General features: G+C 60.3%; 52 protein-coding genes (2 of these 52 only partly in view). 27 read left to right on the top strand and 25 right to left on the bottom strand.

Going from position 1 to position 57671, the window contains the following annotated elements:
- The 5 genes from AC0J41_RS05775 to AC0J41_RS05755 all read right to left on the bottom strand — a co-directional run.
- Window positions 1–477 carry the beginning of a flagellar basal body P-ring protein FlgI gene (locus AC0J41_RS05775; protein ID WP_161794916.1) on the bottom strand. 612 nt of this gene lie to the left of the window's left edge, so the window shows 477 of its 1089 coding nt (coding positions 1–477); its start codon is at window positions 475–477; its stop codon lies off the left edge, out of view.
- 27 nt (window positions 478–504) lie between these two features.
- Window positions 505–1200: a flagellar basal body L-ring protein FlgH gene (gene flgH / locus AC0J41_RS05770; RefSeq protein ID WP_007965503.1), complete on the bottom strand. Its 696-nt coding sequence runs from the start codon at window positions 1198–1200 to the stop codon at window positions 505–507.
- Window positions 1201–1252: 52 nt separating this feature from the next.
- Window positions 1253–2038: a flagellar basal-body rod protein FlgG gene (gene flgG, locus AC0J41_RS05765; protein ID WP_003222804.1), complete on the bottom strand. Its 786-nt coding sequence runs from the start codon at window positions 2036–2038 to the stop codon at window positions 1253–1255.
- Between the two features lie 45 nt (window positions 2039–2083).
- Window positions 2084–2824, bottom strand: a complete 741-nt coding sequence (locus AC0J41_RS05760; protein WP_473014819.1) for a flagellar basal body rod protein FlgF — start codon at window positions 2822–2824, stop codon at window positions 2084–2086.
- A 309-nt stretch (window positions 2825–3133) separates the two neighbouring features.
- Window positions 3134–4693 carry a sigma-54-dependent transcriptional regulator gene (locus AC0J41_RS05755; protein ID WP_473014818.1) on the bottom strand — a complete coding sequence of 520 codons (1560 nt, stop codon included), beginning with the start codon at window positions 4691–4693 and terminating at the stop codon, window positions 3134–3136.
- A 406-nt stretch (window positions 4694–5099) separates the two neighbouring features.
- Here AC0J41_RS05755 and phhA point away from each other — a divergent pair, with 406 nt between their 5' ends.
- The 6 genes from phhA (at window position 5100) to AC0J41_RS05725 (ending at window position 9518) form a co-directional block, all read left to right on the top strand.
- Complete coding sequence (gene phhA, locus AC0J41_RS05750) at window positions 5100–5891, top strand: phenylalanine 4-monooxygenase (protein ID WP_007965510.1); 792 nt, start codon at window positions 5100–5102, stop codon at window positions 5889–5891.
- 118 nt (window positions 5892–6009) lie between these two features.
- Window positions 6010–6366 (top strand): 4a-hydroxytetrahydrobiopterin dehydratase, encoded by a 357-nt coding sequence (locus AC0J41_RS05745; protein ID WP_003222798.1) that lies wholly within the window; start codon window positions 6010–6012, stop codon window positions 6364–6366.
- Window positions 6366–7559 (top strand): amino acid aminotransferase, encoded by a 1194-nt coding sequence (locus tag AC0J41_RS05740; RefSeq protein WP_473014817.1) that lies wholly within the window; start codon window positions 6366–6368, stop codon window positions 7557–7559. The genes AC0J41_RS05745 and AC0J41_RS05740 overlap by 1 nt, the downstream gene beginning before the upstream one ends.
- 272 nt (window positions 7560–7831) lie before the next feature.
- Window positions 7832–7963, top strand: coding sequence for a hypothetical protein (locus tag AC0J41_RS05735; protein ID WP_256214777.1), 132 nt, complete (start codon window positions 7832–7834; stop codon window positions 7961–7963).
- Between the two features lie 69 nt (window positions 7964–8032).
- The gene (locus AC0J41_RS05730; protein WP_025113527.1) at window positions 8033–8215 is read left to right on the top strand and encodes a hypothetical protein; all 183 of its coding nucleotides are present in this window, start codon (window positions 8033–8035) and stop codon (window positions 8213–8215) included.
- A gap of 115 nt (window positions 8216–8330) precedes the next feature.
- Complete coding sequence (locus tag AC0J41_RS05725) at window positions 8331–9518, top strand: MFS transporter (RefSeq protein WP_473015973.1); 1188 nt, start codon at window positions 8331–8333, stop codon at window positions 9516–9518.
- Here the strand turns inward: AC0J41_RS05725 and arfB are convergent.
- A complete protein-coding gene (arfB, locus tag AC0J41_RS05720; protein ID WP_095050152.1) occupies window positions 9515–9928 on the bottom strand; it encodes an alternative ribosome rescue aminoacyl-tRNA hydrolase ArfB in 414 nt (137 codons plus the stop codon). The two genes, AC0J41_RS05725 and arfB, sit on opposite strands and share 4 nt — an antisense overlap.
- Before the next feature lie 282 nt (window positions 9929–10210).
- Between arfB and queC the strand changes: the two genes are divergently transcribed.
- Window positions 10211–10909 carry a 7-cyano-7-deazaguanine synthase QueC gene (queC, locus tag AC0J41_RS05715; protein ID WP_473014816.1) on the top strand — a complete coding sequence of 233 codons (699 nt, stop codon included), beginning with the start codon at window positions 10211–10213 and terminating at the stop codon, window positions 10907–10909.
- A gap of 52 nt (window positions 10910–10961) precedes the next feature.
- Here the strand turns inward: queC and AC0J41_RS05710 are convergent, their stop codons facing one another.
- Both AC0J41_RS05710 and AC0J41_RS05705 read right to left on the bottom strand, forming a co-directional pair.
- Window positions 10962–11840 (bottom strand): queuosine precursor transporter, encoded by an 879-nt coding sequence (locus AC0J41_RS05710; RefSeq protein WP_025110552.1) that lies wholly within the window; start codon window positions 11838–11840, stop codon window positions 10962–10964.
- Window positions 11824–12429: a helix-turn-helix transcriptional regulator gene (locus AC0J41_RS05705; RefSeq protein ID WP_473014815.1), complete on the bottom strand. Its 606-nt coding sequence runs from the start codon at window positions 12427–12429 to the stop codon at window positions 11824–11826. The genes AC0J41_RS05710 and AC0J41_RS05705 overlap by 17 nt, the downstream gene beginning before the upstream one ends.
- A gap of 533 nt (window positions 12430–12962) precedes the next feature.
- On the opposite strand from AC0J41_RS05705, the gene AC0J41_RS05700 reads away from it, so the two are divergent.
- Entirely contained in the window at window positions 12963–14312 is a 1350-nt protein-coding gene (locus tag AC0J41_RS05700; protein WP_473014814.1) for a serine hydroxymethyltransferase, read from the top strand.
- Between the two features lie 73 nt (window positions 14313–14385).
- Here the strand turns inward: AC0J41_RS05700 and AC0J41_RS05695 are convergent, their stop codons facing one another.
- Together AC0J41_RS05695 and AC0J41_RS05690 are read right to left on the bottom strand one after the other, a co-directional pair.
- A complete protein-coding gene (locus tag AC0J41_RS05695) occupies window positions 14386–15804 on the bottom strand; it encodes an amino acid permease (RefSeq protein ID WP_473014813.1) in 1419 nt (472 codons plus the stop codon).
- Between the two features lie 433 nt (window positions 15805–16237).
- On the bottom strand, window positions 16238–16414 hold the full coding sequence (locus tag AC0J41_RS05690) for a hypothetical protein (RefSeq protein WP_473014812.1): 177 nt from the start codon (window positions 16412–16414) through the stop codon (window positions 16238–16240).
- A gap of 282 nt (window positions 16415–16696) precedes the next feature.
- Here AC0J41_RS05690 and AC0J41_RS05685 point away from each other — a divergent pair, with 282 nt between their 5' ends.
- Together AC0J41_RS05685 and AC0J41_RS05680 are read left to right on the top strand one after the other, a co-directional pair.
- Complete coding sequence (locus AC0J41_RS05685; RefSeq protein ID WP_003222780.1) at window positions 16697–16834, top strand: hypothetical protein; 138 nt, start codon at window positions 16697–16699, stop codon at window positions 16832–16834.
- A gap of 70 nt (window positions 16835–16904) precedes the next feature.
- Complete coding sequence (locus AC0J41_RS05680; protein WP_473014811.1) at window positions 16905–17870, top strand: M29 family metallopeptidase; 966 nt, start codon at window positions 16905–16907, stop codon at window positions 17868–17870.
- 94 nt (window positions 17871–17964) lie between these two features.
- Here the strand turns inward: AC0J41_RS05680 and AC0J41_RS05675 are convergent, their stop codons facing one another.
- From AC0J41_RS05675 to AC0J41_RS05645, 7 genes are all read right to left on the bottom strand, one after another.
- Entirely contained in the window at window positions 17965–18927 is a 963-nt protein-coding gene (locus AC0J41_RS05675; RefSeq protein WP_473013377.1) for an IS110 family transposase, read from the bottom strand.
- A 309-nt stretch (window positions 18928–19236) separates the two neighbouring features.
- Complete coding sequence (gene rluB, locus AC0J41_RS05670; RefSeq protein ID WP_025110557.1) at window positions 19237–20457, bottom strand: 23S rRNA pseudouridine(2605) synthase RluB; 1221 nt, start codon at window positions 20455–20457, stop codon at window positions 19237–19239.
- Window positions 20458–20599: 142 nt separating this feature from the next.
- Window positions 20600–20791: a DUF1289 domain-containing protein gene (locus tag AC0J41_RS05665; RefSeq protein ID WP_473014810.1), complete on the bottom strand. Its 192-nt coding sequence runs from the start codon at window positions 20789–20791 to the stop codon at window positions 20600–20602.
- Window positions 20792–20939: 148 nt separating this feature from the next.
- A complete protein-coding gene (gene scpB / locus AC0J41_RS05660) occupies window positions 20940–21905 on the bottom strand; it encodes an SMC-Scp complex subunit ScpB (protein ID WP_473014809.1) in 966 nt (321 codons plus the stop codon).
- Window positions 21906–21916: 11 nt separating this feature from the next.
- Window positions 21917–22615, bottom strand: coding sequence for a segregation and condensation protein A (locus AC0J41_RS05655; protein WP_177327337.1), 699 nt, complete (start codon window positions 22613–22615; stop codon window positions 21917–21919).
- Window positions 22616–22738: 123 nt separating this feature from the next.
- Window positions 22739–23368: an L-threonylcarbamoyladenylate synthase gene (locus tag AC0J41_RS05650; RefSeq protein ID WP_007966016.1), complete on the bottom strand. Its 630-nt coding sequence runs from the start codon at window positions 23366–23368 to the stop codon at window positions 22739–22741.
- A gap of 13 nt (window positions 23369–23381) precedes the next feature.
- Window positions 23382–24245 (bottom strand): PHP domain-containing protein, encoded by an 864-nt coding sequence (locus tag AC0J41_RS05645; protein WP_473014808.1) that lies wholly within the window; start codon window positions 24243–24245, stop codon window positions 23382–23384.
- A gap of 87 nt (window positions 24246–24332) precedes the next feature.
- Between AC0J41_RS05645 and AC0J41_RS05640 the strand changes: the two genes are divergently transcribed.
- The 6 genes from AC0J41_RS05640 (at window position 24333) to AC0J41_RS05615 (ending at window position 28732) form a co-directional block, all read left to right on the top strand.
- Window positions 24333–24929, top strand: coding sequence for a septation protein A (locus tag AC0J41_RS05640; protein WP_027613975.1), 597 nt, complete (start codon window positions 24333–24335; stop codon window positions 24927–24929).
- 1 nt (window position 24930) lies between these two features.
- Window positions 24931–25230, top strand: coding sequence for a YciI family protein (locus AC0J41_RS05635; protein WP_025110562.1), 300 nt, complete (start codon window positions 24931–24933; stop codon window positions 25228–25230).
- Window positions 25231–25506: 276 nt separating this feature from the next.
- A complete protein-coding gene (locus AC0J41_RS05630) occupies window positions 25507–25917 on the top strand; it encodes an SH3 domain-containing protein (RefSeq protein WP_025110563.1) in 411 nt (136 codons plus the stop codon).
- Window positions 25918–25924: 7 nt separating this feature from the next.
- The gene (locus AC0J41_RS05625) at window positions 25925–26602 is read left to right on the top strand and encodes a response regulator transcription factor (RefSeq protein WP_473014807.1); all 678 of its coding nucleotides are present in this window, start codon (window positions 25925–25927) and stop codon (window positions 26600–26602) included.
- Window positions 26603–26760: 158 nt separating this feature from the next.
- Entirely contained in the window at window positions 26761–27210 is a 450-nt protein-coding gene (locus tag AC0J41_RS05620; protein WP_473014806.1) for an LTXXQ domain protein, read from the top strand.
- A gap of 181 nt (window positions 27211–27391) precedes the next feature.
- A complete protein-coding gene (locus AC0J41_RS05615) occupies window positions 27392–28732 on the top strand; it encodes a sensor histidine kinase (RefSeq protein ID WP_473014805.1) in 1341 nt (446 codons plus the stop codon).
- 893 nt (window positions 28733–29625) lie between these two features.
- On the opposite strand, the gene AC0J41_RS05610 is transcribed toward AC0J41_RS05615, so the two are convergent.
- Window positions 29626–30192 (bottom strand): nitroreductase family protein, encoded by a 567-nt coding sequence (locus AC0J41_RS05610; protein WP_473014804.1) that lies wholly within the window; start codon window positions 30190–30192, stop codon window positions 29626–29628.
- Between the two features lie 121 nt (window positions 30193–30313).
- Between AC0J41_RS05610 and AC0J41_RS05605 the strand changes: the two genes are divergently transcribed.
- Window positions 30314–31768 (top strand): TrkH family potassium uptake protein, encoded by a 1455-nt coding sequence (locus AC0J41_RS05605; RefSeq protein ID WP_025110568.1) that lies wholly within the window; start codon window positions 30314–30316, stop codon window positions 31766–31768.
- Here the strand turns inward: AC0J41_RS05605 and AC0J41_RS05600 are convergent.
- On the bottom strand, window positions 31725–32780 hold the full coding sequence (locus AC0J41_RS05600; RefSeq protein ID WP_218187649.1) for an AraC family transcriptional regulator: 1056 nt from the start codon (window positions 32778–32780) through the stop codon (window positions 31725–31727). The genes AC0J41_RS05605 and AC0J41_RS05600 overlap by 44 nt on opposite strands.
- A 164-nt stretch (window positions 32781–32944) precedes the next feature.
- Here AC0J41_RS05600 and AC0J41_RS05595 point away from each other — a divergent pair, with 164 nt between their 5' ends.
- A complete protein-coding gene (locus AC0J41_RS05595) occupies window positions 32945–33256 on the top strand; it encodes an Mpo1-like protein (protein ID WP_025110570.1) in 312 nt (103 codons plus the stop codon).
- A gap of 26 nt (window positions 33257–33282) precedes the next feature.
- Window positions 33283–33873, top strand: coding sequence for an HD domain-containing protein (locus tag AC0J41_RS05590; protein WP_025110571.1), 591 nt, complete (start codon window positions 33283–33285; stop codon window positions 33871–33873).
- Window positions 33874–33997: 124 nt separating this feature from the next.
- On the opposite strand, the gene AC0J41_RS05585 is transcribed toward AC0J41_RS05590, so the two are convergent.
- Window positions 33998–34813 (bottom strand): UDP-2,3-diacylglucosamine diphosphatase, encoded by an 816-nt coding sequence (locus tag AC0J41_RS05585; protein WP_473014802.1) that lies wholly within the window; start codon window positions 34811–34813, stop codon window positions 33998–34000.
- Between the two features lie 136 nt (window positions 34814–34949).
- Here AC0J41_RS05585 and AC0J41_RS05580 point away from each other — a divergent pair, with 136 nt between their 5' ends.
- Window positions 34950–35714, top strand: a complete 765-nt coding sequence (locus AC0J41_RS05580; protein WP_473014801.1) for an AraC family transcriptional regulator — start codon at window positions 34950–34952, stop codon at window positions 35712–35714.
- A 72-nt stretch (window positions 35715–35786) separates the two neighbouring features.
- Window positions 35787–36680, top strand: coding sequence for a DMT family transporter (locus AC0J41_RS05575; RefSeq protein ID WP_473014800.1), 894 nt, complete (start codon window positions 35787–35789; stop codon window positions 36678–36680).
- Here AC0J41_RS05575 and AC0J41_RS05570 read toward each other — a convergent pair.
- Window positions 36674–36961: an Rdx family protein gene (locus AC0J41_RS05570; RefSeq protein ID WP_473014799.1), complete on the bottom strand. Its 288-nt coding sequence runs from the start codon at window positions 36959–36961 to the stop codon at window positions 36674–36676. The two genes, AC0J41_RS05575 and AC0J41_RS05570, sit on opposite strands and share 7 nt — an antisense overlap.
- A 71-nt stretch (window positions 36962–37032) precedes the next feature.
- Here AC0J41_RS05570 and AC0J41_RS05565 point away from each other — a divergent pair, with 71 nt between their 5' ends.
- The gene (locus AC0J41_RS05565) at window positions 37033–39222 is read left to right on the top strand and encodes a patatin-like phospholipase family protein (RefSeq protein WP_473014798.1); all 2190 of its coding nucleotides are present in this window, start codon (window positions 37033–37035) and stop codon (window positions 39220–39222) included.
- Window positions 39223–39363: 141 nt separating this feature from the next.
- On the opposite strand, the gene AC0J41_RS05560 is transcribed toward AC0J41_RS05565, so the two are convergent.
- The 3 genes from AC0J41_RS05560 to recQ all read right to left on the bottom strand — a co-directional run bounded on the left by AC0J41_RS05560 (window position 39364) and on the right by recQ (window position 43964).
- Entirely contained in the window at window positions 39364–41139 is a 1776-nt protein-coding gene (locus AC0J41_RS05560; RefSeq protein ID WP_473014797.1) for a motility hub landmark protein FimV, read from the bottom strand.
- 127 nt (window positions 41140–41266) lie between these two features.
- Window positions 41267–41701, bottom strand: coding sequence for a MarR family transcriptional regulator (locus AC0J41_RS05555; RefSeq protein WP_025110578.1), 435 nt, complete (start codon window positions 41699–41701; stop codon window positions 41267–41269).
- Between the two features lie 133 nt (window positions 41702–41834).
- The gene (gene recQ / locus AC0J41_RS05550; protein ID WP_473014796.1) at window positions 41835–43964 is read right to left on the bottom strand and encodes a DNA helicase RecQ; all 2130 of its coding nucleotides are present in this window, start codon (window positions 43962–43964) and stop codon (window positions 41835–41837) included.
- 395 nt (window positions 43965–44359) lie between these two features.
- On the opposite strand from recQ, the gene AC0J41_RS05545 reads away from it, so the two are divergent.
- The 4 genes from AC0J41_RS05545 (at window position 44360) to AC0J41_RS05530 (ending at window position 46739) form a co-directional block, all read left to right on the top strand.
- Window positions 44360–44947, top strand: a complete 588-nt coding sequence (locus AC0J41_RS05545; protein WP_025110580.1) for a UPF0149 family protein — start codon at window positions 44360–44362, stop codon at window positions 44945–44947.
- Between the two features lie 10 nt (window positions 44948–44957).
- Window positions 44958–45353 carry a YbaN family protein gene (locus AC0J41_RS05540; protein ID WP_473014795.1) on the top strand — a complete coding sequence of 132 codons (396 nt, stop codon included), beginning with the start codon at window positions 44958–44960 and terminating at the stop codon, window positions 45351–45353.
- 33 nt (window positions 45354–45386) lie between these two features.
- Window positions 45387–45518: a hypothetical protein gene (locus AC0J41_RS05535; protein ID WP_473014794.1), complete on the top strand. Its 132-nt coding sequence runs from the start codon at window positions 45387–45389 to the stop codon at window positions 45516–45518.
- 258 nt (window positions 45519–45776) lie between these two features.
- Window positions 45777–46739: an IS110 family transposase gene (locus AC0J41_RS05530; protein WP_473014793.1), complete on the top strand. Its 963-nt coding sequence runs from the start codon at window positions 45777–45779 to the stop codon at window positions 46737–46739.
- 141 nt (window positions 46740–46880) lie between these two features.
- Here AC0J41_RS05530 and AC0J41_RS05525 read toward each other — a convergent pair whose 3' ends face one another.
- On the bottom strand, window positions 46881–56219 hold the full coding sequence (locus tag AC0J41_RS05525) for a retention module-containing protein (RefSeq protein WP_473014792.1): 9339 nt from the start codon (window positions 56217–56219) through the stop codon (window positions 46881–46883).
- A 533-nt stretch (window positions 56220–56752) separates the two neighbouring features.
- On the opposite strand from AC0J41_RS05525, the gene AC0J41_RS05520 reads away from it, so the two are divergent.
- Window positions 56753–57671 carry the 5' portion of a TolC family outer membrane protein gene (locus AC0J41_RS05520; RefSeq protein WP_025110584.1) on the top strand. Its footprint extends 446 nt past the window's final position, so only the first 919 of its 1365 coding nucleotides appear in the window; its start codon is at window positions 56753–56755; its stop codon lies off the right edge, out of view.

Here is a 57671-nt window from a genome sequence, read left to right as displayed (position 1 = left end):
CGACGGAACGTTGACGGTGATCTTCGAACCGTCGCGCCCTTCGGCGTCAAAACCACCGACCACCAGGTTGCCCTGGGCGATGGCGTAGACGTTGCCGTCGATACCCTTGAGCGGGGTCAGCAACAGGGTGCCACCGCGCAGGCTCTTGGAGTTACCGATGGAAGACACGGTGATATCGACCTGCTGACCCGGCTTGGCGAACGCCGGCAGATCGGCACTCACCGACACCGCCGCGACGTTTTTCAGTTGCACGTTGCCCGACCCTGGCGGCACCTTGATGCCGAACTGCGAGAGCATGTTGTTGAAGGTCTGCAGGGTGAACGGGGTTTGCGTCGTCTGGTCGCCGGTGCCGTTAAGCCCGACCACCAGGCCGTAACCGATCAACTGGTTGGAGCGCACGCCGGAAATGCTGGCGATATCTTTCAGCCGCTCGGCGTGGGCACCAAAGGCTGCGGACAACAGGGCCGCAGCCAGCATGAGGCTCTTGAAATTCAAAGTCGCCACCTAGAAAGGGAACAGCGGGCTGAGGAAGAAACGGTCGAACCAGCCTGGCTGACTCGCATCGGCAAACGAACCGGTGCCCGAGTAGGTGATGCGCGCATCGGCGACACGGGTCGACGACACGGTGTTGTCGGTCGCGATGTCATCGGCACGCACCAGACCTGCGATCCGCACCAGCTCGTCGCCGGTGTTGAGGGTCATCCACTTCTCGCCGCGCACAGCGATGATGCCGTTAGGCAGCACGTCGGCCACGGTCACAGTGATCGAACCGGTCAGGGTGTTGCCCTGCGCCGCCTTGCTGTCGCCTTTGGTCGCACGGTCGCCGCTGTAGCCGACGTCCAGGCTCAGGTCGTTACCGCCCAACGGGTTGTTGGTGGTACCGCTACCGCCGAACAGCGAGGTCAGGCCGATGCCGGTCTTGCTGTTCTTGGCCACTTGCGAGTTGGCGTTCTTGCTCGCCTGGGTCTTCTCGTTCAGGGTGATGGTGATGATGTCACCGACCCGGAACGCCTTGCGGTCGCTGTACAGGTTCTGCTCGAAGCCGGCCTGATAGATCGAGCCGTTGTTGGCCGCAGCCGGCAATGGCGTGCGCGGCAACACCGGGGCGTAGTAAGGGTCATTGGGCTTGGGCGTCGGTGCGACGCAGCCCGCGAGCGAGACGACCCCACCCAATGCCAGAACAGATACGAAGCGTTTCATGACCCTACCTCACGGTGTTGCTGGCGGCCTCATGGCCGCCCCATAGACTTGATTACAGATTCTGCGTTACGAACGAGAGCATCTGGTCGGCGGTGGAGATCACCTTGGAGTTCATCTCGTAGGCACGTTGAGTGGTGATCATGTTGACCATCTCTTCAACGGTGCTGACGTTGGAACCTTCCAGGGTGTTCTGCAGCGTGGTACCGAAACCGTTCAGGCCCGGGGTGCCGATTTGCGGCGCGCCGGAAGCAGCGGTTTCCAGGAACAGGTTGTTGCCCACGGCTTGCAGACCGGCCGGGTTGATGAAGTCGGCGGTTTGCAGGTTGCCGATCACCTGAGCGGCCGGGTTGCCTGGAACGGTGATGGACACCGTGCCGTCGGTGCCGACGGTGAAGCTCTGGGCGTTGTTCGGAATGACGATGGCCGGTTCCAGGGCGAAACCGCTGGCGTTGACGATCTGGCCATTGGAATCGAGGTGGAAAGTACCGTCACGGGTGTAGGACGTGGTGCCGTCCGGCTGCAGGATCTGGAAGAAACCGCGACCGTCGATGGCCATGTCCAGCGGCTGCTCGGTGGTTTGCAGGCTGCCGGCAGTGAAGTTTTTCTGGGTGCCGACGATGCGCACACCCGTACCCAGTTGCAGACCCGACGGCAGTTCGCTGTCCTGGGTCGACTGGGCGCCTGGCTGACGCTTGATCTGATACAGCAGGTCCTGGAACTCGGCGCGGTCACGTTTGAAACCCGTGGTCGAAACGTTCGCCAGGTTGTTGGAAATGGTGGTCAGGTTGGTGTCCTGGGCGGACAGACCGGTTTTGGCAACCCATAGAGCCGGAAGCATTCGATTCTCCTCGTGCGCCTGTTTTACGGCGCGACGTTCTGATAATTAGCTGATCTGCAAGACCCGAGCCATGGCCTGGTCGTCGTCTTTGGCGGTGTTCATCATCTTGACGTGCAATTCAAACTGCTTGGCCAGCGCCAGCACCGACGTCATTTCTTCCACGGCGTTGACGTTGCTCGACTCAAGGAAACCCGACACCAGTTTGACATTGGCATCGGCCGGCGCCGGCTGGCCGTCCTTGGTATAGATCGAGCCGTCGAGGCCTTTGTTGAGGTTCTTGATGTCCGGGTTGACCAGTTTGATCCGGTCGACTTCCGCCATGACGCGCGGGCCTTCGCCCATCGCACGAATACTGATGGTGCCGTCTTCACCGACTTCGACCTGCTGCTCTGGCGGCACGGCGATCGGACCGCCATTACCCATCACGGCCATGCCGTTGCCAGCGCGCAGCACGCCAAGGGCGTCGATGTTGAGGCTGCCGGTGCGCACGTAGCTTTCGCCACCGTTGGGGTTCTGCACGGCAATAAAGCCGTTGCCGGTCACCGCCACGTCGAGGTCACGCCCGGTCTGCACCAGCGAACCTGCGGTGAAGTCGGTGGCGGGCCGCTCGCTCATGGCAAACGCACGCGCCGGAAAGCTGTCACCGAACACCGGCATCGAACGCGCCTGTTCCAGGTCGCGCTGAAAACCATTGGTGGAGATGTTCGCCAGGTTGTTGGCATGCGCCTTTTGCGCCAGTGCGTTCTGACTGGCGCCGGTCATTGCCACATAAAGGTACTTGTCCACACTCTTTCCTCTGCATGCCGGACGTTTGCCGCCCACCGCTGTACTGCTGAGCCATAAGCAATTTGCAGACCAACTTTTTTCTGGCGGCTTGCGGCCCGGTAAACAAAGGACTTGCGGGCAAGTGAGGGGAAATTTGAAATGTATCGAAGTCGAAAAACCGGCGGTGTTATGCCGCTTGGTGGCAAAGCCTGACAGAGAGGATGCCTGGACCACCGCTTTCGCGAGCTGGCTCGCTCCCACAGGGATTGCCTTTCAAAGTGGGAGCGAGCCTGCTCGCGAAGAGATCGTCACAGGCCATGTGTTCGCGCGCTATGACTCGCTTTTGCCAACCTCATACTCACGCAGCTTATTGGCAATGGTCGTGTGCGAAACCCCCAACCGCTTGCCCAGTTGCCGACTGCTCGGGTGCTCGGAATACAGTCGTTCCAGCACCGCTTTCTCGAAGCGCCCGACGATCTCGTCCAGCCCCCCTTCCAGCGAGAAATCGCCAAGCGGCTGACGCACGCCATAGTCCGGCAAGCGAATATGCTCAGCCTTGACCGTGCCGCCGTCGCACAGCGAAACCGCCTGAAACAGCACGTTTTCCAACTGCCGCACGTTGCCCGGCCAGTGATAGTGACTGAGGCGATCCATCGCCGCCGGCGCCAGTTTGGGCAGTGAACAACCGATTTGGCGGCTGGCCTGATCAAGGAAGTGCTCAACCAGCGGCGTCAAACCGTCCAGGCATTCACGCAGCGGCGGAATGTGCAGCGAAAGCACGTTCAAGCGGTGATACAAGTCCTGACGAAACTCGCCGCGGGCGCACAGCTCGGACAAGTCGACCTGGGTCGCGCAGATCACCCGCACATCCAGATACACCTCCTCATCACTGCCGACCCGGCGGAAGCAACCGTCCTGCAGAAAGCGCAACAACTTGACCTGCAAGCGCGGGCTCATTTCACCCACGCCATCGAGGAACAGCGTGCCGCCCGCCGTCAGCTCCAGCAGGCCGAGCTTGCCTTCGGCTCGCGCCCCTTCGAAAGCACCGGGGCCATAGCCGAACAGCTCGGTCTCGGCCATCGACTCCGGCAGCCCCGCGCAGTTGAGCGCCATCAACGGCGACTGCCCGCGCGGGCTGGCGAGGTGGCAGGCGCGCGCCAGCAACTCTTTGCCGGTGCCGGTTTCGCCTTCTATCAATAGCGGCGCATCCAGCGGCGCCATGCGTCGTGCTTCGCGCACCACCGCCGCCATGACTTTGGAACTCTGGAAGATGCTGTCGAAGCCCCGCAGTTCCTGCTTGCGCACGTTATAGATGCGCTCGCCAACGCGATCGGCACGGTGCAAGGTCAGGACCGCGCCGGCCATGGCTTCGCTGTCGTCGTGCTCTGATTGCAGCGGCGCGATGTCGGCGAGAAAGATGTCGCCCTTGACCTTGACGCGCATGCCGTTGATCCGCGACTTGTTGGCGCGCACCAGTTCCGGCAGGTCAAAATCCTCGGCATACCGTGACAACGGAATCCCCGGTACCTCATCCACGCGAACCCCGAGCAACTGCGCGGCGGCACGGTTGGCCGCGACGATCGAGCCGCCCATGTCGATCGACAGCACCGGGAATTCCAGCGCACCGAGCAACGCATTCAACTCCATGTGCCGGCGCTCGCTGGGCATCAGCCCGACGCGCTTGACGCCAAACACTCCGGCAATCGCCTCGAACTTCGGCCGCAACGCCTGGAACTGGATGTTGATCAGGTTCGGGCAGTGCAGGTAGATCGCATTGCCGTGCTCGCCCCCCACCTCGCCGCGCGCGACGTTGATCCCGTACTCCACCAGCAGATTGAGGATATCGCGCAGGATGCCGATGCGGTTCTGGCAGTGGACTTTGATACGCATAAAAACGCCCCGACGCTAGAAAAGTAAGTGCGGCACGACTCCTGTGGGAGCGGGCTTGCTCGCGAAAGCGGTGGGCCGCTACTGATGAGGTGGCTGACAGGGCCTCTTCGCGAGCAAGCCCGCTCCCACAATGGAAAGTGCCGGGCCAAGTTGCGGCGCACCATCAGATGTTTCTGAGGTGGCGCGCAGATAATTGTCAAGATTATGTGACAGCCACCAGCCTTTTCAAACCCGAAAATCACCGCAAACGCGAGATACCCATCAAAGCGTAACGATTTTTTTACGAAATCCGGCGAATTTTCCTACAAGAAGCACCTTCAACCTGCTGCATCCCTCCTTACTCTCAGGTAATTCTGAATCCATCGCTGGACATAACAAGAACGAATTCCCCTAGCAGGAGAGCAGTATGAAGCAGACGCAATACGTGGCCCGCGAGCCCGATGCGCAAGGTTTTATCGACTACCCCGCCGAAGAACACGCGGTGTGGAACACGCTGATCACCCGCCAGTTGAAAGTGATCGAGGGTCGCGCGTGCCAGGAGTACCTGGACGGTATCGAAAAACTCGGTCTGCCCCACGACCGCATTCCGCAACTGGGCGAGATCAACAAGGTGCTCGGTGAGACCACCGGTTGGCAGGTTGCCCGCGTTCCTGCACTGATTCCTTTCCAGACCTTCTTCGAATTGCTCGCCAGCAAGCAGTTTCCGGTGGCCACGTTCATTCGTACCCGCGAAGAACTGGACTACCTGCAAGAGCCGGACATTTTCCACGAGATCTTTGGTCACTGCCCGCTGCTGACCAACCCGTGGTTCGCCGAATTCACCCACACCTACGGCAAACTCGGCCTGCAGGCCACCAAGGAAGAACGCGTGTATCTGGCGCGTCTGTACTGGATGACCATCGAGTTCGGCCTGGTCGACACCCCGCAAGGCAAGCGCATCTATGGCGGCGGCATCCTGTCCTCGCCCAAGGAAACCGTTTACTCGCTGTCGGACGAGCCTGAGCATCAGGCCTTCGATCCGCTGGAAGCCATGCGCACACCGTATCGCATCGATATCCTGCAACCGCTGTACTTTGTCCTGCCGAACCTCAAGCGTCTGTTCGACGTTGCCCATGAAGACATCATGGCTATGGTTCGCCAAGGCATGCAGTTGGGGCTGCACGCACCGAAGTTTCCACCAAAACCGAAAGCCGCGTGATCCGCGACTTTTGCTGACAATTGAGTCTGTCAGTCGCCGCCACTTTGGTTTAGCGTGACGGCATTGACGGCCCGATAGCTTTTATAAAAAAAACACACTCGATTTCAGGAATAACACCATGTCCACTTTGAACCAAGCCCACTGCGAAGCCTGCCGTGCCGATGCGCCACAAGTCAGCGACGAAGAACTGCCGATCCTGATCAAGCAGATCCCTGACTGGAACATCGAAGTTCGCGACAGCATCATGCAGCTGGAGAAAGTTTTCCTGTTCAAGAACTTCAAGCACGCACTGGCCTTCACCAATGCCGTCGGCGAGATCTCCGAGGCCGAAGGTCACCACCCGGGTCTGCTGACCGAGTGGGGCAAAGTCACCGTGACCTGGTGGAGCCACTCGATCAAAGGCCTGCACCGCAACGACTTCATCATGGCCGCGCGCACTGACGAAGTGGCCAAGACCGCAGAAGGACGCAAGTAATGCACTTCGACGCCATCGGCCGGGTACCCGGCGACCCGATTCTCGGTTTGATGGAGGCCTATGCGCAGGACAGCAACCCGCGCAAGTTCGACCTCGGCGTTGGCGTCTACAAGGATGCCCAGGGCCTGACGCCGATTCCCGAAGCGGTGAAGATCGCCGAGGCGCGGCTGGTCGAGAGCCAGGACACCAAGACCTACATCGGTGGTCACGGCAACCCGCTGTTCGGCAAGGTCATCAACGAACTGGTGCTCGGCGCCGACTCCACGTTGATCGCTGAACAGCGCGCCGGCGCCACCCAGACTCCGGGCGGTACCGGTGCCCTGCGTCTGGCTGCCGACTTCATCGCTCAGTGCCTGCCAGGCAAGGGCGTGTGGCTGAGCAACCCGACCTGGCCGATCCACGAAACGATTTTCGCCGCAGCCGGGGTCAAGGTCAGTCACTACCCGTACGTGGGCAGCGACAACCGCCTCGACGTCGACGCGATGCTCGCAGTGCTCAATGAAGTACCGAAAGGCGATGTGGTGCTGCTGCATGCGTGCTGCCATAACCCGACCGGTTTCGACCTGAATCACGGCGACTGGCAGCGCGTGCTGGACGTGGTGCGCAGCCGTAATCTGCTGCCGCTGATCGACTTTGCCTATCAGGGCTTTGGCGACGGGCTGGAGCAGGATGCGTGGTCGACCCGGCTGTTTGCCAGCGAGTTGCCGGAAGTGCTGATCACCAGCTCTTGCTCGAAGAACTTCGGCCTGTACCGCGACCGCACCGGTGCGCTGATTGTCTGCGCGAAAACCGCCGACAAGCTCATCGACATCCGTAGCCAACTGGCCAACATCGCCCGCAACCTGTGGTCGACACCACCGGATCACGGCGCGGCAGTGGTCGCGACCATCCTTGCCGACCCGGAGCTGAAAAGCCGCTGGGCCGACGAAGTGGAAGCCATGCGTTTGCGCATCGCGCAATTGCGCAGTGGCTTGGTTGAAGCGCTGGAACCGCATGGCCTGCGCGAGCGTTTTGCACACATCGGTGTGCAGCGCGGGATGTTCTCCTACACCGGCCTGTCGCCGGAGCAGGTGAAACAGCTGCGTGAGCATCACAGCGTGTACATGGTCAGCTCGGGCCGGGCGAACGTTGCCGGGATCGATGCCACGCGCCTGGCCTTGCTGGCTGAAGCCATCGCCACCGTCTGCCAATAGTGACTGCGACATAAAACACAGTGGGAGCGGGCTTGCTCGCGAAAGCGGAGTATCAGACGACAATCAAGTTGCCTGATGCACCGCCTTCGCGAGCAAGCCCGCTCCCACATTTGCTTTGCAGTGATCTTTTGCTTTTCGCGCCCCCTGCGGCCATCTGTCGCATTATTTTCAATTAAAAGTCTGATTGTCATTTTTCCTGCTGTATCCTGCGCAGGCTTTCAAGAAGCGCGGATCTACCAGATCTATCAACAGACTTAGCGAGGAGCGCAACCATGCACGAGATTCCTAATCTCCCCTTCCCAAGCCTGCACGTACCTGAGCAGACGACCACGCAACAAGCCGGCGCACAGCAGCCCGAACCGAAAGAAGCCGTTGAGAGCCGCAAGGCCGACAGCGAAGAGTAAAACCCGCCGTACAGACCGTGTGGAAAGCGCTAAGATGCGCTTTCCACACTGCCTGAAACCGAGCCCGCCATGACCGACGAATTTTCTGAAAGCCAAGCCGCCGTCCTGATCGGCGCCACCGAGAAAATGATCGAGATCTGGAACCGCCTCTCCCCGGAAAAACAGGCCGCCCTGCTCGCCCGTTTCGGCAGCGAAGAAAACGCCCTCGCCGCCCTCGTCACCACACAACTGGTCGCCCCGGCCAAGTCGTGAATCTGCCTTGCGGCAAATAGTTTTACTTTTCCCCGCCCCTGAGACGTTCGCGCCGGTATCATAAGCAGCCTATCTAATCCTGCTTTCCCGTGGATCGTTTCCCATGTCGCCCTCTATGTCAGAGCCGCAGCGCCCCCTGGCGGTCACGCTGCAAGTCGTGTCCATCGTCCTCTTCACCTTCATCGGTTACCTGAACATCGGCATTCCGCTCGCTGTATTGCCGGGCTATGTCCACAGCGACCTGGGCTTCGGTGCGGTGATCGCGGGGCTGGTGATCAGCGTGCAATACCTTGCCACCCTGCTCAGCCGCCCGTACGCCGGCAAGATCATCGACAACCAGGGCAGCAAACGCGCGGTGATGATCGGTCTGGCCGGTTGTGGATTGAGCGGTGTGTTCATGCTGATTTCGGCCTGGACACCCCACTTGCCGATGTTCAGCCTGATCAGCCTGCTGGTTGGGCGGCTGGTGCTGGGCAGCGCGGAAAGCCTGGTCGGCTCGGGGTCGATTGGCTGGGGCATCGGTCGGGTCGGCGCGGCAAATACCGCCAAAGTGATCTCGTGGAACGGCATCGCCAGTTACGGTGCACTGGCGGTTGGTGCGCCGTTCGGGGTGTGGCTGGTCGGCCAGTTGGGATTGTGGAGCATGGGCGTCAGCATCATCCTGCTGGCGGCGCTGGGCCTGCTGCTGGCCTGGCCGAAAACCGCCGCGCCGATTGTCGCCGGTGAGCGCCTGCCGTTCATGCATGTGCTCGGACGCGTATTCCCGCACGGCTGCGGACTGGCACTGGGCTCGATCGGTTTCGGCACCATCGCCACCTTCATCACCCTGTATTACGCCACCCGGCACTGGGACAACGCGGTGCTGTGCCTGAGCCTGTTCGGTGCCAGCTTCATCGGCGCGCGACTGCTGTTCGGCAACCTGATCAACCGCCTCGGCGGTTTCCGCGTGGCGATTGCCTGCCTGTCGGTGGAGACTCTGGGCCTGTTACTGCTGTGGCTGGCGCCGGACGCGCATTGGGCGCTGGCGGGGGCGGCGTTGAGCGGTTTCGGTTTCTCGCTGGTGTTTCCGGCGCTGGGTGTGGAAGCGGTGAACCTGGTGCCGGCCTCCAGCCGTGGTGCAGCGGTCGGCGCCTATTCGTTGTTCATCGATTTGTCGCTGGGGATCACCGGGCCATTGGCCGGGGCGATTGCGGCGGGGTTTGGTTTTGCTTCGATCTTTCTGTTCGCCGCCCTCGCCTCACTCAGCGGACTGGCGTTGAGCGTGTACCTGTACAAGCACACGGCGAAGTATCGCGAAGACTAGAAATCCACCTTGCCACGCCCGGCCTTGATGCTGCCGCGCTTGGTTTTCGACTCAAGCCGACGCTTCTTCGAGCCGAGGGTCGGCTTGGTCGGGCGGCGCTTCTTTTCGACTTTGGTGGCGCTGAGTATCAGCTCGACCAAACGCTCCAGCGCATCCGCGCGGTTGGCTTCCTGCGTGCGGTATTGCTGGGCCTTGATGATCAACACGCCATCGCTGGTGATGCGACTGTCGCGCAGCGCCAGCAACCGCTCCTTGTAGAATTCGGGCAAGGACGAGGCCGGAATGTCGAAGCGCAGGTGCACCGCGCTGGAAACCTTGTTGACGTTCTGCCCACCGGCGCCTTGCGCGCGGATGGCGGTCAGTTCGATCTCGGCATCCGGCAAATGCACGTTGTTGGAAATCACCAGCATGGAAAAACGTCCGTATTCAGAGTGTGCAGGATACCCCGAAACAGACCGCGAACCTGCTGAAGATCCACTGCAGCTATTCGCCGGTTCGCGATGAGGTGATAGCAATCGACATCGATTTGTCAGAAATCAATCAGTCGGTCCCTGAGTGAATCCAGCCTCACTCCACCTTAAAATAGACGCTCGCGGACTCGCGAGCGTTTCTGGACTGTGCACCGAGTTCCAAGCCTATTTCGAGTATCATCTGCACCTTGCCCTCAAGACCTCAATGCAGGAAGCATACCCATGACCAACAAAGCAGTTATCGTATTCAGCGGCGGACAGGACTCAACCACCTGCTTGATCCACGCCCTGACCCACTACGATGAAGTCCACTGCATCACGTTCGACTATGGTCAGCGTCATCACGCGGAAATTGAAGTAGCGCAGCAGCTTTCCAAAAAGCTCGGCGTGACCGTGCATAAAACGCTGGATGTGTCCTTGCTCAATGAGTTGGCCATCAGCAGCCTGACCCGCGATAACATTCCGGTCCCGACCGTTAACAGCTCCGGCGAGAGCTTGCCAAGCACCTTTGTTCCGGGGCGGAACATTCTGTTTCTGACCCTGGCCTCTATCTATGCCTATCAAGTCCAGGCCAAAACGGTCATTACCGGTGTTTGTGAAACCGACTTCTCGGGCTATCCCGATTGCCGGGATGAGTTCGTCAAGGCCTTGAATAAAGCCCTTGAATTGGGCATGGATTATAAGCTGCAACTGGACACGCCATTGATGTGGCTGAACAAGGCAGAGACCTGGGCCTTGGCTGATTACCACAATCAACTGGAGCTGGTTCGCGAAGAAACACTGACTTGCTACAACGGCATCAAAGGCGTTGGATGTTCCGATTGCGATGCCTGCAACCTTCGCGCAAAAGGCCTGAATGAGTTCCTGAATGACAAAGCGCAGGTGACTCAACGCTTGAAAGATAAACTTGGCTTAAAGTAAGCCACGACCAGAAGCGCTCACTCGAACATGCCGAGTGAGCGCCCTCCTCTGCTTACTGCGTCTGTGCACCCGTCAGGTATTTCTTGAACAAAGACCTTGCCCCGTAGGCCGGCAAGATATTGAAGAAGGCAAACCCCACCTTGATTGCGATCTGAACGTAGATCATGCCCAGTATTGCGCTGTTTTCCATCGTCCCGTAAAAGGCGATGTAGCAGAAAAGAAAGCTGTCGATGATCACAGCAAACAAAGTACTTAAAAACACTCGCAAAAACAAAAATCGGGAGCTCGTGAGCTCTTTAATCTTGCACAACAGATATGAATTTATATTCTCGGAAACCAGAAACGATACAGAAGACGCTACCAGGACCGCGGACAACTGACTGATAACATCATTGTAAGCCCCATCGAGTTTCCAACCCGGCAGCCCCGGAAGATGGGTAGTGATGGCCAGCAGAATGATGATCGCGGCATTGCTGATGAACGCGAACAGGATCGCCTTTCGCGCGAGCCTCAGGCCGAACGTTTCATTGAGCAAGTCGACGATCAGAAATGTCAGCGGATAGAGGAAGGTGCCTGGCGTTACGACAATATCGAAATACTCCAGATAAATCGGCTTTGTCGCCGCAATGCTGGTAAAAATGTAAAGCGTGAACAGCATCAGGTTCAGGATGATGTAGATCATCCAGGAACTCTCATGACGGTCATTTATTTCGTAAGCCGTGAGAGCACCACCCTGCGAGTAAAATTTTTTATAGAGGTTTTTCACTTCGATCTTATTCAGATTATCCATAATCTCACTATTCAACACTTCACTTAACTTTATTTTAATTATTTTGCCTGTCGCAATGACCATGATGACGGCCAGGCTTTTTCCATTCTCGAACCCCAGCAACTTGTACTTGCTGTTTTCCACTTCAACACTGCAATCCATTAAATCGTTCCTCGATTACATCTCCGACCACGCACACACGGTCCGTATCGAAGCTGCCTTCATGGCTTATAGATAACTTCATTGTCACTTTGTCATACACCAACTTTTCCCTGTCGCTGGTCGACGCTCCTTTCTGCACGATCAACAGATCGCCGGGTTCATTCATGCCACTTATTTCGTTTTCCAGAAGCACGCCAATCAGGTTGAAGGACGCGCCAAAGTAGTAAGTCAGTGGATAAATCGTGGCCAACTCACCAATTCTCTTATCCAGACTTTGCAGCAGCATACTTTCCTTGATGACAGGCACCGCTGCCGGGTTCATGTTGCCCTGCGGAGAAATACTGCTTTCGATTATTTCCTTTTCTTCAAAATCAATCGTCTCTATTTCTTCATAAGACACGCCGAAGAAATCAGAAATTTTGCGAACAGTGGACTGTTGTACATTGACCACCTTGCCTTCAAGAATGTTATAGATGGTCGTTCGGGTCAAACCACTGGAGTGGCACAGGGATAACTGAGTCTCCCCGCGACTCTTTATCAGGTATTTGATGTTATTCTTCAGATTCTCCGATCTTTCTCTTCTGTGCATCACATGCTTACCATCCGTTGTTAACTGCAATCAATGTCACGCCCCGAATGATCATTCCGGACATACACAAGTGAGGTAGGAAATTGCAGTTTTATCCCTGTCAGTGCCGCGCAGGATCATAGCACTCTCCCTCCTTGGGTTCGGTATAAAAAGTCAGCTTTCACAGGTCACTTCCTGCCAACTTGCAGGATCATTTCAGCCTCTGTACTGACTCGTTAGTTCCTGTTGCCTTTCACCCGGCGCCTGAAGATCAGCACCGGGCCATGACTGTTTTACACCCGCAACGACGACGAAAAGAATCATTTTCTTTGAAGAATGTTCATTTTTTTGATTAATTCTGTGGCGTTCCTCACTGAAAAATCTATGATGCGTCAAACCGGCGCCTCATCACTCGAGAGTGAAAGAACGAAAGACCGGAGGGCCTGTACAGGGTTTAGTTTTGCGCGCACAGCGGCCAGAACACGGATTCGCCTGTACAGATCTGGCAGCACGGACGTGCGCATATCACGCAAAACCAGGGAAGGAATCAAGCAATGGCAGTTATTACTGAACCGCTCCAGAACCAGGCTGACTTGTTGCGTCGTGGCCTGGCGGATCTGCGTACCGAAGATGCCGAACTGGCGGCCATTCTCGATGCTGAAGTCAGGCGCCAACAGCACACACTTTCGTTGATCTCATCCTCTTGCGTCGTCCAGCCACGCACCTTGGTGGCATCCGCTTCAGTGCTGGTCAACGTGACGGCTGAAGGCATGCCCGGCAAGCGCCACAACGCTGGGTGCGAGAATGTCAACCTGGTCGAATCGCTGGCCATCCGCAGGGCTCGGGAACTGTTCGCAGCGCAATACGCCAACGTGCAACCCCACTCGGCGTCGAACGCGGTTTATCAGGTGCTCACAGCCTTGCTTGAGCCTGGCGATACCTTGCTGGGCATGGCGGTGGAACACGGTGGTCATCTGACTCATGGCAGCCTCACCGCGTTTTCCGGCGCCTACTACAAGGCGATCCAGTACGGCACGACATCAGACGGCCTCATCGATTACGACAAGGTACGCCTGCTCGCACTCGCCCATCGCCCACGCATCATTCTCTGCGGCGCCACCGCTTATTCGCGGGCGGTGGACTTCAAGCGGTTTCGCGCAATTGCCGATGAAGCCGGCGCCATCTTGCTCGCCGACATTTCGCATATCGCCGGGCTTGTCGCCACCGGGCGACACCCAAGTCCGATCGAGGCCGCACACGTCACCGTCACGTGCACGCACAAGCAACTCGCCGGGCCTCGCGGCGGCCTGATCCTCAGTGGTGGCGATGCCAACACCAAGATTCCCGGCTTGAGAACCACCTTCAGTCGCCTGCTTGATCAAGCGGTTTATCCGCGAATGCAGGGCGCGCCCGCTGCCAACATGATCGCGGCAAAGGCTGCCGCGCTGGGTTACGCACTGTCCGCAGAATTCGATGCCTGCATGGCGCAGGTCCGCAGTACCGCGGATGAAATGACCAAAGCGTTTCAGGCCCGGGATTATGAAGTGGTCGGCGGTTGCAGTGAAAACCACACGGTTCTGGTTCGCTTGCGCGGCGGTATGACAGGCGCCATAGCGCAGGCGGCGCTGGGGCACTGCGGGATCATCGTCAGCAAACATCGCGTACCCGGCGATCCCCGCTCTTCCCTTGTTACCAGCGGGTTGCGTATCGGCACGGGCGCTCTGGCGCAACGCCGGGTCGATGTCCACGGCAGCCGCCAGATCGTCGATTTGATAGGCCGGATTCTCAGTACTGTGGCGCCGCTCGGTGAGCAGGATTACACACTGGAACCCATACTCCTCGCGCAGTTTCGTTCAGAGGTCGAAACCTTGTGCAGGGACTACCCTCTCGCGGACTGTCTATAGCCTCCGACTGACAGTATTTACACCCATAAAAAACCCGGCACTCAGACCGGGTTTTGTGTTTCTGCGTCAGCGCTTACTTGGCAGCACCTGCCGCGTGCACGGCCTGCTGTGCACCGCGCTTGTTCTTGATCACGTAGCAGACCCACATGAACACGACCCACACCGGAATCGCGTACACCGAGATCTGGATGCCCGGGATCAACAGCATCACGCAGAGGATGAACACCACGAACGCCAGGCAGATGTAGTTGCCGTACGGGTACCACAGCGCCTTGAACAGCGGCGTCTGTTTCGTCTTGTTCATGTGCTGGCGGAACTTGAAGTGCGAGAAACTGATCATCGCCCAGTTGATCACCAGTGTCGCAACCACCAGCGACATCAGCAGTTCCAGCGCCTGTTGCGGCATCAGGTAGTTGAGCAGCACGGCCACCAGCGTGACCGCTGCGGACGCGAGGATCGAACGCACCGGCACGCCGCGCTTGTCGATCTTCGACAGCGCCTTCGGCGCATCGCCCTGCTCGGCCATGCCCAGCAGCATGCGGCTGTTGCAGTAGGTGCCGCTGTTGTACACCGACAGTGCCGCGGTCAGAACCACGAAGTTGAGGATATGCGCGGCGGTGTTGCTGCCGAGCATCGAGAACACCTGCACGAACGGACTGCCGCTGTACGAGTCACCGGATGCATTGAGGGTGGCCAGCAGGCTGTCCCATGGGGTCAGCGACAGCAGGATCACCAGTGCGCCGATGTAGAAAATCAGGATCCGGTAGATCACCTGATTGATCGCTTTCGGGATCACGGTCTTCGGCTTGTCGGCTTCGGCTGCGGTAAAACCGAGCATTTCCAGACCGCCAAAGGAGAACATGATGATCGCCATCGCCATCACCAGACCACTGACGCCGTTGGGGAAGAATCCGCCGTGCGACCACAGGTTGCTCACCGAAGCTTGCGGGCCGCCATGGCCGCTGACCAGCAGGTAGCTGCCCAGCGCAATCATGCCGACGATGGCCACGACCTTGATGATCGCGAACCAGAACTCGGCTTCACCGAAGACTTTGACGTTGGCCAGGTTGATCGCGTTGATCAGGACGAAGAACGCCGCTGCAGACACCCAGGTCGGAATGTCCGGCGCCCAGTAGTGAATGTACTTGCCGACTGCGGTCAGCTCCGACATGCCCACCAGAATGTACAGAATCCAGCAGTTCCAGCCCGACAGGAAGCCGGCGAAACCGCCCCAGTACTTGTGCGCAAAATGGCTGAAGGAACCGGCCACCGGCTCTTCGACGATCATCTCGCCGAGCTGGCGCATGATCATGAAGGCGATGAAGCCACAGATGGCATAGCCGAGGATCATCGACGGGCCAGCGGATTTCAGGACCCCGGCAGACCCCAGGAACAATCCGGTACCGATCGCGCCACCGAGGGCGATCAGTTGAATATGGCGATTTTTCAGGCCGCGTTTCAGCTCGCCTGATTGCGAGTTTTGTCCACTCATGAAAAAGGTCTCACGCAAGGTTTGATGATGTTCAGTAGACGTTGCTGCAAGGTTGCGATTTCAAGCAGCCCCGATCAAACCCCAGCGCAGGCACCAGGAGTTCAGCGTTCTTACAACGGTCATGCGTCACCTGTTTGTTTTTATCTGTGACGAAATCGAACCCGACACGCTTGTGACGCGGCGGAGTGAACAAGGCGGATAGCCTTGAGGTTTGCGCGATTACGCAGGGAGTCACAGTAAAACGCGGCGCATTGTACACCGCTAACCCCCTGCTGCCAGACCCCGCTGGATCAGCGTGGCGCTTGCCGGGATTGCGTGGGTCCGCCTCGAGATAATCGGGCGACTGCAAAAAATGAGTCAGGCCTTTGCAGACCATCGACGGGGACGAGCGAAAAATCGCCCCACGGAGAGAAGTGAAGATCCATCACGGCGTTCATTGCGCCTCCTTCTTGTTATGCACCTGCACGACAGGCATGAGGCGCATCTCACCCTTCAAACGTTGCTGAAACAAGCGCGCCAGAGCCTCGCGCAGTGCCCGGCTGGTCGGGCTCCGGCAGTTTTTCCTTACAGCGTCGAAAGCGTTGCTGATCCACTGGGTTTTAACGCGCATTTCGTAAATATTTCTTTACGAGCCGTAACGTAAGTTTTCCATTTCAGAAAAATCCGTAGGACGTCTGCAAATTGACGGTAGCAAGCTTGCTAATGAAAGTGGCTGCTTAGTTTTTTGTTTTCAAATAAGAAAACGCTCGATAAAAAACAGAATAAAAAGTCTATTTAAATTTTAAATAAATAATTTTTTGCATTACAAAACACCCTGAACTAGGTTCTTCACGTCTTGCCGGCCACCTCGACCGGCCAGTCACAACCGTGAAAGTCATCTAGGAGATCGACCATGCAAGCACTGGAAAAAGACTTGGATACCGAACTGCAACTGGACGAATGGTTTGAAGCACCGACCCATGAGGCCGCCGTGGAAATGATGCAAGCCGACGCGGTGGTTCCGTTCGGCACGGCGATGTGGCCTCTGTAAGACATCCCGGGCAGGCACGCTCCGGCCGGTCGTGCCTGCCACTTTCTTCTCGGTCAGTCAGGGAGGACTCATGGATAAGCCCCGCGCGATCTCGCATTTCCTTTACTACCTCGAACATCACCCTGCCCTTGCCGGCCTTGAGTCCGCCAGGGTATTGCTCGGCCACACTGCCGATTATGAAGCGCTGACCGGCGCCATCACCGAACAGGCCGGCGATCATCCGCGTTTCAGCTTCAGCGCCCGTCGGCTGGATCTGGAAAGCACCGTAGCGCTGGCGTCGGCGATTACTGACAGCGATCTGTACATTTTCTTCTACGACTCTTCCACGCTGCCCAACCCGCGTCCCGACGGACCGGAGTTTGTCCGTGCGCTGCAAGGCGTGATGGCGGAAAACTGGAAGAAGTCGCTGCTGTTCAAGGATTACGGCGACTATTTCTACGACACCTTCAGCGTCACCCCGCAACGCATCGCGGGGCTCAACAGCCACTTGATCCAGCGTATGTCCCAGGCCACGACACTGAGCTTCAAGGACGACCACGGCTCATGGTTCGAAACGCCACTGAGCAGCATCAAGAAGTGGACCGACATCAACGGCGTCGGCAACTTCGACCTGGCCCCCGGCGAAATTGCCACCCACAGTGAAGCCATCAACGGTCATGTGAAATTCAAGGGTACGTTCCTCAGCACCATCCCGTTTGCGCGCAAGTACGGCGTGCTCGAATCGCCGCTGGAACTGTGGATCGAGAACTCGACCATCAGCCGCATCGCCACCGAGGTGCCGGGGCTGGAGCACGATTTCAACAAGTATCTGGACGCCAATCCGTCGAATCGGCGGATTGAGGAGTTGGGGATTGGCACCAACGAAGGCGTGAAGGATTTGTATGCGCGCAATGCCGGGTTCGAGGAGCGGCATTGTGGGTTGCATCTGGGCCTCGGCGGCGGGGCCAAGGGCAGCCATCATCTGGACCTGATTTTTTCCGGCGGGGTGTTGGCGCTGGATGACAAGCCGGTGTTCGATGGGCGGTTTGTGTTTTAGCCTGAAATTTCTTTATTGAGGCCACCGGCCTCTTCGCGAGCAAGCCCGCTCCCACATTGGATCTGTGTCGTACACACCCCTCCTGTGGGAGATTCTATGTTGCAGGGGAACCCTGCAACCTCACATTCGGTTGGTATTCGCTCTGATTTTTCATGAGAGCGAATGCCACTCGGCAGAGCTTGCGGGCGAGGATGACCAAGGCTTGAGTTCTGGCCAGACCTCTTGCCAAGTAGGACTCATAGAACGGTTTCCAAACAGGAGACCGGCAGGCAGCCATTGCGGCATTGTGCGCAAGACGCCTTAACTCTCCATCACCTTTTTTGCTCAGGTGGCGAGGACTGTGCTTTTTCCCTGAGTCCTTTGCCCTCAAGTCCATCCCCAAAAAGGCTATAAAAGCGTCGGCGCTGGCGAAATCACCACGCATAAAAGTGGTAGCCAAGCCCGTGGCCGTCAACTCACCGATCCCTTCAATCGCCTTACAGCGCCGGATATTTTCGGTGATGCCCGCCTCCTCGCTGATTTCGCGCAGCAATTTCTGAATCACCTGTTCAGAGCGTTTGAAGTGTTCCCGCTCTTGGACCGAGAGTTCTTTCAAAAGAGGTTCGCTTGACCAGCTCAGCATGAGGCCAGCGTGGTTTTTTACCAGCTGTGCACGCTTATTAAGCAGGCTTTTCAGCACGGTATAGAGCTGAGGAGGTGGACTCCAGACCCGCAGTCGTTGCTGCTCGCTGGAAAGATAACGCGCCAGCAGGCGCGCATCGCAGGGGTCAGTTTTTGCTCTCTGACCAACACCTTCGCGGTAATGGCTCACCCGGTAAGGGTCCACAATATAAACACGGTGCCCCATGCCGTGAGCCAGCTCAGCCGTATCGAGGTGGTAAAGGCTCGTGGCCTCCAGGGCAATCGAGCTATGAGCAGGTAGGGTCTTGAGCCAGCGGCCAATCGATGCGCGATCGTTGCTGATGAACTGGATATTTTTCAAGTCTTCGCGGTAAACGACGATTTCGGCCTTGGCGACATCGATACCAACTACCGTTGGCGAGGTAAGGATTGTCATGACGAATCCTCGGAGCTAGGGTTTAGGTGCTTGTTGGGGTCTACCGTAGCGCTGGCTTGCCTCTATCGTCGGTTCTACCGATGAATTCTTTATCGGCGCTTTAGGTAGAAGGGGCGGAACGAGAAGTCTCCCACGGTCCGTACTGGCTAGAGTCGGAATCGAGCTTTTAGTCCCGCCCACCCCTTCAAGTCTAAACATACAAGCGAGCTTGCTCGCGAAGGGGCCGGACCAGGCAGCCCCCATCTTCTTGCAGACGAAAAAAAACGCCAACCCTGCGGTTGGCGTTTTTCATTCAGGCACTCGAGCCGATCACTCAGGCTTCTTGCGCCCAAAACCCGGACGCTGGCCGGAACCGGCCGGTGCGCCGCGGCGCTTGCCCGATGGCTTGTCACCGTCGACCAGTTTGATCCCCGGACGCTTCGGCGCAGGCTTGGCCGGACGCTTGTTGGTGGTGTCCGCTGGACGATCCGCCACTGGCGTACCGCGACCGGCAGGGGCACCACGCTCGCCACGCTCAGTGCGACCGTTGGCTGGGCGCGGAGCGCGCTCGCCATCACGAGCAACCGGCTTGCGGCCCGGACGCTCGCCTTCGATCTGCGGCTCACGGCTCGGGCGTGGGCCGGTCGGCGCGCCAGCCGCTGGACGCAGAGTGCGTACGCGCTCGGTCTTGGCCATCGGCCGCGACGATTTGCGCTGCATACGCTCAAGCTTGTCTTTGCTCTTGGCGTTCAGTTGCGGCATGGCCACAGGCGTCAGACCCACTTCGGAACTCAGCGTGTCGACTTCGTACTGGCTCATTTCGCGCCAGCGACCCATCGGCAGGTCGGAGTTGAGGAACACCGGACCGAAACGCACGCGCTTCAGACGGCTGACCACCAGACCTTGCGATTCCCACAGACGACGAACCTCACGGTTACGACCTTCCATCACCACGCAGTGATACCAGTGGTTGAAGCCTTCGCCGCCCGGCGCCTGTTGAATGTCGGTGAAACGCGCAGGGCCGTCTTCCAGCACTACGCCAGCCTTCAGGCGTTCGATCATCTCGTCGTCGACTTCACCGCGTACACGCACGGCGTACTCACGGTCCATCTCGTAGGACGGGTGCATCAGGCGGTTGGCCAATTCACCGTCGGTGGTGAACATCAGCAGACCGGTGGTGTTGATGTCGAGACGACCGATGTTGATCCAGCGGCCTTCTTTCGGACGCGGCAGCTTGTCGAACACGGTCGGACGGCCTTCCGGGTCGTCACGGGTGCAGATCTCGCCATCGGGCTTGTTGTACATGATCACGCGGCGGACCGACTCGGCAGCCTCTTCGCGCTTGATCACCTTGCCATCGATGGTGATGGCGTCGTGCATGTCGACGCGCAGACCAAGGGTGGCGTCTTTGCCATTGACCTTGATCCGGCCCTGGCTGATCCAGGACTCCACGTCACGGCGCGAGCCGACGCCGATACGGGCGAGGACTTTCTGCAGCTTTTCGCCTGCTGGGCCGATTTCCTGGTCGTCTTTCTGATTGATGTCACTCATCTGGGCACCTCCCGGTGTGGTCTGTTCAGGCGGCGCCTGAAGCTTTGAAAACGGGTACTCGGGCGAAGGGATCGCCGAAGGGTCGCGAATCATACGCGGATGTGCGCCATCGCGCATCAGAGACTAGCTGATCAATCGGCAGTTATTTCTTTTTCCGCCGACCGGCGCCGCCGAGTTTGATCAGGCGCAGCGCGGCTTCGGCCAGTACGGTGCGCTTGTCGTCCTTGTCGAGTTTCTTCCAGGCGCGGATCTCGCGCTTGCTGCGGCCACAGCCGAGGCAGATGTCATCGTTGAACTTGCAGAGACTGATGCAGGGGTCTTTGCTGGAACTCATCAACATCTCCGGAAAAAACACAAATCCCTTGTAGGAGTGAGCCTGCTCGCGATGGCGGTGTGTCAGGCAAGAAAATGTGAACTGATACACCGCTATCGCGAGCAGGCTCACTCCTACAGGGGGGATGGCGGTGTTCAGGGGATAGTGTTCACTCTTCGAACTCGCGGCGTTCGGCTTCGATGGCTTCGGCCAATGCGCGGGCTTCGGCCTCTTCTTCACTCAGTTCTGGTTCTGGCGCCGGCTGTTCGAGGGCGGCGACAGCAGCCAGGAGTTTTTCCCGAGCTTCGGCAACGCCAAGCACGTCTTCTTCCGGTTCGACTTCAGGCTCAATTTCAACTTCAATTGCCGGCTCGGCCATCTCGGCATCAGGCTCAGTCGGTTGCGCTTCACCGTCCGCCGCATCACGCAACAAATCATCGAAGTCGGTCTTGATCCCCTCCTCCATGCTGTCCAGCTCAAGCAGCAAGGTGTGGAAACTGGTTTCTTCTTTCGGTTCTTCCGGCTCGGCACTGGCGTCGGCCAGCTCTTGCAGGCCCGCAGGCACCGGCGCGTCGTCGAAATCGAGCACCGGTTCGGCTTCCATCTCGCGCAGTTCGGCCAGCGGTGGCAGGTCTTCGAGGTTCTTCAGGTTGAAGTGATCGAGAAACGCCTTGGTGGTGGCGAACATCGCCGGTTTGCCCGGGACGTCGCGGTAACCGACGATGCGGATCCACTCACGCTCGATCAATGTCTTGACGATGTTGGTGTTGACCGCCACACCCCGCACGTCTTCGATCTCGCCCCGGGTGATCGGCTGGCGATAGGCAATCAGCGCCATGGTTTCCAGCAGCGCACGGGAATAGCGCTGTGGGCGCTCTTCCCACAAACGACCGACCCACGGCGAATACTTCTCGCGGATCTGCAAGCGATAGCCGGAGGCAACTTCCTTGAGCTCGAACGCCCGCCCCTCGCAGGACTTGGCCAGCAGGCTCAGGGCTTTCTTGAAGACCGCAGGTTCGGGCCGTTCACCCTCTTCGAACAATTCGAACAGGCGTTCAAGCGATTGCGGTTTTCCCGAGGCCAACAGAAAGGCTTCAAGCAGGGGGGCCAGCTCGCGGGGTTCAGTCAGGTTCATGTTTCGACTCGTTATTCGGCTCGGGCTCGCACGTGGATCGCGGCGAACGGCTCATTCTGCACCAGCTCGACCAAGGATTCCTTGACCAGCTCAAGGATCGCCATAAAGGTCACCACCACGCCGAGGCGACCTTCCTCGGCGGTGAACAGCTCGACAAACGGCACAAAGCCGCCGCCCTTGAGCCGTTCCAGCACATCGCTCATGCGCTCGCGGGTCGACAGCGCCTCGCGGCTGACCTGATGGCTCTCGAACATGTCGCCACGGCGCAGCACCTCGGCCATGGACATCAGAATCTCTTCCAGCGCGACATCCGGCAACAGTTTGCGCGCGCGGGCTTCCGGGGCGTCGAGCCTGGGCACCACCACGTCGCGGCCAACCCGGCTCAAGCCGTCGATGCCTTCGGCGGCAGCCTTGAAGCGTTCGTATTCCTGCAGGCGCCGGATCAGCTCGGCGCGCGGGTCGTCTTCCTCTTCTTCGACGGTTTCGGCTCGCGGCAGAAGCATGCGCGACTTGATCTCGGCCAGCATCGCGGCCATCACCAGGTACTCGGCGGCCAGCTCCAGGCGCACCGACTGCATCAGTTCGACATACCCCATGTACTGGCGAGTGATTTCCGCCACCGGAATGTCGAGGATGTTGATGTTCTGTTTGCGGATCAGGTACAGCAGCAGGTCGAGCGGGCCTTCGAAGGCATCAAGGAACACTTCCAGCGCATCCGGCGGGATGTACAGGTCCAGCGGCATTTCCATGACGGCCTGGCCATAGACCATGGCAAACGGCAGTTCCTGCTGGGCGCCGGCCTGGGGATCGACAACGGTTTCCACTGCGGACATTCAGGCCTCGACCATGAACGGCGCGGGGTCGCCGCAACCGACGCGGATCACTTCCGGGTCGTCGCCGGTCAAGTCGATCACCGTTGACGCTTTGATCCCGCCGAAACCGCCGTCGATGATCAAGTCCACCTGATGTTCAAGCAATTGGCGCATTTCGTACGGATCGCTCAACGGGTCTTCATCGCCGGGCATGATCAGGGTCACGCTCATCAGCGGCTCGCCGAGCTCGGCCAGCAAGGCCAGCGCGATGGGATGACTCGGCACCCGCAGGCCGATGGTGCGCTTTTTCGGATGCAGCAGCAGGCGCGGCACTTCGCGGGTGGCATTGAGAATAAAGGTGTAAGGCCCCGGCAGATGGGCCTTGAGAATGCGGAAGGTGCCGGTGTCGATCTTGGCATAGTTGCCCAGTTGCGACAGGTCGCTGCAGATCAGCGCGAAGTTGTGTTTTTCATCGAGCTGACGCAGGCGTCGTACACGCTCGATGGCCGTCTTGTCGCCGATCTGGCAACCGATCGCGTAGGAAGAGTCCGTGGGATAAATCACCACCCCGCCTTTGCGGATGATCTCGACCGCCTGTTTGATCAGGCGCGCTTGCGGGTTTTCCGGATGGATCTGGAAAAATTGACTCACATTTTCTACCTGTTCAGACGGCGGCAATAACTGTGTCATGTTTGAACCGACCCCACAGGGGTGGAAGGTCCTCGGGAACCGGCCGGTACTGGCCGATCTCCGACCAGCCGCCCGGGCCATGAAAATCACTGCCGGCGCTGACCAGCAGACCGAACTCACGGGCAAGGATTGCCAGGCTGCCTACCTGTTCTGCGGGTTGAAAGCCATTGACCACTTCGATCGCATGCCCGCCCGCTTGAATATAGTCGGCAATCAGCTTTCGGCGCTTGCTGCGGGTGAAATCATAGTGCCAGGGATGCGCCAGGCTGACCCACGCCCCGGCGGCGCGCAGGGTGCCGACGGTGTCTTCGAGGGTTGGCCAGTGCAGTTTGACGTCACCCAGCTTGCCGGCGCCGAGCCATTTGCGGAACGCCTCGGCGCGATCCTTTACAAACCCTTCACGCACCATCCAGTCGGCGAAATGCGGACGGGCCGGGGCGTTGCCGCTGTCGCCCAGCTCCTGCTGGACTTGCCGGGCACCGTCGAGGGCACCGGGCATGCCCTTGAGGGCGAGCTTGCGGCTTATTTCTTCGGACCGCAGCCAGCGGCCATCGTGCAATTTGGCGATGGCCTCGACCAGCGGCGCGGCATTGACGTCAAACCCGTAACCCAGCACGTGAATGGTCGCCCCGCCCCAAGTGCAGGACAATTCGACGCCATTGACCAGTTGCATGCCCAATTCGTTGGCGGCGGTGCGCGCTTCGGCGAGGCCTTCGAGGGTGTCGTGGTCGGTCAACGCCAGGACTCGCACGCCGTTCTCGAACGCACGCGCAACCAGAACCGCAGGCGCCAGGGCGCCATCGGAGGCCGTGCTATGGCAGTGCAAATCAACATTCACGGAGAGTTGTAACCTCAAATCAGCTGGCGCTATCGCGCGTCCATATGTTTGTTATTATGCCGCCACATCCAGCTTCTGGCTCTCACTGTGAAACAATTCATCGATTTCATTCCGCTTCTGCTGTTTTTCATCGTTTACAAACTTGATCCACGGGTCGTCGACATCGCTGGCCATGAAGTGACTGTAGGCGGTATTTACAGCGCCACCGCGATGCTCATCATCAGTTCCCTGGTGGTCTACGGCGCACTGTTCATCAAACAGCGCAAGCTGGAAAAGAGCCAATGGCTGACCCTGATCGCCTGCCTGGTGTTCGGCAGCCTGACGCTGGCCTTCCACAGCGAGACCTTCCTGAAATGGAAAGCCCCGGTGGTCAACTGGCTGTTCGCCCTGGCCTTCATCGGCAGCCACTTTATCGGTGACCGCCTGCTGATCAAACGCATCATGGGCCACGCGCTGACCCTGCCGGACCCAGTCTGGACCCGTCTGAACATTGCCTGGATCGCCTTTTTCCTGTTCTGCGGAGCCGCCAACCTGTTCGTGGCGTTCACCTTCCAGAGCATCTGGGTCGACTTCAAGGTGTTCGGCAGCCTGGGCATGACCGTGCTGTTCCTGGTCGGTCAGGGCATCTACCTGTCCCGTCATCTGCACGACGCCGATACCACAACGCCAAAAACCGAGGACTGACATGCTCTACGCAATCATTGCCACCGACGTCGCCAACTCGCTCGAAGCCCGCCTCGCCGCGCGCCCGGCCCATCTGGAACGCCTGCAAGTGCTCAAGGGCGAAGGCCGCATCGTGCTGGCCGGCCCGCACCCGGCGGTCGACAGCAATGATCCGGGCGCTGCGGGTTTCACCGGCAGCCTGATCGTCGCCGAATTCGACTCCCTGAGCGCCGCCCAGGCCTGGGCCGATGCCGATCCGTACATCGCCGCCGGCGTGTACGCCAGCGTGATCGTCAAGCCGTTCAAGCAAGTCCTGCCATAAGGCTATCTCTCCCCTGTGGCGAGGGGGCTTGCCCCCTTTTGGTTGCGCAGCAACCCCAAAGCCATCCAGCGCGGTGTACCTGACGCACCGCGCACTGTTATCGACGACTGCCGCGCAGCCGAACGGGGGCAAGCTCCCTCACCACAAAAGCTCCTATGTCCGATACAAGTCTTTCTCCGCACTGAACCTTCCTGATTCTCGCCGCTCTCAATCGCTCATTATTCTCGTTTGCCTGCCGACAACCTGCCCACTATCCATTTGCTAGCAGGAGTCGCAATGCGCAAAGGTCCGTTGTGTCTGATGTGGGTCACGTTGTCGATCATGGCGCCCGCCCATGGTGAGGAAACCACCGAAAGCGGCAGCTCCACGCCATTGTCGTTGAGTGCCGGCAGCCAGATTACCGAGTTGCAGCAACGCCTGAAGGCCAGCGAGCAGCAGCGGGAAGAACTGAACAAACAACTGCAAAATGCCGACAACACCCGCGAAAGCGCCCAGCTTGCCCGGTTGCGTCAGGAGAACCAGCGCCTGAAGCTGCAACTCAAGGAAGCCCAGGCCAGCCCGCTGCCGCGCCTGTTGACCGAACAGCAGCAATGGTTCGTCACGGGCGCCGGGGTAGCGCTATTGGCGCTGCTCTGCGGTATCTTTGCCAGTGGAGCAAGCCGAAAACGTCGGCAATGGCTAAATTGAGTGAGTCATGAGCGAGCTGTTACTGATTGATGATGACCAGGAGTTGTGCGAACTCCTGAGTAGCTGGTTGAGCCAGGAAGGCTTCCAGGTGCGCGCCTGCCACGATGGCCAGAGCGCCCGCAAAGCCCTGGCCGAATCGGCCCCGGCGGCAGTGGTGCTGGACGTGATGCTGCCCGATGGCAGCGGCCTGGAACTGCTCAAGCAACTGCGCAGCGAACACGCTGATCTGCCGGTGCTGATGCTCTCGGCCCGTGGCGAACCGCTGGATCGCATCCTCGGCCTGGAGCTCGGTGCTGACGACTATCTGGCCAAGCCCTGCGATCCGCGTGAACTCACCGCCCGTCTGCGCGCCGTGCTGCGCCGCAGTCATCCGGCCGCCGTGTTGACCCAGCTCGAACTGGGCGACCTGAGCTTCAGCCCGATGCGCGGCGTGGTCAGTATCGACGAGAAAGAACTGACCCTCACCGTCTCTGAGAGCCGCCTGCTCGAAGCCCTGCTCAAGCAGCCCGGCGAGCCGCTGGACAAACAGGAACTGGCGCAACTGGCCCTCGGCCGCAAGCTGACCCTGTACGACCGCAGCCTCGACATGCACGTCAGCAACCTGCGCAAAAAGATCGGCCCGCACCCCGATGGCCGCCCGCGCATCGTCGCCCTGCGCAGCCGCGGTTACTACTACAGCCTATAAACCTGCCACTGCAGGCCAAGGCCTGCATGGGTGCATTTGTCAGGTTGGCGCTCGAACGTCTTTACCCAAGCTTTACGCAGCGCTGACCGCCGCTGACCTTGATCTCCGTAATCTGTACTCATCCGGAACGTACCGGGAACGAGACAAGGAGATACACCATGCGCAAGACTCTTATCGCTCTGATGTTCGCTGCCGCTCTGCCAACCGTCGCCATGGCCATGCCGCAGGATGGCGGCCCGATGGGTGGCCCGATGGACGGTGCACGCCACGGCGGTCAGATGCACGGCATGCACGGCAAAGGCCCGTACAGCCAACTCGACCTGTCCCGCGAACAGCGCGATCAGATCCGCAAGATCATGGGCGAGCAGATGCACGAGCGTCGCCAGGTGGTCGAGAAGTACCTTGAAAAACTCTCGCCGGCTGACCAGAAAGCCATGAAGGACGAGATGGCGGCCAACCACAAGAAAGCCGAAGCCGACGTGCGTAACCTGCTGAAACCGGATCAACAGAAGAAATTCGACGAGATCCAGAAGAAACAGGCCGAACGCCGCGCCGAGTGGGCCGAGTTCAAGGCGTGGAAAGCGCAACAGCCGCAAAAAGCGCAATAATGCGATAACCCCGGACCCGACGGCGAAATGCCGTCGGGTCTGTTGCCACTCAATCCGAATGTGGGAGCGGGCTTGCTCTCGAATGCGGTGTATCAGACAAAGTAATGTTGACTGACACACCGCATTCGCGAGCAAGCCCGCTCCCACATTGTTGAGATTTTTGTTTGATTGAGGAATTTCTGTGCGCTCATTGTTCTGGCGTATTCTCGCGAGCTTCTGGCTGGCCATTGCACTGGTTGCCGGCTTGTCCATTCTGCTCGGGCACATGCTCAACCAGGACGCGTGGATCCTCAGCCGCCATCCGGGCCTCAACACGCTGGCCGCCGAATGGACGCAAACCTACGAAGCGCAGGGCGAAGACGCCGCGCAGGACATCCTCGAACAGCGCAAACGCCAATATCACATCGACGTCCAAGTGCTGAACGAGAGCGGCGACCCGGTGGTGCGCGGCACCTTCCCGCGCCGCGCCGCCGCGTTCGAAGCCCGGCAGAACAACGATGACCGGCGCCTGCCATGGCGGCGCCTGACCGACGAGTTCACCAGCGAAAAAACCGGCGATACCTACCTGTTCATTTTCCGCATCCCGCACCCGGAACTCGACGCCTGGCACCGCGAAAGCCTGCTCTGGCCCCTGAGTGCGCTGGGCATCGCATTGGTGGTGCTGACCCTGTTCAGCCTGCTGGTGACCTTCTCCATCACCCGCCCGCTCAGCCGTTTGCGCGGCGCGGTGCATGATCTTGGGCAGACCACCTACCAGCAGAACAGCCTGGCGAAACTGGCCAACCGCCGCGATGAATTCGGCGTGCTCGCCACTGACTTCAACCGCATGGGCGCGCGCCTGCAAAGCCTGATCGGCAGCCAGCGCCAGTTGCTGCGCGATGTTTCCCACGAACTGCGCTCACCGCTGGCACGGCTGCGCATTGCGCTGGCACTGGCGGAACGTGCCAGCCCGCAAGAACGCGAAAAACTCTGGCCGCGCCTGACCCGTGAATGTGATCGCCTCGAAGCGCTGATCAGCGAAATCCTCGTACTGGCGCGGGTCGATGCCGACAACGCCAGCGCTGAAGCGGTGGATCTGAACTCATTGCTCGGCACCTTGCAGAAAGACGCGCAGCTCGGCTCGCCGGAACAAACCGTGCGCCTGAACGCCGAGCCTCAGCTGAATCTGACCGGCTGGCCGACCATGATCGAACGCGCCGTCGATAACCTGCTGCGCAACGCCCAACGCTTCAACCCCGAAGGGCAGGCGATCGAAATGCAGGCCTTGCGTCAGGGCGAGCGGATTGTGGTAAGCGTGCGCGATCACGGGCCGGGCGTGCAGACCGAGCATCTGAGCCAGCTGGGCGAACCGTTCTACCGGGCGCCGGGGCAGACCGCGGCCGGGCATGGTCTGGGTCTGGCGATTGCCAAGCGCGCGGCGGAGCGGCATGGCGGGAGTCTGGTGCTGGCCAATCATCCCGACGGCGGGTTTGTGGCCAGTCTGGAATTGCCCTTGGTGCCGGGCGCCATTGTCCAGCCGTAAAAACCAATGTGGGAGGGGGCTTGCTCCCGAAGGCAGTGTGTCAGGCAACATCATTTTGTCTGATTCGCCGCTTTCGGGAGCAAGCCCCCTCCCACATGGACATCAAAGTGTCAGGCCTTGGCGGGCCAGGCGCTGGCGGGTTTGTGGCCAGTCTGGAGTTGCCGTTGGTGCCAGGTGCCATTGTCCAGCCGTAAAAACCAATGTGGGAGGGGGCTTGCTCCCGAAGGCAGTGTGTCAGGCAACATCATTTTGTCTGATTCGCCGCTTTCGGGAGCAAGCCCCCTCCCACATGGACATCAAAGTGTCAGGCCTTGCCGGGCCAGGCGCTGGCGGGTTTGTGGCCAGTCTGGAGTTGCCGTTGGTGCCAGGTGCCAGGTGCCATTGTCCAGCCGTAAAAACCAATGTAGGAGGGGGCTTGCTCCCGAAGGCAGTGTGTCAGGCAACATCATTTTGTCTGATACGCCGCTTTCGGGAGCAAGCCCCCTCCCACATGGACATCAAAGTGTCAGGCCTTGCCGGGCCAGGCGCTGGCGGGCTTGTTTCCAGCCTGGCATCGCCCTTGGTGCCGGGCGCCATTGTCCAGCCGTAAAAACCAATGTGGGAGGGGGCTTGCTCCCGAAGGCAGTGCGTCAGGCAACATCATTTTGTCTGATTCGCCGCTTTCGGGAGCAAGCCCCCTCCCCCATGGGCATCAAAGTGTCAGGCCTTGGCGGGCCAGGCGCTGACGGGTTTGTGGCCAGCCTGGCATCGCCCTTGGTGCCAGGTGCCATTGTCCAGCCGTAAAAACCAATGTGGGAGGGGGCTTGCTCCCGAAGGCAGTGTGTCAGGCAACATCATCTTGTCTGATACGCCGCTTTCGGGAGCAAGCCCCCTCCCACATGGACATCAAAGTGTCAGGCCTTGCAGGGCCAGGCGCTGACGAATTCGGCCAGATCTGCCTTCTCGGCCACTCGCGGCTCTTTCTGCGGCGTGCCCAGGTACAGGAATGCAATGACTTCCTCGCCTTCCGCCAGACCCAGGCCTTGGGCGACGTGCTTCGAATACGCCAGATCACCCGTGCGCCACACCGCACCAATCCCCTGCGCGTACGCCGCCAGCAGGATCCCGTGGGCGGCACAGCCGGCCGCGAGCAATTGCTCGGACTTCGGATACTTGACGTGGTCCTGCAGTTTCGCGATCACCACCACCACCAGCGGCGCCCGCAGCGGACCGTTGCGCGCCTTGTCGATCATCGCTTCGGTGACTTCGCCGTCCTGCATCTGCGCCGCTTCGGCCAGTAACTCCCCCATCTGCTCGCGCGCCGCGCCTTCGACAGTCAGGAAACGATACGGCTGCAGGTGGCCGTGATCCGGTGCACGCAGGGCCGCACCGAACAGGGCTTCGCGCTGCTGCGCGGTGGGGGCCGGTTCGACCAGTCGTGGAACGGAAACACGGTTGAGCAACGCGTCGAGAGCCTGCATCGGCCACCTCCTGAGAAAAATGTGCGGCTATTCTAGCGGTATCTGCTCACCGGGTGCCGGTTTACATGCCTGCCTCCACGGGTAGAATGGCGCCCTTCTTACCTCAGCCCGAGCGGACTTCATGGCGTTGCCGACCTTACGGATCATTGGTTTCATCATCGGCATCTTCCTGATCACCCTGGCCATCGCCATGGTCGTGCCCATGGCCACCCTGGTGATTTTCGAGCGCACCGGCGATCTGCCGTCGTTCCTCTGGGCAAGCATGATCACCTTCCTTGCCGGCCTTGCCCTGGTGATCCCCGGACGCCCCGAACACATCCACCTGCGCCCGCGCGACATGTACCTGCTGACCGTCAGCAGCTGGCTGGTGGTGTGCATTTTTGCCGCGCTGCCGTTCCTGCTGACCCAGCACATCAGCTACACCGATTCGTTCTTCGAAAGCATGTCCGGCATCACCGCCACCGGCTCGACCGTGCTCAGCGGGCTGGACACCATGTCGCCAGGAATCCTGATGTGGCGCTCGCTGCTGCACTGGCTGGGCGGTATCGGCTTCATCGGCATGGCGGTGGCGATTCTGCCACTGCTGCGCATCGGGGGCATGCGCCTGTTCCAGACCGAATCGTCCGACCGCTCGGAAAAGGTCATGCCGCGTTCGCACATGGTGGCGCGGCTGATCGTGGCGGCGTATGTCGGCATCACCATCCTCGGCAGCCTGGCGTTCTGGTGGGCCGGGATGAGTCCGTTCGATGCGATCAACCACGCGATGTCGGCGATTTCCACCGGCGGTTTCTCGACCTCCGACCAGTCGCTGGCGAAGTGGACCCAACCAGCGGTGCACTGGGTGGCGGTGGTGATCATGATCCTCGGCAGCCTGCCGTTCACGCTGTATGTGGCGACCATGCGCGGCAACCGCAAGGCGCTGATCCGCGATCAGCAGGTGCAGGGTTTGCTCGGCATGTTGCTGGTGACCTGGCTGGTGCTCGGCACCTGGTACTGGTGGACCACCAATCTGCACTGGCTGGATGCACTGCGGCATGTGGCGCTGAACGTGACGTCGGTGGTCACCACCACCGGTTTTGCCCTGGGCGACTACAGCCTGTGGGGCAACTTCTCGCTGATGCTGTTTTTCTATCTGGGTTTTGTTGGCGGGTGCTCCGGCTCGACCGCGGGCGGGATCAAGATTTTCCGTTTCCAGGTTGCCTACATCCTGCTCAAGGCCAACCTTAACCAGTTGATTCACCCGCGCGCGGTGATCAAGCAGAAGTACAACGGCCACCGTCTCGACGAAGAGATCGTGCGTTCGATTCTGACCTTTTCGTTCTTCTTCGCCATCACCATCTGCGTGATCGCCCTGCTGCTGTCGCTGCTCGGCGTCGACTGGATGACTGCGCTCACCGGCGCCGCCAGCACCGTGTCCGGCGTCGGCCCGGGCCTGGGCGAGACCATCGGCCCGGCGGGCAACTTCGCCACCCTGCCGGATGCGGCCAAGTGGATCCTGTCGTTCGGCATGCTGCTCGGCCGACTGGAGATCATTACGGTGTTTGTACTGTGTATTCCGGCCTTTTGGCGTCACTGATCGGCGCTTGCAGCAGCCGCGCCCGGTAATCGCCGGGCGTGGTGTCGAACCAGCGGCGGAAGGCGCGGAAGAAGTTGCTCGGATCGGCAAACCCCAGCAGATAGGCAATCTCCAGCAGGGTCATGCCTGGCTGCGCCAGATACTGCTCGGCCAGCTCGCGGCGAGTGTCATCGAGCAACTGTTGAAAACTTGTGCCTTCCTCCTGTAATCGCCGCTGCAAGGTGCGCTGCGACAAATGCAGGGTCTGCGCCACGGTATCGCGCTTGGGTTCACCCTGAGGCAATAAACGACACAACACCTGCCGCGCCTTGTGGGTCACGCGACTTTCAGAGAACCGCGCCAGGTATTCCCCGGCAAACCGGTCGTGCAGCAGCGCCATGGCTTCGTTGGCGGTGGGCAGCGGTGCCTCCATGTCGGCGCGCTCGAAGATCAACGCATCGTACGGCGCGTTGAACATCAGCGGCGCATGAAAGGCTTGTTTGTAGGGCTGCAGATCATCGGGCTCATCGCCCTGAAACAACACTTTGACCGGGTGCAGCGTGCGCCCGGTGAGCCAGCCGCACAGGCCCAGCGCACAGGCCAGCGAAGCTTCGGCGCTCTGTCGGGTCGGCGGCAGATGATCGCCATGCACCGTCAGAATCAGCGCATAGCCTTCCTCGATCAGACGAAAACTCAGGTCGGCACTTTCAGCGATGATCCGCTGATAACGCACCAGGCGTTGAAAGCCTTCGGCCAGGGTGTTGCTCGACATCAGCGCGTAGCCGGCGACATGGAACGACGCCGGGCGCACCACCTTGCCCATGTTCAGGCCGATCGCCGGGTTACCGGACAACTCGACTGCCCGCTGCCAGAGTCGGGTCATGGAATCTTGCGGGAAGCGCGCATCCGGATCGTCCAGGGCGGCGTAATCGAGCCCCAGCTGCTTGAACAGTACCCGGCAATCCAGGCCGTCCATCTCCAATGCTTTGACAATCCCCATCGCCCAGCTTGCAGAAGTCGTTCGTTCGCTCATGGCGTTATTCTTTTACATGATGGATCGCCTGTGACGACCCGATTTGCGAAGGATACTAAAGTGGCGCCCATTGTCACTGGCTGTTGTCAGTGTTCACTCTAGACTCAAATAAGCTACCCGCCGAACAACTTGCCGTCAGAACAATAACCACAGAGATCGCGGTCGTGGAAAACATCAAGCAATTCAATACCTTCGCTGAGTTCTATCCGTATTACCTCAGCGAACACAGCAACAGCACCTGCCGTCGGCTGCATTTCATTGGCACCACGCTGGTGATATTCATTCTGGCCATGACCATCGCCAAGGGCGCCTGGCTGCTGTTGCTCGCCTTGCCGCTGGCCGGTTACAGCTTTGCCTGGGTCGGGCATTTCTTCTTTGAAAAGAACCGCCCGGCGACCTTCCAGCATCCGCTGTACAGCCTGCTCGGCGACTTCGTCATGTACCGCGACATGATTCTTGGCCGCGTGGCGTTCTGAACCCCAAGACACCTGGAGGCTGGCCGATGAACGCCAATGCCCGTTTCACCCACATGCAGGATGGCACGCAGGAAGACTGGGCGATCATCGCTGCGGACTTCAGCGCCTACGCCCGGCAACTGCCGTCCCGGATCGTCGCGCACCTGAAGTTGCTCGAAGGCGATTTCGGCGGCTTCCCGGTGGATCGCCTGACCCACTCGCTGCAAACCGCGACCCGCGCCTATCGCGATGGGCGTGATGAGGAATACGTGGTGTGCGCGTTACTGCATGACATCGGCGACACCCTCGGTTCCTACAACCATCCGGACATCGCTGCAGCGATACTCAAGCCGTTCGTCAGTGCCGAGAACCTGTGGATGGTCGAGAAGCACGGCATCTTCCAGGGCTACTACTTCTTTCATCACCTGGGCATGGATCGGCACCTGCGCGAGCAATTCGCCGCGCATCCGCAGTATCAGGCCACGGCGCAGTTCTGCGCCAAGTACGATGCGGCGGCGTTCGACCCGGCGTATGACACCCTGCCGCTGAGCTTCTTCGAGCCGATGATGGAGCGGCTGTTTGCGCAGCCCAGACATTCGATCTACAAGGCGGCGATGGAAGAACACAACCCGGCTTGATGACTGCCACCGTTGAAAAATGTGGGAGGGGGCTCGCTCCCGAAGACGGTGTGTCAGATAAACATGTAATGACTGATACACCGCCTTCGGGAGCAAGCCCTCTCCCACAGGAGATCTCTGGTGCCTAGGCGATCTCGGCCACTTTGGCAGCCTTGAGCTCTGCCTCCCGCGCCTGCGCATCCGCCAGTCGATACAACTCGATCGTGCCGTCCCAGTGCTCGATCAACGCCGTGCACGACTCCACCCAATCACCGCAGTTGAGGTAGTCCACCTCGCCGACCTTGCGGATCTCGGCATGGTGAATGTGCCCGCAGACTACGCCGTGCAGCTCGCGTTTGACGCATTCGTGGGCAATGGCTTCTTCGAAGTCGCTGATGAAGCTCACCGCAGTCTTGACCTTGTGCTTGAGGTACGCCGACAGCGACCAGTAACCGTAGCCATAGCGGGCGCGCCAGTGATTGAGCCAGCGATTGAGAGTCAGGGTGAATTCGTAGGCCGAATCGCCGAGAAACGCCAGCCAGCGGTGATAACGGGTGATGACGTCAAACTGGTCGCCGTGAATCACCAGCAGGTGCCGGCCATCCGCCGTGACGTGTACCGCCTCGTCGACCAACTGAATGTTGCCCAGGATCAGTTTCGAATAACGGCGCAGAAACTCGTCGTGGTTGCCGGTGACGTAGACCACCTCGGTGCCGCGTTTGCTCATGGTCAGCAGGCGGCGGATCACGTTGGTGTGCGCCTGCGGCCAGTACATGCCGCCGCGCAGCTTCCAGCCGTCGATGATGTCACCCACCAGGTAGATCTTGTCGGCGTGGTAGCCCTTGAGAAATTGCGACAAGTGCTCGGCCTGGCAATCCCGCGTGCCCAAATGCACGTCGGAAATCCACAGGGTACGCACCCGTTGTTTACGGCTGGGTCTGGCGAGCTCGGCGCTGGTCATGGGCAACCCTCTGCGATGTTTTCGCAAGAGTGCGCCCGCCGGGTTAATCGACCATGACAGGCGTGCGTCAGTCGTGTGACAGCGCGCAGGCCGGTGGCCCCGGTGTAGACTGGCGCTCACTTCGGAGACTTCTGCCATGCGCCCGATCCTTACCCTGCGCCAGTACACCCACGATCTGATCGTCCACAGCCACGACCACGCCCAGTTGGTATTCGGGTTGTCCGGCGCGCTGGATTTCGAAGTCGAGGGCCGTGGCAGTCAGGTGCGCCAGCAGAGTTTCGTGGTCATCCCGTCCGGCGCCCATCACGCCTGCGGCAGTCCGCAAGGCAGCCGTTGCCTGGTGTTGGACATCCCCGACGAGCAATGGCTGGCGGACTCGCTGGGCGAACATGCCGAGGCCAGCCGTCAGTTACTCGACCGCCCGGCCCGATTGGCACTGGATGCCGGGCAAAGTCAGTTGGTCAGCTGGCTGGCGAACAGCCCGGTCAGCGATCCGCTGATCGCCCGCCAGGGCGCGGTGTTGCTGCTGGCCAGCCTGAATCACGCCCGCCCTGCCGAACTCGGCGCCCGCCGCCTGCCTTACGCAGCCCTCGATGCCCACATCGAGCAATACGCCGCCTATCCGCTGCAAGTGGCGGATCTGGCCCGGATCGCCGGATTGTCCAGCGCCCGTCTGCATGCGCGCTTCATGGCCGAATGTGGACAAACGCCGATGGACTATATCCGCAGCCGGCGCCTGCACAACGCCGTTGGCCTGTTGCGCGAGACCGCGTTACCGATCGGCGAAATCGCCAGTCGGGTCGGTTACAGTTCGCAAAGTGCTTTCGCTGCTGCAGTGCTGCGTGAGTTTGGCGCCTCGCCGGGCACACTGCGGCGCGAGGCTGGCGATAAAGGACGATAGTCTGGCGACAGACACCCGCCGGTGCACCTCTTTAAACTGCTGCGGTGATGGTGCTGACTTTCAAGGATTGCAATGACTCCGCGTACCGCCCTAGGCGCCCTGCATATCGGCGCTCTGATGTTCGGCCTGACCGGTGTGTTCGGCAAACTCGCTGCCGCGTCGCCGGCGGTAATCGTCTTTGGACGCGCCGCGTTTGCGGTACTCGCCCTGGCCTTTTTCGCCCGCTTCGCCAGCCAGAATGGCTGGCAGAAACTGCAGGCGGTCGATTGGCGGCGCCTGACGCTCAGCGGCGTGTTGCTGGCCGGGCACTGGGTGAGTTTTTTCATCGCAGTGAAGGTGGCCGGCGTGGCGATTGCGACGCTGGGCTTTGCCAGCTTCCCGGCCTTCACGGTGATTCTCGAAGGGTTGATCTTCCGCGAACGCATCCGCGCCAATGAAATTGTGCTGGTGGTATTGGTCAGCGTCGGCCTGGTGCTGGTAACCCCTGCGTTCGATCTTGCCAGCGGCGCCACTACCGGGTTGCTCTGGGCGGTGCTGTCAGGCCTGTTGTTCGCCCTGCTCTCGCTGACCAATCGCGCCAGCTCCGGACGTATTCCGGCGGTGCAGGCGGCGCTGTGTCAAAACGTGGTGGTGGCGCTGTGTCTGTTGCCGGTGGCCGCCCCGCAACTGAGCGAAGTGCGTGCCCTGGACTGGCTATGGATCGGCCTGCTCGGGGTGTTTTGTACCGGCGTCGCGCACAGTTTGTTCGTCGCCAGTCTGGCGGTGATCAAGGCACGCACCGCCGCCGTGGTGTTCGCCATGGAGCCGGTGTACGGCATCACCGTCGCCTGGCTATTGTTCGGCGAGAACCCGACCGTACGCATGTTGATCGGCGGCGCGCTGATCATCGTCGCCATCGTGGTCTCGGCGCGGATGTCAGGCAGCGCTGACAAGAAAACCGTCGCCGCTGAAGCCGCGTCTCACTGAGTGCGGTCGTTGTGGCCGAGGTCGCGGTCAGGGTCGATCTGATCGCGCACCCGCTGCTTGAGCACCTTGGCCTCGGGAAAGCCGCCGTCCGCCTTGCGTTCCCAGATCTGTACGGCGCCGCAGCTGATATGAAACACCCCGCCGGTGCCGGGCACCAGCGAGACCTTGCCGAGGTCATCGCCGAAGGTGCTGAGCAGCTCCTGCGCCAGCCACGCGGCGCGCAGCAGCCACTGGCATTGGGTGCAATAGGTGATGACGACTTCGGCTTTTTCGACGGTCATGTTCGCTGAAACTCCTGAGACAGAGGGCGCCGCTATAATAGCCGGCTTTATCGCTTGCCCCGAGACTCACAATGCGCCGTCTGCTGTTCTGCCTGCTGCTTGGTTTTCTTCCTTTGCTCGTCCACGCCAGTGAGGCATCGCGCCCGAAAGTCGGCCTGGTGCTGTCCGGCGGTGCCGCCCGTGGCCTGGCGCACATCGGCGTGCTCAAGGCACTTGAAGAACAAGGCATCAAGATCGACGCAATTGCCGGCACCAGCATGGGCGCGGTGGTCGGCGGCCTGTATGCCTCGGGCTACAAGATCGATGAGTTGGAAAAACTCGCGCTGAACATCGACTGGCAGCAGGCGCTGTCCGACGCTCCGCCACGGGAAGACGTGCCGTTTCGACGCAAGCAGGACGACCGCGATTTTCTGGTGAAACAGCAACTGAGCTTTCGCGATGACGGCAGCCTCGGCCTTCCTCTGGGGGTAATTCAGGGCCAAAACCTGGCGCTGATGCTCGAAAGCCTGCTGGCGCACACCAGCGACACCCGGGACTTCGACAAACTGCCGATCCCCTTTCGCGCTGTCGCCACTGATATCGCCAACGGCGAAAAGGTGGTGTTCCGCAAGGGCCATCTGCCCCAGGTGATCCGCGCCAGCATGTCGATCCCGGCGGTATTCGCTCCGGTCGAGCTGGACGGCCGACTGCTGGTGGACGGCGGCATGACCGACAACATCCCGCTCGACGTCGCGCGGGAAATGGGTGTCGACGTGGCCATCGTGGTCGACATCGGCACCCCGCTGCGCAACCGCAAGCAACTGACCACCGTGGTCGATGTGCTGAATCAGTCGATCACCCTGATGACCCGGCGCAACTCCGAAGAACAGCTGGCCGCCCTCAAACCCTCCGATGTGTTGATCCAGCCGGCGCTGGCGGCGTTCGGTGTCACTGATTTCGGCAAGGCCCAGGAGATGATCGACGCCGGTTACCGCGCCACGAAGATTCTCGACGCGCGCCTCACATTGCTTAAACCCCGCGAATCCCAGGACGCCGAACTCAATGCTGCACGCGCCCCGGGTCAGCGCACGCCGATCATCACCGCGATCAAGGTCGAGAACGACTCGAAAGTCGGCGACGACGTGATCCGCTACTACATCCGCCAGCCCATCGGCGAGCCACTGGACCTGGGCCGACTGCACTCGGACATGGGCACGCTGTACGGCCTCGACTACTTCGAACAGGTGCAATACCGCGTCGTACACAAGGGCCAGGATCACACTCTGGTAATCAGTGCCCGGGGCAAGCGCAGCGGCACCGATTACCTGCGCGTCGGCCTGAACCTGTCGGACGACATGCGCGGTGACAGCGCCTTCAACCTCGGCGCCAGTTACCGCATCAACGGCATCAACCGCCTCGGCGCGGAGTGGCTGACCCGGGCGCAGATCGGCGACAAACAGGAACTCTACACCGAGTTCTATCAACCGCTGGACGTCGGCTCACGTTACTTTGTCGCCCCGTATGCGGCCTTTGAAGCGCAGAACGTCGATGCCGTGCTCGACAACGACCCGATCGCCCAATACCGCGTCGAACGCTACGGTTTCGGCCTCAACGTTGGCCGACAGATCGGCAACAACGGCGAAATCCGCTTCGGGGTCGGTGAAGCCTGGGGCAAGGCGGATGTGCGGATCGGTGATCAGGACCTGCCGAGCGAAAACTTCAAGGAAGGTTTTTATTCACTGAAGTATTCGTTCGACTCGCTGGACAACGTCTACTTCCCCCACGAGGGCAAGGACGTCAGCCTGACCCTGCAGCAATTCGAGCCGAGCCTGGGTTCGGACACGCGCTATCGCCAGTGGGAATTCAAACTCGACAAAGCCATGAGCCGTGGCCCGGATACGCTGATTCTCGGCGGGCGCTATGCCCGCACGCTGGATGATGCCAACGTGGTGACCTCAAGCTTCCTGCTCGGGGGCGCGCGGCAGCTGTCGGGGTTCCGCGAGGACTCGATCTCCGGACAGAACATCAGCCTCATGCGGGCGGTGTATTACCGCCGGTTGACGCCGCGTTCGTATCTGCCGCTGGACTTCCCGCTGTATGCCGGTGCGTCGCTGGAACGTGGTCGGGCGTGGAACAACGACAATCAGTTCGACAGCGGCTATATCAATGCCGCCAGCGTGTTCATTGGTTTTGATACGCCGCTGGGGCCGTTGAATTTCACCTATGGCTTGAATGATGCGAATGAACAGGCGGTTTATCTGAATCTGGGGCAGACGTTCTGAGCACTCAGCGGGATTGATGTTGCCGGGCAGGCCGCCTTCGCGAGCAAGCCCGCTCCCACAGGAGAACGCATTCCAACGGTGGGAGCGAGCCTGCTCGCGAATCCGTCAGGACAGGCACCGCATCAGTAGCAGACACACTGGTTAGCGAATCCCCGCCAGCAAGGTTCTGGCAGTTTGCTTAAGGGGTTCATCGCCTTCCTTGAGCAACTCATTGAGCAGCGCAATGGCGCTGTCGATGTCGCCGTCATCAATGCAGGTCTGCGCCTGCTCCAGTTTCCCTGATCCAGAGGCGGGTTCCGGTTCCTGCAACGTCAGTGGCTCCAGCCCCAGTGATGGCGGCGGATCGCCAAACTCATTGAGAAAGTCATCGTCCAGCGGCTGTGCGTCCGGTTCGGGAATCCATTCCAGCTCCGCCTCATCGTTCACTGCGGCTTCGAGCAATTCGAAGTCCGCCGGCAGCACTTCAAAACTGGACGCTGACACCGTGGGGTCTGCTGACGGCTGATCGGCTGCTGCACGGCCGTCCTCCAGATCCCAACTGGACGCCATCGACAGCTCGCCCAGGTTCAATTCGAAATCATCCTCGGGCGCCGGTTGCGCCGCAGCAATCGGTACGGCAGCGACGGCCGGCATTACCGGTGCCATGGGTGCGGCACTGTTGAGCTTTGGATGACGCGCCCGGATCGCATCCAGTTGCTGAGGATCGACATCTGCCCCACGCAACTGGTTTTCCTGTTGTTCGTAAGCCGCGCTGTCGCCTTGGCGCCCCAGCACTTCGAGCAATTGCACGCCCAGATCGGTGCGCTCCGGCTCCTTGTCCAGGGCATTGCGCAGCAGCCCGGCGGCCTCGTTCAGGCGTCCATACGCCAGGTAGATCCCCACCGCTTCCAGCACATCGCCCGCGGCGGGTTCTTCACGGTGTTCGGTCGCTGCACGGATATTGGCCGGGGGTGCCGTTTGCGTGTCATCAAGCTCAGGTTGATGACCTTCTGAAGCAATAGGCAGCGGCGCAGTATCCTGGGCCAGTTGACGTCGACGGCGCACGAATAGCCCGCCACCCAACACTCCCAACAACAGCAGCAAGCCGCCGAGCAACGGCCAGTTGAGACCCTCGTCTTCGGCTGGCGGCGCTACGGTTGCAGGCGCCGGCACCGGCGGCGTAATGACCGCTGCCGGGGGCTTTTGCAGCTCGGTCAAACGCGTTTGCAAATCGCTGACCTGCTTTTTGCCATCGGCAATCTGAGCATCTTGCGCCTGCAGTTTCGCGTTCAACTCATCAACGGTCTTCTGCAGTTGCTGGTTCTGCAACACGCTGGCCGCCAATTGTTCGGTCAGTGCCGCGTTGGCCGGTGCAGCAGGCGCGGGGGGCACCGGCGCTGAAGGTGCAACGTCACGTTTGCCCTGGGCAGCCTGCGGTGGTGCCGTGGCCGGTTCGACGGTAGGGAATTCAGAAGATTGCGGACGTGGGTCGGGCTCATCCGTGGCCGGCACGATGCTCGGCGAACCCGGCGGATCGATCAGCACCGTGTACTCGCGCAACAAATGGCCATTGGGCTGATTGAGTTGCACCAGAAAATTCAGAAAAGGTTCTTTGACCGGTTTGCGCGAGGTCACCCGGATCATCTGGCGATTGCCATGCAGGATCGGAGTGAACCGCAGGTCATTGAGGAAAAACACCCGCTCGACCCCGGCGCGACCGAATTCATCCGCCGTGGCCAGACTGGCCGAGAGGTCGCTGGCGCTGAGGCCGCCGGCATCGACCAGCGCGATGTCGGCCTTGAGCGGCTGATTGAGGCCTGAGTGAACAGTGATGTCACCCAGTCCCAGTGCCATCGACCAGGTCGAATAGCTGAATACGCCAGCGACCAGCAGCCATTTGGCGCCACCGCGCAGTACCACGTGCCGACTTGCGAGCATGAGCATCCCTTAAATAAGCAAAACCGACTTCTATGCGTTCGCACATCCGGTACGAACACGATATTGCCCAGTAGTTCTTATAGTCTGCTCTGCGCGATCCCTCAAAAAACCGGCGCGCGGTTATGCCTCAAGATTTTTCCAGATTGGCCAGAATGTGCCCGTGAACCCGCATGCACACCTTCATATCCGCTTCGTCGATACCGACGAACAGCTCACTGCGCAGTTGTGCGGCAATGGTTTCGATTTGTTCGATCAGCGGCAGCGCCGGGGCGCAGAGAACGATTTTTTTCGCCCGACGGTCTTCCATCACGGACTGGCGTTGCACCAGGCCCTGGCTTTCCAGGCTATCGAGCAAGCGGGCCAGGGTCGGCCCTTCGACGCCGACGCTTTGCGCCAGCTCGCGTTGGGTCGGTGCGTCTTCGAAACGCGCCAGATGCAGCAGCACCAGCCAGCGTGCCTGGGACAGACCCAGACCCGCCAGCCGGCGATCCAGTTCGGCACGCCAGCCACGGGACATCTGGGCCAGTTGCATGCCAAAGCGGTGTTGATCGGTTAACGGCATAAAACACTCATGAGTAGACTGACAAATAGAGAAAAACTAATTATTAGTCAGCTAAGCATGACATTTGGCTATAGGCAAGAGCCGACCTGTACTGAATCGTTACAACTGCCTGACGGTTGGCGCAAACGCCGTCTTACATTTCGAATTCAGATTGCAGCGCAGCCCTTACGCAATACAGCACGCCCTCCGGAACCCGCCCCGCAAACAGCTCGGCCACTTCAGCGACCGACGGCAATTCGCCCTCGCCATCGAGGAACGCGTCCTGCACTTCGCCCATCAGCTCTTCCGGCAGATCCAGCGCCTGCTCCAGCGACAATTGTTGTTTGCCGATGGCTTCGGCGAGCATGGTGTAGACGTTCTTTTCCGAGCATTGCAACTGCCCGGCGATCTGCATCGGGGTCATGCCGGCGCGGGCCAGAGTGATCAGTTCGTGGCGCACGTCGGCCACCGCTTTCGGCGCCTCGACTTCGCCGCCAAGCACTTCGAGGAAGGCCTCGCCATAGCGCTCCAGCTTGCGTGCACCGACGCCGCTGACCGTGGCCATTTCCGCCAGCGAGGTCGGCTGGCTGCGAAGCATTTCCAGCAGCGTCGAGTCGGGGAAGATGACGTACGGCGGCACGCCGTGTTCTTCGGCGAGTTTGCGCCGCAGCGCGCGCAGCGCTTCCCACTGTTCGCGCTCTTCGCCGCGCACCAGTTGGCTGGCCGGGCTCTTGCTGTTGCTCTTGGCGGCGACTTGCGGCTTGAGGTCGCGGCGCAGCTCCAGGCTCACTTCGCCCTTGAGTAATGGCCGGCAACTGTCATTCAGACGCAGACCGCCGTAACCTTCGTGATCGACATCGGCCAGACCACGGGCCACCAACTGGCGGAACAACGAGCGCCATTCGCTCTCGCTCAACGCTTTGCCGACGCCCCACACCGATAGGTGCTGATGGCCGAAACTGCGAATTTTTTCGTTGTCCTTGCCCAGCAGCACATCCACCAGATGGCCGACGCCATAACGCTGGCCAGTGCGGAAAATCGCCGATAACGCCTGACGTGCAGGCTCGGTGGCGTCCCAGGTCTGCACGCCGTCGACGCAGTTGTCGCAGTGGCCGCACGGCTCGGGCATGTCTTCGTCGAAATACGCCAGCAGGGTCTGGCGCCGGCAACGGGTCTCTTCGCAGAGCGAGAGCATGGCGTCGAGCTTGTGCTGCTCCAGACGCTTGTGCCGCTCGTCGCCTTCGGAGTTCTGCAGCATTTGCTTGAGCATCACCACGTCTTGCAGACCGTAGGCCATCCACGCGTCCGCCGGCAGGCCATCACGGCCGCCGCGACCGGTTTCCTGGTAATACGCTTCGAGGGATTTCGGCAGATCGAGGTGCGCGACAAAACGTACGTTGGGTTTGTCGATGCCCATGCCGAACGCCACGGTGGCGACCATGATCAGGCCTTCCTCGTTGAGGAAGCGTTTCTGGTTGAAGGCGCGCAGATCGTTGGGCAGGCCGGCGTGATATGGCAGTGCCGGGAAGCCCTGCTCACTGAGGAACGCCGCCACTTCTTCGACCTTCTTGCGCGACAGGCAGTAGACGATGCCCGCATCGCTGCGGCGCTCGGCGAGGAATGCCAGCAACTGCTTGCGCGGCTGCTCCTTGGGTACGATGCGGTAGAAAATGTTCGGGCGGTCGAAGCTCGACAGGAAGCGCTCGGCATTTTGCAGATGCAGGCGGGTGACGATTTCTTCGCGGGTACGTTTGTCTGCAGTGGCAGTCAGGGCGATACGCGGTACGTCGGGGAACATTTCCGCCAACTGGCCAAGTTGCAGGTATTCCGGACGGAAGTCGTGGCCCCATTGCGAGACGCAGTGCGCTTCATCGATGGCGAACAGGGCGATATTCAGCCCTTGCAGGAACGACAGCATGCGCGGCTGCACCAGACGCTCGGGCGCCAGATACAGCATTTTCACTTCGCCGCGCTTGATCCGCGCCGCCAGATCGCGTTGCTGTTCGGCACTCAGCGTGGAGTTCAGCGCCGCAGCGGCCACACCCAGCTCTTCGAGGGTGGCGACCTGATCGTCCATCAAGGCGATCAACGGCGATACCACCACTGCCAGGCCGTCGCGCAACAGCGCCGGCACCTGGAAGCACAGGGACTTGCCGCCACCGGTAGGCATCAGCACCAGCGCATCACCGCCGCTGGCCACGCGCTCAATGATTGCACCCTGACGGCCACGGAAACTGTCGTAGCCGAAGATGTCCTTGAGGACGCGTTGAGCCTGTTCGAGCATAAAAACTCCAAAAATCTACCGAAACATCCCTGCACAGGCTGGTTCAGGACAGCCAGGGCTGCTTAAACAAAACGTAAGAGCGCATTGCCAGACCACCGCAATACGAGCAGGGAGCGAAAACGCGGCAGTATACCCGAGCCCTCCCCGGCAAGGGGTGCCGCTGAGAAGACACCGATTAATCTGCCACCATAACTCCCTGTAGGAGTGAGCCTGCTCGCGAAGGCGGCGTGCCAGTCGATACAAACGTGCCTGATACAGCGCATTCGCGAGCAAGCCCGCTCCCACAGGGTTATTCGTGTTGCCTGTAATTACGGCAAATCTGCCGTGCGGCTGGCTTGAGCGCGCAAGAAGGCCTAGAATTCCCGCATTGTTTATTCCCCCAAGGTAGCCCCGTAATGTCCTTCGCTGAGCAACTAACCCGCCTGCAAGTCTTTCTCGACGCCGACGAGCTGCACGAAGAGGCGCTGGATTACGTGGCCGCCCACGGTTACCTGACCGCATTGTCGATCTGTGCCGAAGACGTACCGGAGCGCGAATGGATCGACGCCCTGTTCGCCGAAGAGCCGCATTACAGCAGCGACGCGCAGCGCGAAGAGATCGAAGCCACTCTGATCGGCCTCAAGGCACACATCGCCCGCCAACTGGCGTCCGACGAGGAATTCGAACTGCCATGCGATCTGGACCTCGGTGACGAGCCGGACGATTCCGAACTGCGCGGCTGGTGCATCGGTTTCATGGAAGGCGTGTTCCTGCGTGAAGCCGCCTGGTTCGAGACCGCCGAAGAAGAAGTCAGCGAAATGCTCCTGCCGATCATGGTCGGTTCGGGCCTGTTCGACGAACAGCCAGAATTCGAAGACATCGCCAAGGACGCCAACCTGATGGACGACATGATCGTGCAGATCCCGGAAGCCCTGACCGCGCTGTATCTGCTGTGCCAGGCGCCAGACGAAAAACCGGCGATCCTCAAGCCACGTCACCACTAAGACCCGGCCTATGGAAAACCCCATAGGCAACCGCCCCCTGATGTTGCGCTACATCCTGCTGGCCATCGGCTGGCTCAGCGTGGCATTGGGGGTGATCGGCATTTTCCTGCCGGTTCTGCCCACCACCCCTTTCCTTCTGCTCGCAGCGGCGTGTTTCGCCCGCAGCTCTCCGCGTTTCTATCGCTGGCTGGTCGAGCATCCGCGACTCGGGCCATGGATCCGCGACTACCTCGACGGCAACGGCATTCCGCTCAAAGGCAAGGTCTACGCGATCGGGCTGATGTGGGCGAGCATTCTGTTCTCGTGTTACCTGGTGCCGCTGCCGTGGGCGCGGGGGTTCATGCTGACCAGTGCGGTACTGGTGACGGTTTATATCTTGCGGCAGAAGACGTTGCGCAAGTCTTGAAGCGAGTTTTACACGCCAGCCAATACGATGTGCATGATTTGCCCCGGCATCAGCACCGAATCGCTGCTGGTCAACGCCTGCGAATCCATGGTCTGGACCGGAGTGATGCTCGCGGAGCTGGCGGTGAGTCGGGCGCTGGATGATCTGAAATTACCGCAGGTGTGATGAACATCACCTGAATCACGCGGCGTCGATAATGCCCCCTTCGCGAGCAGGCTCGCTTGTATGTTTAGACTTGAAGGGGTGGGCGGGACTAAAAGCTCGATTCCGACTCTAGCCAGTACGGACCGTGGGAGACTTCTCGTTCCGCCCCTTCTACCTAAAGCGCCGATAAAGAATTCATCGGTAGAACCGACGATAGAGGCAAGCCAGCGCTACGGTAGACCCCAACAAGCACCTAAACCCTAGCTCCGAGGATTCGTCATGACAATCCTTACCTCGCCAACGGTAGTTGGTATCGATGTCGCCAAGGCCGAAATCGTCGTTTACCGCGAAGACTTGAAAAATATCCAGTTCATCAGCAACGATCGCGCATCGATTGGCCGCTGGCTCAAGACCCTACCTGCTCATAGCTCGATTGCCCTGGAGGCCACGAGCCTTTACCACCTCGATACGGCTGAGCTGGCTCACGGCATGGGGCACCGTGTTTATATTGTGGACCCTTACCGGGTGAGCCATTACCGCGAAGGTGTTGGTCAGAGAGCAAAAACTGACCCCTGCGATGCGCGCCTGCTGGCGCGTTATCTTTCCAGCGAGCAGCAACGACTGCGGGTCTGGAGTCCACCTCCTCAGCTCTATACCGTGCTGAAAAGCCTGCTTAATAAGCGTGCACAGCTGGTAAAAAACCACGCTGGCCTCATGCTGAGCTGGTCAAGCGAACCTCTTTTGAAAGAACTCTCGGTCCAAGAGCGGGAACACTTCAAACGCTCTGAACAGGTGATTCAGAAATTGCTGCGCGAAATCAGCGAGGAGGCGGGCATCACCGAAAATATCCGGCGCTGTAAGGCGATTGAAGGGATCGGTGAGTTGACGGCCACGGGCTTGGCTACCACTTTTATGCGTGGTGATTTCGCCAGCGCCGACGCTTTTATAGCCTTTTTGGGGATGGACTTGAGGGCAAAGGACTCAGGGAAAAAGCACAGTCCTCGCCACCTGAGCAAAAAAGGTGATGGAGAGTTAAGGCGTCTTGCGCACAATGCCGCAATGGCTGCCTGCCGGTCTCCTGTTTGGAAACCGTTCTATGAGTCCTGCTTGGCAAGAGGTCTGGCCAGAACTCAAGCCTTGGTCATCCTCGCCCGCAAGCTCTGCCGAGTGGCATTCGCTCTCATGAAAAATCAGAGCGAATACCAACCGAATGTGAGGTTGCAGGGTTCCCCTGCAACATAGAATCTCCCACATTAGAATGCGCCCACCTGTGGGAGCGAGCCTGCTCGCGAAGGCTGTCTCACCGGCAACACATCGCTTCAGGCGTAAAAAACCCGCCGTCCCGGTTAATCGGGACGGCGGGTTTTGTCGTTTCAGACCTCGCTACACCGTATCCACCTTCAACGAATGATCATTGAGCATGCCGCTGATGATCGTCGCCGTGTCGTGCCCGCTGGCGATCACCCCGCCCGCCCCCGGGGTCACGCCGTAGTGGCTGGCGAGGTTGACGCCGGCCAGGTCGATGGTCTGGTTCGGCGTGGCGCCGGCCAGGGCACTGACGTCGATGCTGGTGAGCACCGAAGCGCCGCTGCCGGTGACGGTGAAGTGCAGGTAATCGTCCAGCGACGCCGTGGTGCCGTTTTCACCTTGCAGCAGTTGCGACAGGTCGAGCTTGTCGGTGCCCGGGGTGAAGTCGGTGATGGTGTCGTGGCCCGTGTTGCCCTTCAGGTACTGGAAGGTATCGGCGCCCGGCCCGCCGGTCAGGGTGTTGTTGCCCATGCCGCCGATCAGCAGATCGTCACCGCCGCCGCCGTTGAGGATGTCGTTGCCCAGTCCGCCGTTGATCACGTTGTTATTGTTGTCGCCGGTCAGGGTGTCGTTGAAGTTCGAACCGACCAGGTTTTCGATGTTGCTGAGGGTATCGGTGCCAGCGCCGATGGTGTTTTGCGCCCCCAGCAGACCGAGGTTGACCGTGACTCCGGCAGTGGCGTGGGCATAGCTGACCGTGTCGATGCCGGTGCCGCCATCGAGAATGTCATTGCCCGGGCCGCTGTAGAGCAAGTCGTTGCCCGCGCCGCCGTGCATTTCGTTGTTGCCGGAGCCGGCGGTCAGCACGTCGTTACCGTCGCCGCCATTGAGGATGTTGTTGCCGGTGCCGGCCACCAGAATGTCATCGCCTGCGGTACCGGTGAGGGTATGACCATCCTGATAGGTGATGCTGACGTTGGCCGTGTCGCTGCCGCCATGGTTGTCGTTGGCGGTGTAGGTGCCGTTGAAGTCCGGCGTCACGTCGTGCGCGCCGGCGTAGTTGACCGTCATGGTCAGTTGGTAGTTTTCCGCCGCAGTGGGGTTACTGCCGCTGGTGTTGCTGATGTTGGTCACGTGGATCTGATAGGTGCCATCAGCGCTGGCAGTGATGGTGCCGCCGTCGGCGATGCTGGTGAACGCACCACCGTTGACCGAGTACTCCATGGTGATGTGCCCGGCCGCCAGGTTGTGATCCAGGTTCAGCGTTTCGCCCTGTTTCAGTTTGACGGTGATCAGGTCCTCATCGTTGGCATTGGCGGTGGTTACCGCGCCGAGGTATCCGCTGACCACCAGCACAGCCGTCATCGCTGCCGTGTTGGCCGCGAACGCATTGCGCACGTCGGCCAGGTTCTGGTTGGCGGCGGTGTTACCGGTGCCGTTGAACGTGATGGCGCCGGTACCGCTGAAGTCAGCGCCCTTGGCTGCCCACCCGGTGTTGAAGGTGGTCGGCGAGGCGTTGAGCGGGTCGCCGTCCGGGTCGGTGTCGTTGGCCAGCAGCAGTTCGCCCGGCACCGTGACGCTGCTCGACAGCACGTTGGTGATGACGTGGTCGTCCATCGCCACCGGTGGCGAGTTGGGGATCACTTTCACCGTCAGCGTCGAGCTGGCGAGGTCGCCATCGTTATCGCTGAGGGTGAAGCCGATGTTCTCGGTGATCACCGTGGTGGTGGTTTTCTGTGAGGTGTAGCTGTAGTCGCCAGTATCGAGGTTGATCACCAGCGTGCCGCTGTTGTTGGTGGCGATGCTCAACGTGTTGTTCACCGTGTTGAACGTGCCGTGGTTGGTGCCACCACTTGGGGTCAACGACCCCTGGCCGCTGTTGGCGCGCGGGTCATAGGTGTAGGTGGTGCCATCGATCACGATGGATTTGATGAAACCGCCATCGGCACCGAACGTGCCACCCTCGCCCAGCAGCGAACCGGTGACCGGCGCACCTTCCACGGTGCCCGACAGCACCGAGTTGAGCTGATTGAGATCGGTGACCACCACGGCGTTGGTGTTGGTGTGGCTGATGCCGTCATAGGCCAGCGGGTCGAGGTTGGCGTTGCTCACGCCGCTGCCCAGGCCGATCGCGTAGTTCTTGATGTTGTTGGCATCGAGGAACGCTTTGAGTGCGGTCTCGTCAGCGGTGCCGATTTCCTGGCCTGTGGTCGGTTTGCCGTCGGAGAAAAAGTAGCCGACGTTCTGCGCCCCGGTGAGTTTGCCCGAGGTGTTGAAGGCGGTTTGCATCGTCGCCACGGCCGCGTCGTAGTTGGTGCCGCCACCCGCCGTGAGGCCGGCGAGGAGCGATTTGGCGGTCGCCACGTCAACCCATACCGACGTTCTGTCGGTGGCGCTGCTGCTGAAGGTGACGAGTTGCACCTTCACGTCGCCGAGGTCGTCGTATTTGTCGAGCAAGGCACTGATCGCCTGTTTCGCCAGATCCAGCCGCGACAGCCCCGGCACGCCGGACGGATCGACCATGCTGCCGGAAATGTCGAGGACGATGAGGATGTTGGAATCGATCTCCACCGCTGCCACGGAGCGATCCGACGGCACCGCTTTCGGCACGTCATCGACGATGTTGACCAAGATGGTGCTGGTGGTGCTGTTGCCCAGTGCATCGGTGGCTTTGTAGGTGAAACTTTCGCTCAGGGTATTCGCGCCGTCGTTGGCGTTCGGCGTGGTTTTCGGCGCCGAGGTCAGGGTGTAGGTGTAGGTGCCGTCAGCGTTGAGCTGGATCTGCCCGTAAGTGCCGGTGGCGCTGCCAACCAAGGTGTAAGTGATCGCCCCGCTGCCGCCAGTGACCGCGCCGACCAGCGTGCCGGTGGCAGTTTCGCCGGTATTGGTCGGATCGCTGCCGGTGACCGTACCCGGGGCCAGGTCCTGGCCGTCCTTGGTCAGGTCGAGGGCTTTTTCATAGACCGTCACGTCCTGATCGACCGAGGCCACCAGTTTGCTGTCGGCGACGTTGATGGTGATGGTGGTGGTGCTTTCGTCGCCGTCACCGTCGCGGATGGTGTAGGTGAAAGTATCGGTGGCACCCGGTGGGCTCACCGAGTTCGGGTTGCTGTGGTAAATGGCGTTGCCGGCCGCATCCAGGGTCAGGAAACCGTAGGTGCCGTTGATGTTGCTGTTGAGGCCGCCGATCGCCGAACTTGAGGTGTCGCCGCCGGCACGCACGCCAACCACTGCACCGCCCGCTGCGGCGCCGTCCGCACCGGTAACGTCATTGCCCAGCACGCTGACATTGACCGTACCGCCCTCCACCACCGAACCGGTGTCAGCCTTGGCGGTCGGCAGGTCGTCGATGATGTTGACGTTGATCTGCCCGGACGCAGTGCTGCCGTCGCCATCGGTGGCGACCACGTTGAAGTTCTCGGTGAGACTGTTGGCACCGTTACCGGTGGGGTGGGCGTCGTTGTGATCCAGCGTGTAGCTGTAACTCACAACACCTGTAGCCGCGTTGAAACCAGTGATGGTCAGCGTGCTGCCGAGCGGTGTGGTGACCGATTGCGGGAAGCCTGCCGCCACACCGTTGGTGACCACGGCGATGCCGCCGACGGTGAGGGTTTGCAGACCATCGAGTGCGGTCACGGTGAATGTGCCGCTCTGGGTCAGCGCATTGGCATCAGGCGCGCTGCCGGTGCTGAGGTTTTTTTCGTAGACGGTGAGTTCGCCGCCGTTGACGTCGAGACCGTTGAGAATCACCGGGTCGTCGTTGTTGTGGATCTGCAGGACAAGGTTGGCGGTGCTGGTGTCGCCATCCGAGTCGGTGATGGTGTAGGTGAACGTCTCGGTGCCGTTGCCGCCGCCGTGCAGGTTTTTGAAGTCGGCATCGGTGGGGTTCAGCGTGTAGGTGTAGGTGCCGTCGGTGTGCAGTTCCAGGGTGCCGTAAGTGCCAGTGAAAGTCCCGGCAGTGACCGGGCCAGTCGGTACGCGGTCGGCGCCCTGCACGTCGTTGGTCAGGACGTTGCCGGTCAGTGTGAGGTTGGTTTCTGACGCCGTGCCGGTGTTGCTGTCATTCACCGCTTTTGGCAGGTCATCGATGATGTTCACATCGAGCGTTGCGTTGGCGGTGGTGCCGTTGTCGTCGACTACGGTGACGGCGAACTGCTCAGGCAGGTTGTTGGCGCCGTTGGCCGTTGGGTGGGCATCGTTGTGGTCGAGGGTGTAGCTGTAGCTGACGACACCGGTTGCCGCATTGAAACCTGTGATCGTTAACGTGCTGCCGAGCGGTGTGGTGACCGATTGGGGGAAGCCCGCTGCCACGCCGTTGGTGACAACCGCGATTCCGCCCACCGTGAGCGTCGTGACACCGTCGAGTGCGGTAATGGTGAACGTGCCGCTCTGGGTCAGGGCATTGGCATCAGGCGCGCTGCCGGTGCTGAGGTTTTTTTCGTAGACGGTGAGTTCGCCGCCATTGACGTCGAGACCGTTGAGAATCACCGGGTCGTCGTTGTTGTGGATCTGCAGGACAAGGTTGGCGGTGCTGGTGTCGCCGTCCGAATCGGTGATGGTGTAGGTGAAGGTTTCGGTGCCGTTGCCGCCGCCGTGCAGGTTTTTGAAGTCGGCATCGGTGGGGTTCAGCGTGTAGGTGTAGGTGCCGTCGGTGTGCAGTTCAAGGGTGCCGTAAGTGCCGGTGAAAGTCCCGGCAGTGACTGGGCCAGTCGGTACGCGGTCGGCGCCCTGCACGTCGTTGGTCAGGACGTTGCCGGTCAGCGTCAGGTTGGTTTCCGAGGCGGTGCCGGTGTTGCTGTCGTTCACTGCTTTTGGCAGGTCATCGATGATGTTCACATCGAGCGTTGCGTTGGCGGTCGTGCCGTTGTCGTCGACTACGGTGACGGCGAACTGTTCGGGCAGGTTGTTTGCACCGTTGGCGGTTGGGTGGGCGTCGTTGTGGTCGAGGGTGTAGCTGTAGCTGACGACACCGGTTGCCGCATTGAAACCTGTGATCGTCAACGTGCTGCCGAGCGGTGTGGTGACCGATTGCGGAAAGCCTGCGGCGACACCGTTAGTGACAACCGCGATTCCACCGACGGTCAGCGTGGTAACGCCGTCCTGAGCAGTGATCGTGAACGTGCCGCTCTGAGTCAGTGCATTGGCATCAGGCGCGCTGCCGGTGCTGAGGTTTTTTTCGTAGACGGTGAGTTCGCCGCCGTTCACATCCAGGCCGCTGATGATCACAGGATCGTCGTTGTTGTGGATCTGCAGGACAAGGTTGGCGGTGCTGGTGTCGCCATCCGAGTCGGTGATGGTGTAGGTGAAGGTCTCGGTGCCGTTGCCGCCGCCGTGCAGGTTTTTGAAGTCGGCATCGGTGGGGTTCAGCGTGTAGGTGTAGGTGCCGTCGGTGTGCAGTTCCAGGGTGCCGTAAGTGCCGGTGAAGGTGCCGGCAGTGACCGGGCCAGTCGGTACGCGGTCGGCGCCTTGCACGTCATTGGTCAGGACGTTGCCGGTCAGCGTGAGGTTGGTTTCCGAGGCGGTGCCGGTGTTGCTGTCGTTCACTGCTTTTGGCAGGTCGTCGATGATGTTCACATCGAGCGTTGCGTTGGCGGTCGTGCCGTTGTCGTCGACTACGGTGACGGCGAACTGTTCGGGCAGGTTGTTTGCACCGTTGGCGGTTGGGTGGGCGTCGTTGTGGTCGAGGGTGTAGCTGTAGCTGACGACACCGGTGGTCGCGTTGAAACCTGTGATCGTTAACGTGCTGCCGAGCGGTGTGGTGACCGATTGGGGGAAGCCCGCTGCCACGCCGTTGGTAACGACAGCGATGCCGCCGACGGTCAATGTGGTGACGCCATCCAGCGCCGTAATGCTGAAGGTGCCGCTCTGGGTCAGCGCGGTGGAATCCGGCTCGCTGCCGGTGCTGAGGTTTTTCTCAAAGACTGTCAGTTCCCCGCCTTCAACGCTCAACCCGTTGATCACCACCGGATCGTCGTTGTTGTGAATCTGCAAAACCAGATTCGCCGTGCTGGTGTCGCCATCCGAATCGGTGATGGTGTAGGTGAACGTCTCGGTGCCGTTGCCGCCGCCGTGCAGGGCTTTGAAATCCGCATCGCTGGTGTTCAGGGTATAGGTGTAAGTGCCGTTGGCATTCAACACCAGGGTACCGAAAGTGCCGGTGAACGTACCCGCGGTGACGGGGCCAGTGGGTACACGATCGGCGCCCTGCACATCGTTGGTCAGGACGTTGCCGGTCAGTGTGAGGTTGGTTTCTGACGCCGTGCCGGTGTTGCTGTCGTTCACTGCTTTTGGCAGGTCATCGATGATATTCACATCGAGCGTTGCGTTGGCGGTGGTGCCGTTGTCGTCGACTACGGTGACGGCGAACTGCTCGGGCAGGTTGTTTGCACCGTTGGCGGTTGGGTGGGCGTCGTTGTGGTCGAGGGTGTAGCTGTAGCTGACGACACCGGTGGTCGCGTTGAAACCTGTGATCGTTAACGTGCTGCCGAGCGGTGTGGTGACCGATTGGGGGAAGCCCGCTGCCACGCCGTTGGTAACGACAGCGATGCCGCCGACGGTCAATGTGGTGACGCCATCCAGCGCCGTAATGCTGAAGGTGCCGCTCTGGGTCAGCGCGGTGGAATCCGGCTCGCTGCCGGTGCTGAGGTTTTTCTCAAAGACTGTCAGTTCCCCGCCTTCAACGCTCAACCCGTTGATCACCACCGGATCGTCGTTGTTGTGAATCTGCAAAACCAGATTCGCCGTGCTGGTGTCGCCATCCGAATCGGTGATGGTGTAGGTGAACGTCTCGGTGCCGTTGCCGCCGCCGTGCAGGGCTTTGAAATCCGCATCGCTGGTGTTCAGGGTATAGGTGTAAGTGCCGTTGGCATTCAACACCAGGGTACCGAAAGTGCCGGTGAACGTACCCGCGGTGACGGGGCCAGTGGGTACACGATCGGCGCCCTGCACATCGTTGGTCAGGACGTTGCCGGTCAGTGTGAGGTTGGTTTCTGACGCCGTGCCGGTGTTGCTGTCGTTCACTGCTTTTGGCAGGTCATCGATGATATTCACATCGAGCGTTGCGTTGGCGGTGGTGCCGTTGTCGTCGACTACGGTGACGGCGAACTGCTCGGGCAGGTTGTTTGCACCGTTGGCGGTTGGGTGGGCGTCGTTGTGGTCGAGGGTGTAGCTGTAGCTGACGACACCGGTGGTCGCGTTGAAACCTGTGATCGTTAACGTGCTGCCGAGCGGTGTGGTGACCGATTGGGGGAAGCCTGCCGCCACGCCGTTGGTGACCACCGCGATTCCACCGACGGTCAGCGTCGTGACACCGTCCAGTGCGGTAATGGTGAACGTGCCGCTTTGGGTCAGCGCATTGGCATCAGGTGCGCTGCCGGTGCTGAGGTTTTTTTCGTAGACGGTGAGTTCGCCGCCGTTCACATCCAGGCCGCTGATGACCACGGGGTCGTCGTTGTTGTGGATCTGCAAAACCAGATTCGCCGTGCTGGTGTCGCCGTCCGAATCGGTGATGGTGTAGGTGAAGGTCTCGGTCCCATTGCCGCCGCCGTGCAGATTCTTGAAGTCGGCATCAGTGGGGTTCAGCGTGTAGGTGTAGGTGCCGTCGGTGTGCAGTTCCAGGGTGCCGTAAGTGCCAGTGAAAGTCCCGGCAGTGACTGGGCCAGTCGGTACACGGTCGGCGCCCTGCACGTCGTTGGTCAGGACGTTGCCGGTCAGCGTCAGGTTGGTTTCCGAGGCGGTGCCGGTGTTGCTGTCGTTCACCGCTTTTGGCAGGTCATCGATGATGTTCACATCGAGCGTTGCGTTGGCGGTCGTGCCGTTGTCGTCGACTACGGTGACGGCGAACTGCTCAGGCAGGTTGTTGGCGCCGTTGGCGGTTGGGTGAGCGTCGTTGTGATCGAGGGTGTAGCTGTAGCTGACGACACCGGTGGTCGCATTGAAACCTGTGATCGTCAACGTGCTGCCCAATGGTGTGGTGACCGATTGGGGGAAGCCCGCAGCCACGCCGTTGGTAACGACAGCGATGCCGCCGACGGTCAATGTGGTGACGCCATCCAGCGCCGTGATGCTGAAGGTGCCGCTCTGGGTCAGCGCGGTGGAATCCGGCTCGCTGCCGGTGCTGAGGTTTTTCTCAAAGACCGTCAGTTCCCCGCCTTCAACGCTCAACCCGTTGATCACCACCGGATCGTCGTTGTTGTGAATCTGCAAAACCAGATTCGCCGTGCTGGTGTCGCCATCCGAATCGGTGATGGTGTAGGTGAACGTCTCGGTGCCGTTGCCGCCGCCGTGCAGGGCTTTGAAATCCGCATCGCTGGTGTTCAGGGTATAGGTGTAAGTGCCGTTGGCATTCAACACCAGGGTACCGAAAGTGCCGGTGAACGTACCCGCGGTGACGGGGCCAGTGGGTACACGATCGGCGCCCTGCACATCGTTGGTCAGGACGTTGCCGGTGAGGGTCAACAGGGTTTCCGACGCGGTGTTGGCGTTGCTGTCACTCACCGCTCTGGGCACGTCGTCGATGATGTTGACGTCCAGCGAGCCGGTGGCGCTGTCGCCATTGCTGTCGCCGGCGGTCACGGTGAAATGTTCGCTGAGGCTGTTGGCGCCATCACCCGCCGGATGGGCGTCGTTGCCGTTGAGGGTGTAGCTGTAGCTGACGACCCCGGTCGAAGCGTTGTAGCCGGTGATGGTCAGGGTGTTGCCCAGTTGCGTGGTGATCGACTGCGGAAAACCCGCCGCCACGCCGCCGCTGATCACGTTGATCCCACCGATGTTCAGGCTGCTCAGACCGTCCGGTGCCGACACCGTGAAGCTGCCACTCTGGGTCAGCGCACCAGGATTGGCAGAGGAGCCGTCCGGCAGGTTGGCTTCGTTGAGCGTCAGCTCCCCGCCGGGTACCGCGAGGCCGCTGAGTGTCACCGGATTATTGACCGGCGGCACGATTGGCGTGTTGTCGCCATTGTCGACCACCACAAATGGCCGCACTTGCGGAAACTCGGGAATCCCGTTGAAACCGGCGGTGGGAAAACCGATGACCGGGTCCACTCGCCCGCCGACTTCGGTCAGCAACACAAAGCTGTGGCCACCGCCCGCCTCGCCTGGCACGCCAGTCGGTGCATTCGGCCCCGCAGCGGTCGCTTCCGCGGCTTTGGTCGGGTCTTCTCCAGCGGCGATGGCTTTCTGGATCTGTTCGACATCGGTCAGTTGCGCTTCGCTCGGCGTCAGCGCTTCAGGGGAATCGATGTGCACCGCCTGGTTGGCCAGCAGTTGCCCGGACATGGTCATGCTGCTGTCGCGGCCCAGGGTCAACTCATGGCCGTTTTGCAGATGAACGGCGACGGCGCCTTCAGCGCCGGTGATCACTTGATCGCCGGCATACAAGCGGTCGCCCTCGACCAGGGCGCGGCGCGTGCCGTCGGTACCCTGCGCAAAAACCTGACCAATGACTTTAGTGACGATCCCGATGAGCGTTGCCATGTGAATTTCCTCCGCTGCCGACCACCGTCGGCACTGGTTCGCGAAGCAGCCCATGGCTCAAGCGGGTTGCCGGGGTGACGCTCGCACCTCGGCAGTTCGTTTCGCAGGTTTGCGCGAATAAGGAAACTTCAGTGCTTTCAAGCACTTCGGTTCCCTGATCGATGCAGCACGCCCACTAACGCTACGTAACGGTGGTGAATCACCCGAGTGACAAAAAACTGTCGCTCATTAACCGCTACGCGTCCCTCCCCTTCAGCAGTACTTCGCCGTATGTCGCAAAGTGAGTGGAACTTTCCTCAAGCCTTTCTGTGCTCCCTAAAGCGCATGAAACAAAGGCTTTCGTCCTGAACAATGTGCCGGTTTTTGTCAAGCGCATAAGTTTTTTTCGGCATAAGCCTTATGAAAATTTTTTCTTAGCTACGCTTCAGGATGTTCTTAGCTCTGTTGTTACAAGAGTGAAACGCTTATACCTCAAAATATCGTCAAATATTTGGCGACAGTAACGCACCATCAGGACCAGGGAGATGCACCCCATGCGCGTTTTAACCCCCCTCTGCAGCGCGGTTTTGCTGGCCATGGCTTGCACTTCCCAAGCCCAGGCCATGAACCTGACCGAAGCGATTCAAAGCACCATCGCCACCCACCCGGAACTCGCCTCGCGAGTCGACGCCAAACTGTCGGCCGATGAGCAGGTGAAGGTGGCCAAGGGTGGCTTCTATCCTTCCGTCGATCTGAATGCCGCCTACGGGCGTGGCTACAGCGACAACACCAACACCCGCTCGCTGACGCCGAGCGGACACAACACCGAAATTCTCAACTACACCCAGTCCGAGTTACGCCTTCGGCAAATGATCTTCGACGGTTTCAACACCGCCAACGAGGTCGAACGCACCAAGGGCGTGTCCAACTCGCGCGCCTACTACGCGCAAGGCACCGCCCAGGATCTGGCCCTGCGCACCATCGAGGTCTACCTCGAAGTGCTCAAGCGTCGTGAACTGGTGACCCTGGCCAAGAACAACCTGCAAGCGCACTTGCGCGTGAATGATCAGATCGGCCTGCGTACCCAGCGCGGCATCGGCAGCACCGCTGACTCCGATCAGTCGGTCGCCCGTAAGGCGCTGGCGCAGAACAACCTCGACACCGCTGAAGTCGATCTGGCCGACGCCGAATCGAACTTCTACGCCGTGGTCGGGCGCATGCCCGATGAACTCGAAGCGCCACCGTCGACCCGCGGCGAAATCCCCACCAGCCTGCCGGAAGCCCAGCAGAGCATGGTCGAGAACAACCCGTACCTGAAATCCGCGCAGGCGGACGTGCAGTCGGCCGAGAGCCAGTACGAAGTTGCCAAGTCGCCGTTCTACCCACGCTTCGATGCCGAAGCGGCAGTCGGTGCGAACAACAACGTGCAAGGCGATGAAGGCCACGACAACGAATGGCGCGTCGGCGTGATCA

The sequence above is a fragment of the Pseudomonas sp. Arb-4-2C genome, from assembly GCF_055755015.1.
The sequence above is the reverse complement of the archived record's forward strand: the minus strand, read 5'-3'. Positions and strand labels throughout refer to the sequence as shown.

Bases quoted from the DNA above. Each gene is read 5' to 3' on its own strand.
- AC0J41_RS05580 (WP_473014801.1), top strand. From the start codon at position 34,950: ATGCGCCCGATCCTTACCCTGCGCCAGTACACCCACGATCTGATCGTC.
- AC0J41_RS05605 (WP_025110568.1), top strand. From the start codon at position 30,314: ATGGCGTTGCCGACCTTACGGATCATTGGTTTCATCATCGGCATCTTC.
- AC0J41_RS05665 (WP_473014810.1), bottom strand. From the start codon at position 20,791: ATGAGTTCCAGCAAAGACCCCTGCATCAGTCTCTGCAAGTTCAACGAT.
- AC0J41_RS05740 (WP_473014817.1), top strand. From the start codon at position 6,366: ATGCACTTCGACGCCATCGGCCGGGTACCCGGCGACCCGATTCTCGGT.
- AC0J41_RS05735 (WP_256214777.1), top strand. From the start codon at position 7,832: ATGCACGAGATTCCTAATCTCCCCTTCCCAAGCCTGCACGTACCTGAG.
- recQ (WP_473014796.1), bottom strand. From the start codon at position 43,964: ATGCTCGAACAGGCTCAACGCGTCCTCAAGGACATCTTCGGCTACGAC.
- AC0J41_RS05565 (WP_473014798.1), top strand. From the start codon at position 37,033: ATGCGCCGTCTGCTGTTCTGCCTGCTGCTTGGTTTTCTTCCTTTGCTC.
- AC0J41_RS05745 (WP_003222798.1), top strand. From the start codon at position 6,010: ATGTCCACTTTGAACCAAGCCCACTGCGAAGCCTGCCGTGCCGATGCG.
- scpB (WP_473014809.1), bottom strand. From the start codon at position 21,905: ATGAACCTGACTGAACCCCGCGAGCTGGCCCCCCTGCTTGAAGCCTTT.
- AC0J41_RS05700 (WP_473014814.1), top strand. From the start codon at position 12,963: ATGGCAGTTATTACTGAACCGCTCCAGAACCAGGCTGACTTGTTGCGT.
- AC0J41_RS05585 (WP_473014802.1), bottom strand. From the start codon at position 34,813: ATGACCAGCGCCGAGCTCGCCAGACCCAGCCGTAAACAACGGGTGCGT.
- AC0J41_RS05575 (WP_473014800.1), top strand. From the start codon at position 35,787: ATGACTCCGCGTACCGCCCTAGGCGCCCTGCATATCGGCGCTCTGATG.
- queC (WP_473014816.1), top strand. From the start codon at position 10,211: ATGACCAACAAAGCAGTTATCGTATTCAGCGGCGGACAGGACTCAACC.
- AC0J41_RS05635 (WP_025110562.1), top strand. From the start codon at position 24,931: ATGCTCTACGCAATCATTGCCACCGACGTCGCCAACTCGCTCGAAGCC.
- AC0J41_RS05620 (WP_473014806.1), top strand. From the start codon at position 26,761: ATGCGCAAGACTCTTATCGCTCTGATGTTCGCTGCCGCTCTGCCAACC.
- phhA (WP_007965510.1), top strand. From the start codon at position 5,100: ATGAAGCAGACGCAATACGTGGCCCGCGAGCCCGATGCGCAAGGTTTT.
- AC0J41_RS05560 (WP_473014797.1), bottom strand. From the start codon at position 41,139: ATGCTCGCAAGTCGGCACGTGGTACTGCGCGGTGGCGCCAAATGGCTG.
- AC0J41_RS05540 (WP_473014795.1), top strand. From the start codon at position 44,958: ATGGAAAACCCCATAGGCAACCGCCCCCTGATGTTGCGCTACATCCTG.
- AC0J41_RS05755 (WP_473014818.1), bottom strand. From the start codon at position 4,693: ATGCGTATCAAAGTCCACTGCCAGAACCGCATCGGCATCCTGCGCGAT.
- arfB (WP_095050152.1), bottom strand. From the start codon at position 9,928: ATGCTGGTGATTTCCAACAACGTGCATTTGCCGGATGCCGAGATCGAA.
- AC0J41_RS05685 (WP_003222780.1), top strand. From the start codon at position 16,697: ATGCAAGCACTGGAAAAAGACTTGGATACCGAACTGCAACTGGACGAA.
- AC0J41_RS05725 (WP_473015973.1), top strand. From the start codon at position 8,331: ATGTCAGAGCCGCAGCGCCCCCTGGCGGTCACGCTGCAAGTCGTGTCC.
- AC0J41_RS05600 (WP_218187649.1), bottom strand. From the start codon at position 32,780: ATGAGCGAACGAACGACTTCTGCAAGCTGGGCGATGGGGATTGTCAAA.
- AC0J41_RS05610 (WP_473014804.1), bottom strand. From the start codon at position 30,192: ATGCAGGCTCTCGACGCGTTGCTCAACCGTGTTTCCGTTCCACGACTG.
- AC0J41_RS05675 (WP_473013377.1), bottom strand. From the start codon at position 18,927: ATGACAATCCTTACCTCGCCAACGGTAGTTGGTATCGATGTCGCCAAG.
- AC0J41_RS05525 (WP_473014792.1), bottom strand. From the start codon at position 56,219: ATGGCAACGCTCATCGGGATCGTCACTAAAGTCATTGGTCAGGTTTTT.
- AC0J41_RS05695 (WP_473014813.1), bottom strand. From the start codon at position 15,804: ATGAGTGGACAAAACTCGCAATCAGGCGAGCTGAAACGCGGCCTGAAA.
- AC0J41_RS05680 (WP_473014811.1), top strand. From the start codon at position 16,905: ATGGATAAGCCCCGCGCGATCTCGCATTTCCTTTACTACCTCGAACAT.
- AC0J41_RS05545 (WP_025110580.1), top strand. From the start codon at position 44,360: ATGTCCTTCGCTGAGCAACTAACCCGCCTGCAAGTCTTTCTCGACGCC.
- AC0J41_RS05535 (WP_473014794.1), top strand. From the start codon at position 45,387: ATGATTTGCCCCGGCATCAGCACCGAATCGCTGCTGGTCAACGCCTGC.
- AC0J41_RS05730 (WP_025113527.1), top strand. From the start codon at position 8,033: ATGACCGACGAATTTTCTGAAAGCCAAGCCGCCGTCCTGATCGGCGCC.
- AC0J41_RS05710 (WP_025110552.1), bottom strand. From the start codon at position 11,840: ATGGATTGCAGTGTTGAAGTGGAAAACAGCAAGTACAAGTTGCTGGGG.
- AC0J41_RS05625 (WP_473014807.1), top strand. From the start codon at position 25,925: ATGAGCGAGCTGTTACTGATTGATGATGACCAGGAGTTGTGCGAACTC.
- AC0J41_RS05705 (WP_473014815.1), bottom strand. From the start codon at position 12,429: ATGCACAGAAGAGAAAGATCGGAGAATCTGAAGAATAACATCAAATAC.
- flgH (WP_007965503.1), bottom strand. From the start codon at position 1,200: ATGAAACGCTTCGTATCTGTTCTGGCATTGGGTGGGGTCGTCTCGCTC.
- AC0J41_RS05590 (WP_025110571.1), top strand. From the start codon at position 33,283: ATGAACGCCAATGCCCGTTTCACCCACATGCAGGATGGCACGCAGGAA.
- AC0J41_RS05530 (WP_473014793.1), top strand. From the start codon at position 45,777: ATGACAATCCTTACCTCGCCAACGGTAGTTGGTATCGATGTCGCCAAG.
- AC0J41_RS05630 (WP_025110563.1), top strand. From the start codon at position 25,507: ATGCGCAAAGGTCCGTTGTGTCTGATGTGGGTCACGTTGTCGATCATG.
- rluB (WP_025110557.1), bottom strand. From the start codon at position 20,457: ATGAGTGACATCAATCAGAAAGACGACCAGGAAATCGGCCCAGCAGGC.
- AC0J41_RS05555 (WP_025110578.1), bottom strand. From the start codon at position 41,701: ATGCCGTTAACCGATCAACACCGCTTTGGCATGCAACTGGCCCAGATG.
- AC0J41_RS05690 (WP_473014812.1), bottom strand. From the start codon at position 16,414: ATGCGCGTTAAAACCCAGTGGATCAGCAACGCTTTCGACGCTGTAAGG.
- flgG (WP_003222804.1), bottom strand. From the start codon at position 2,038: ATGCTTCCGGCTCTATGGGTTGCCAAAACCGGTCTGTCCGCCCAGGAC.
- AC0J41_RS05570 (WP_473014799.1), bottom strand. From the start codon at position 36,961: ATGACCGTCGAAAAAGCCGAAGTCGTCATCACCTATTGCACCCAATGC.